We start from the raw sequence: 43471 nt of genomic DNA, 5'->3' as shown, positions 1-43471 counted from the left end.
CATGAATAATGTCCATTACACCTTGATTTAACTTGACGGTTAGATGTGTTTTGATAATAAAGGCTAATTCTTATCTTAAATCTCAGTATACAGGCGGACACCTAAAGCACCTTGGCCGCAAGGTAAAGGGTTGGTGTCGACTTAAGAGTGACTTGCGAGTATGGTATTAGCTTGTGACAGTCGGGGGCATAATCCCCTACACTAATTGGCGTGAAAATGGTCTGGCACTTAGCGCATAGGTTTTTAGCCTGACTTAAGTGACTGATCATCTCAATGTTCAGTCAGTGTTTATAACATCAGTACCGGTAACAAACGTATATAAATGAAGCGCCGTATTCATATTTGCTATTACCTGATAGCTTTTGAAAAAATGAATACAAACATGAGCGCTGGATAATAAAGACATCTGCACTGCTCATATACTGACTTTTAAAGCAGTATGTTGGCAGTGTTATTACTCGTTTTACTAACAATAACTGACTATGACCTTTAATTTTAAAGCTTTTAATTTTAAAACGTAGCTTTCGTTATATAGCAAGGAGTTTCAAATGGTATACCAAGGAAATCGCATTACGGTGACAATGCTAGAGGATGGCATCGCCAACATGCAATACAACGCCGAAAATGAGAGCGTGAACAAGTTTGATGCTGAAACCAATAAGCAATTTGCTGAAGTTGTGACAGCGCTAGAAAAAGCGGATGACGTGAAAGGCTTAATCGTCACCTCAAGCAAAGGCGTGTTTATCGCTGGGGCGGACATAACAGAATTCGTCGGTTCATTTAAGAATCCAGAAAACGAAATCAAAGATTGGGTCGTTAATATCAATGACGCTTTCAACCGCTTTGAAGACCTGCCATTTCCAAAAGTAGCGGCCATCAATGGCGCCGCGCTTGGCGGTGGTTGTGAGATGACTTTGGTTTGTGAATACCGTGTCATGAGCGACAAAGCCATTATCGGTCTACCAGAAACCCAATTGGGTATCTTCCCAGGTTTTGGTGGTACGGTGCGTAGTACGCGTGTGATTGGTATCGACAATGCGCTTGAATTGATCGCCACTGGTACGCCAAAAAAACCACTTGATGCGCTAAAATTAGGCCTAGTCGATGCGACTGTTCCTGCCGATGACTTGCAAGATGCCGCCATTGACCTAGTCAAAAAATGTATCTCAGGTGAGCTTGATTGGCAAGCGAAGCGTGAAGAGAAGCTGAATCCTGTAAAGCTAAACCAGCTTGAGCAAGCGATGGCGTTTAACAGTGCCAAAGGTATGATCTTTGCCAAAGCCAATCCTAAGCAGTACCCAGCGCCAGCAATCGCTATCGAAACCATTGAAAAACACGTCAATTTGCCACGTGATAAAGCAATCGAAGTCGAAGCGGCTGGTTTTGCCAAAGCGGCGAAAACCCCACAAGCGGAAAGCTTGGTCGGTCTGTTCTTAAACGATCAATTGGTTAAAAAACTTGCCAAGCAGCACAGCAAAAAAGCACACGAAATTACTGAAGCAGCCGTACTAGGCGCCGGTATCATGGGCGGCGGTATCGCGTATCAGGCAGCGAGCAAAGGCTTGCCAATCATCATGAAAGATATCAAGTCTGAGCAATTAGACCTTGGTATGGGCGAAGCCAGCAAGCTACTTGGTAAAATGGTCGAACGCAAAAAGATGACCCCAGCAAAAATGGGTGAAACCTTAAGCCGTATCCGTCCAACTTTGAACTATGGTGATTTTGCAGAGACTGATATCGTTATCGAAGCAGTCGTAGAAAATCCAAACGTTAAGCGTGCGGTACTTAAAGAAGTTGAAGGTTTGGTTAAAGACGATTGTATCCTAGCGTCAAACACCTCGACGATTTCTATTACTTATTTAGCAGAAGCACTTGAGCGTCCAGAAAACTTCGTCGGTATGCATTTCTTTAACCCAGTACATCGTATGCCACTCGTCGAAGTTATCCGCGGTGAAAAATCATCAGAAGAAGCGATTGCAACTACAGTTGCGCTAGCGTCTAAAATGGGCAAAGTGCCGGTTGTCGTCAATGACTGCCCAGGTTTCTTGGTCAACCGTGTGTTGTTTCCATACTTTGGTGCTTTTGACTTGCTGCTTAAGCAAGGTGCGGATTTTGCTCATGTCGATAAAGTCATGGAAAAATTCGGCTGGCCAATGGGTCCTGCTTATCTAATCGACGTGGTTGGTTTAGATACGGGCGTACACGGCGCAGAAGTGATGGCAGAAGGTTTCCCTGACCGCATGAAGCCTGATTATAAAGGCGCGATTGAGCATTTATATGAAAACAATCGTTTAGGTCAGAAAAACGGCGTTGGTTTCTATAAGTATGAGACTGACAAACGCGGTAAGCCAAAGAAAGTGGCGGATGAAGCGACTTATGAGCTACTAAAAACCACAACGGATAGCGATAAGCAAACCTTCGATGATCAAACCATCATCGACCGCACTATGCTGGCGTTCTGTAATGAAACCGTACGTTGCCTAGAAGACAACATCGTCAGCACACCATCTGAAGCCGATATGGCGATGATTATGGGCGTTGGTTTCCCGCCGTTCCGTGGTGGCCCTTGCCGTTATATCGACCAAATGGGTCTAGATAACTATTTGGCGCTATGCGAAAAATATGCGCACCTTGGTAAAGCCTATGAAGCGCCGCAAAAGATTCGCGATATGGCAGCCGCAGGCGAGACTTTTTACGCCACTGCGTAATGGTCGGTCATTACTAGGATGAAGTGCTGTACCCATGCTTGATAAGGTTGTTGATGGTTTATTTATTATCAATAATCTTTTACATCAAATATGACGAGCATTAAGGTATTGCCACTGACAATAAAAATTGAAAAGGAAGATAGTATGACAACTTTAAGTCCAAAAGACGTGGTCATCGTAGATGGCGTACGCTCAGCAATGGGTAAATCTAAAAACGGTATGTTCCGCCACGTTCGCGCTGATAGCATTTCTGCTGAATTGGTCCTTGCCTTAGTTGAGCGTAACGACTTTGACCCACGTGATGTTGAAGACATCATCTGGGGCTGTGTGAACCAGACTTTAGAGCAAGGTTTAAACATCGGTCGTAATATCGGTCTGCTGGCTGGTATTCCAAAGACTGCTGGCGGCCAAACTGTTAACCGTCTATGTGGTTCATCTATGCAGGCGCTACACACTGCTGCCGCGCAAATCATGACCAACCAAGGTGAAGTTTTCATCATCGGTGGTGTAGAGCACATGGGTCACGTTGGCATGATGCATGGCGTTGATCTCAACCCTGAAGCTTCAAAGCACTATGCAAAAGCGTCAAACATGATGGGCTTGACCGCTGAAATGCTGGGCCGTATGAATAACGTCACTCGTGAAGAGCAAGACGCCTTTGGTCTTGAGTCGCATCGCCGTGCATGGGCTGCCACCACAGAAGGTCGTTTTGACAATGAAATCATCGGTATCGAAGGTCATGATGCCGCCGGTCGTTTGCAACTATGTACTGTTGACGAAGTGATTCGCCCAGATGCGACGATGGAGCAAATGCAAAAGCTACGTCCAGCCTTTGATCCAAAAGGCGGTACGGTCACTGCGGCAACTTCATCAGCTCTATCTGACGGTGCGTCAGCGATGCTGGTCATGAGCGCGCAAAAAGCCAAAGATTTGGGTCTAAAACCACGTGCGCGTATTCGCAGCATGGCAGTTGCTGGTTGTGATGCGGCTATCATGGGTTATGGTCCAGTTCCTGCGACCCAAAAAGCCCTAAAACGCGCTGGCATGAGCATCGATGATATGCAAACCATCGAGCTTAACGAAGCGTTTGCAGCTCAAGCACTATCGGTACTGAAAGCCTTGAACTTGACCGACAAGCAAGACATCATCAACGTCAATGGTGGCGCAATTGCCCTAGGTCATCCACTCGGTTGTTCTGGTGCTCGTATCACAGTTACTTTGCTAAACGCTATGGAGCAAATGGATACTGAAATCGGACTTGCCACTATGTGTATCGGTCTAGGTCAAGGTATCGCGACTGTAATTGAGCGTGTTTAAGCGTTTTAATAAATCTTTTTAGTTTTATATCTTTAAAAAAACCCCTAGTCATGAAGACTAGGGATTTTTGTGTTGGTCAATTAAAAACTGGTTTTATAATATCCTGTTCATAATTGTTAATAAGATTTATCTTCATTGACCCGCTTAGCAAACTATGACTAAATAAGAATAAGAACAATAACGAAAACACCCATGATAAATCTAACATAGCCTTTAATAATAAGGTCAGTCGTACAAGGAGTGTACTATGTCTACCATGATTACCGATCGCACTTATCGTATCGCCCGCGAAAATACCCAAGCGATGATTATCGATATTCAAGAACGCTTGACGCCACATATCTATGACCACGAAAATATCGTCAAAAAAACCGTCACTCTGATTAAGGGTTTGCAAGCGCTCGATATTCCTATCATGCTCAATGAGCAGTATAAAAAGGGACTTGGCGATACCTTGCCTGAAATACGCGATGTATTAGAAAGTGACAATGCCAAAAGCTTTGAGAAAGTGACGTTTAGCGCCTGCGATAACGATGATTCGTGGCATTATTTAGCCCAGCAAAATCGTAGTATCGTTTTATTGTTTGGGGTAGAGGCGCATGTTTGCGTGATGCAAACAGCGCTTGATTTACTCGATAATGGTATGCAGCCCGTGATTATTGGTGATGCGGTCGGCTCACGCTTTCCTTATGATAAAAAGCAAGCGATTCGCCGTATTCGCCGCGCTGGTGGGGTCATTAGCACGGTAGAATCCATTCTGTTTGAATTATGCCGCAGCAGTAAAGACCCAGCGTTTAAAACCATTAGTAATTTGATTAAGTAGCCTAATTAAGCATCATGCTTAAGCAAATTTAATTATTAAAAATAGTTTCTTAATAACTCTCAAAAATAAAATAGCGCTCAATACTATCGGCGCTATTTTTTTATCGAAAAATTATATTGAAGCAAGTTGTTTACGGTTTTTATAACGGCTATCAATGCCGCAGTGCTTAAATATTTACTATAATATCTGCCTTTGCGTGAAAAGACAGCACTCAAATTTATCAGTTATTTAGAGAGAATCATGACGTTACCCTATTCTAATGGTGTCAACCATACACCGTTGACCGACCCTGCGACTGCTGCAAATATTGATATTGACGATGTAACGCATTTTTTATTAGAGTTGGATGCGCTAAAACGCGTCAATCGGCGCAGTTATGTGACGAAAACAAATCGGTTGGAGAATTCTGCCGAGCACTCTTGGCATTTGGCGATGGCTTGTTGGTCAATTGCTGAACAGTTTGAGATTGATGTTAATCATGAAAAATTGCTGAAGATGGCATTAATACATGACTTGGGTGAAGTTGATGCCGGTGATACATTTTTATTTGCCAATAGTAGAGCTGACGCTCACGCTGGAGAGCGCGAGGGCATCGCTCGATTACGAGCTGAGCGCGGCAATGGTATCAAAAACTTAAGTGAGATTTGGGAAGCGCAAGAAACTGGCAGGAGCAAAGAGGCTGAGCTGCTGAGAGTGATTGATCGAATTTTGCCATTTTTGTTAAATTTAAATACGGGCGGGAAAACATGGAGTGATCATGAGGTGACACGCTCGCAAGTGACTGGCGTCATAAGGTTTATTAAAGACAGCTTTCCGAGTATTCATCAATGGCTATTGGAACAGGTTGAGTATGCGACCGAGCAAGGCTGGCTGATTGATAGATAAGTGGTTAAAAGTTTTTTTTGCCTGTCAGCTGTTTACAAATTACTCATTATCTTCCTGCACTAGAGCCTTTATATTAGGGACAATCACGCAAAGAGACGGTCACATGAAAATAGCTGGTACTTATAAAACATTCGCGAAATCACTGGTTTTTCTTGGCGTACTAAGTTTGGCGCAATTGGCGCAGGCGACCGAGTCTGTTGGTAAGGGCGATAAATTGGCCTATGATGCCAAAAAACAGATAGGTGTGACCACTAGCTATGACCCTACCTATCGTCAGCTGGATTTTCCGCGTGGCGATGTACCGATAGAAACCGGCGTTTGTACCGATGTTGTCGTACGGGCATACCGTCTGCAAAATATCGATTTACAGCAGTTGGTCAATCAAGATATGAAGTCCAATTGGTCGGCCTATCCAAAGACGTGGGGACTAAAATCAACCGATAAAAATATCGATCACCGCCGTGTGCCGAATCTTGAGGTGTTTTTTAGCCGTTATGGTCAAACATTATCTACCACTGATAAATCTAGCTTTCAAGCCGGTGATATAGTGACGTGGCGGCTGCCAAACGGCAATTTACCGCATATGGGCATCGTTTCTAATAAAGTCGCCGCTGATGGCTCGCCGTTGATTATTCATAATATCGGACGCGGAACGCAAGAAGAAAACATCTTATTTGCGTATCCTATTCACAAGCACTTTCGGTATTAGATTGAATACGTCTAATAAAAAACCTAGCTAAGCTGAGTGGCTTAACTAGGCTGATACGTAGAGGTTTTTATAGCCTTCATACAACTGCTATTTATTCGCAACACCCAATAGCTGTCCCATTTTTACCATACTGTTGGCTTGTAAGCTGTCTTGCCAATCGGCTTTTGCGCCTTTTGGTAGAACGACAATCGCCGTTGAACCTAAATAAAAGCGTCCAAGCTCATCGCCTATGGCAAAGCTCATATTGTGAACCATTTCTTGGATATCCTCAGTGCGGCTGATTTTACCCGTCGCGACGGTTTCGATACCAGCGACAATCATAGCGCCAACCATCACCACCGCTGCTTTACCGTACTCTGTGTCAAATAAACAGACCAAACGCTCATTACGGGCAAATAAATCCGGCACGTTTGCCGCCGTGACATTATTGACAGAAAATAGGGTACCCGGTATATAACGGGTCTTGGTCAAGGTACCCGCAAATGGCATGTGCACGCGGTGATAGTTACTCGGCGCGAGATATACGGTGGCAAAGCTACCATCAGCAAAATAACTGCCATCTTCGCTATCAGCGAGTAGTTGACCGATGTCATAATGACGACCTTTGGCTTGCAGTAATTTATGGTCGCGGATTTGCCCTAACTGCGAGATAATGCCATCGGCAGGGCTAACAATTCCATTTGCGCGGCTATCGATGAGACGCGCGTCGTCTTTTAGCTCACGGGTAAAAAAGTCATTAAAGCTCTCATAAGCATTGAAACTTTGGCGCTCGTATTCATCTAAGCTGACATTGTAAGCTTTGGCAAAGCTGCGGATAAACGCACGTTTGACGTAAGGATGGCGGCTGGCGGCCAGACGTCCAGCGACTTTACTCAGCTGCTGCTGCGGTACAAATTGTTGAAGGGTGGCAAATAAATTCATAATGAGGTTACCAAAACAGGGTTCGATGTAATTATTAATAGGCAAGTTGATGGCGGTATTTTATCATGGTCAGGGTATGATTGTATGACCATAAACTGTAAGCGATTTATAAATAAGGAAGGCTGTAAATGAGAGCACTGATACAAAGGGTGCAGCGCGCCAGCGTCACTGTCGATGCGCACTGCGTTGGTGCGATTGAGCATGGAGTCTTGGCTTATATTGGCTTGGGTCATGAGGATAACTTGCAAAGTGCGCAGCGTATGATTGATAAAATCCTCACTTATCGCATTTTTGAGAATGACGATGAGCCTGCTAAGTTTGGTAAATTGGATAAAAATGTCCAGCAGGTAGGCGGCGGTTTATTACTGGTGTCACAATTTACCTTAATGGCAAAAACCGATAAAGGTCGCCGTCCTGACTTTGGCGGCGCGATGGCACCCGATGCTGCAGAGGTATTGTTCGAGCAACTAATTACTTATGCCAAAACCCAACATCCCCTTGTAGCAACTGGTGAGTTTGGCGCTGATATGCAAGTGGCAAGTATCAATGATGGGCCGTTAAATTTTATATTGGAAGTTTAAGGTCTTATTTTTAAAGGGGTCAGGTTTTAAAGGCCAAAAACTCAAACGCTAGCTTTCAGGCTTTTGCAAAAGTGGATAAGGGTTGACCGCGCTGCCATTGATATAAATCCCATAATGGACGTGCGGCGGCGTGCCTTTGGCATTCCCACTGTCGCCGACGTAACCGATGATATCGCCAGCATTGACCCAGTCGTTCGGGCTGATATCGGCATAATCCTCTAAATGGGCATAATAATGTCCGGCGCCGCCCGGGCCAATGATGACCACCACGCGCCCGCCTAAGCTGTTTTCGCCAACTTTGCTGACGATACCTTGCGTCGTTGCTTGTATCGGCGTACCTCGTTTGGCAAATATATCGATGCCTTCGTGAGAGCGACCTTGGCTACGCGCCGCGCCCCATGTATCCGTTAAGTGTTGTTCGGGCAGTGGGCTAGGTAAGCTATTTTCTGTCGGTAATGCTTGTTGTAATAAACTGAGCTGTTGCCATTTTACCAGTACAAACGACTGAGTTTGCTTGCTGATACTCGGTAAGAGCTTGTCAAAGACAAATAACAGCATCAGTAACACCGTCGCCTTGATGAATACACTTAGTACACGGCGTAAAAGGTTTGGTTTTTTACTTGGGCTTGGCTGCGGATTATTGCCATCTGCTAGCATTGATATCTCTTTTTTAAATTAACGCTCATAGATAGTATAAGAGCTATCACCGCTATTTTTTGTATACCATTGTTATCTTTAGCTTTTATCCCCATAAATACATTGTTGTTTTTAAAAATCACCTATTTTTTAGGTATATATAGAAAACTGATATTGCTACCTATTTTCAAATAATGATGGCCAAATCTTTATGACCGACACTGCGCTGATTATCGATACCGAAACCGACCAAGGTCGTGATCCGCGTCCGATTCAAGTGGCGACTATTAATGTGGCGACAGGATTTGAGTGGATGAAATACTTTAATAGTGGGCGCCCGATATCACCCGTGGTCATTAGAATTCATGGTATTACCGATGATGATGTCGCCGGTCTTGAGCGCTTTGAGTTGGATGCGTTTGAGTTGCCGCAGTATTTGATTGGCCATAATGTGCGCTTTGATTGGCGGGTGATTGGTAGTCCGACTACTAAGCTGATATGTACGGTGCGGCTGGCGCGCGTGGCCTTTCCAGAATGGAGCGCCTATGGGCAGTCGAAATGTATCGAGCAATTATTAGGTAAAGGCGAGGCAGGTAAAATGACGATTGCTGCTCATGATGCGCTGGGCGATGCGCGCATGTGTTATCTGCTATATCAGGCCTGCTGCGAGCGCCTAGAGATTGCGCCGACAGATTTTGCAGCAGCGCACGCTATCGCCAATAAAGCCAATCCACTGAGCAAAATGCCCTTTGGCAAACATAAGGGTACGTTGATTAAAGACGTGCCAATTAGCTACGTAAAATGGATGCTAGGCAACATTCATAATATGCAGCCGTCGCTGTATTCTGCGTTGACCAAGCGTGTGCAAGCAGAACAAGCAGCAAAAATCACGCAAGACTAAATACAGTTGCGCTTGAATGGCATGCGCTTGAATAGCTGCACTAAACAAAGCTTATTACTGCTTGGCTAGCCAATCGATTGCCATTTGCCAAAGCTGCGGGGCTTTAGCATTGGTTTTGCTACTAAAATAGCGCATATGACCGATACTATTTAAGCCAAATTCTTCGGGGTCAAAATAGCGTTTTTCGACTGGCATTTTGCTAAATACGCGAATCATATCGTCCATATTGTTGCTATTGGCAATCTCATCATCGCTAAAGCCGAGCCACAACGCAGGCATATCAATCTCATCGTAAAAATGGGTGTGAATACTTTTGCCAAACGCGGTTTTAATATAGCCTGCGCCATTGCACCACTCGCGCCATTGACGAGCGACGCCACGTGGTAGTGGCTCGCCCATGCCGATTTTATCCGCTGGCGTATAGCCTAGCGTTAAGTTGGTGAGCGGAATAAAGACGTCCATAAAACCCATCGCTTTGAGCTTGTAAGGCATGTCCATATTTTTGATTTGCCCTGATGAACAAGCAACATTAAATACTGAAGTAAGCGCCTTATAATTTGGCATCAAACCTATCAGCTGACCGCCGGCGCTATGTCCAATCAAATGATAAGTGGCATCGGCAAATTCGTCTTGTAAGGCATCAAGGACGGCTGGCATGTCATGACGACCCCAACTGATTAAAGAAGCATCACATTTCGTCAAATCAGACGATAGCGATTCACCGATACCTTCATTATCAAAGGTTATGACCCCAAAGCCGCTTGCTGCTAAATAAGTGGCAAAATTATGATAAAACTGGCGTTTGATACCAGTAGCCGGCGCGATCATGACTGCGGCTTTTACTTCGTCTCTAGGGCGATAAACGGTCGCTGCCAATGCTCGATTGCGCTCAGTCATGATGCTTAGGGCATAAATATCTGTTTGATTGTGCAGATTTTCCATGGTTTAACCTTCATGTATTTTTGTCATTTTTATGAGTAAGAGTTTTCTTATAAGTAAAGACTTTGGGTAAATAAAAACGCTTGCTAGGCGCACAGCGTTTAAAAACCAGCGTTTAATAATCAATATTAAGCGTGCAGTCATTGAGCCGTGATTGGTTGCTTACTTTATAGCTTAGCTAGGTGATCACCGCATGATGACTTTGCAGTAACACTGCTTATGGTAAAATAAATCTTAGTGAGGAAGGCAGGCAAAAATGACTTCTAAGTTCTATGAGCAAGCTCGACGTTGTATATTTTGAGCAATTAACCTACATCAAAAAAACAACATCTATAACTAATCATGTTTTAATAGTTAAGTATTTAATAAGAACAATGTATATAAAATTAAGGAAACTCTATGCAAATGAAAATTAACAATGACACTTATGAAGTCATTACCAGTCAAGACATTACCAATATTGAAAAAGCCGTGGATAAATCAGCGCTCACCATGCCACTGGTAGCGGTTTATTGTGGCTCGCGTTTGGGCAATAATGACGTTTATGAGCAGGCGGCGCGTGAGCTTGGCAGTGCGCTTGCTGATAATGGCATGGGTTTGGTCTATGGCGGAGCGAGCATCGGGCTGATGGGCGCAGTCGCTGATGAGGTCATCCGAGGTGGCGCACAAGCGGTCGGCGTGATTCCAACCTTTATGCTCAAGCATGAAATTGCTCATGAGCAGCTGACGCGCCTGCATTTGACCGATACCATGCATACCCGTAAAACGGTGATGGCAGAGTACGCCGATGCCTTTATTACGTTGCCGGGCGGGCTTGGGACGCTAGAGGAAATTATGGAAATTGCCACCTGGCGTCAGCTATATCAGCATGAAAAACCGATGATTATTCTTAATATCAATGGTTTTTATGACTGTATGATTGAACATTTACAATACACCGCTGAGCAAGGCTTTATGAAGCAACAAGACCTTGAGCGTTTGGTCGTTTGTAATACCATTGGCGAAGCGATTGACATGCTAAAGACCGTCGTAAAAATAGATGACGCCGTTGATACTGAGAAAATGGCGGGAAACTAGCAGCGGTTATCTTTATCAATAACTTTAAATAAAAAAGAGAGCAAGGCTAACATTAAGCCTTGCTCTCTTTTTTGCTTTGATTTTATTAACATTTAAATCATTTTAACTCGTTTCACAAATACCATGATTTACGCCCGCCATTGCCATTGGAAAGCCGCGTTCTTGCGCTAAATAACGCGCAATTTTATCAATCGCCACGCTATCATTTTGCGCTAAATACGCCCATTCATGCGCATAACGCTGATGGTTTTCTGGCGCTTCATCAGCAACCAAACCAAGCGTCGTCAATTCAACAACGATTTGATCGGCAGCAATCAGCGTCGATGAGGCTTTGACGTTTTCTGCCCGCGCATAGCGAATATTAGAGTATAAGCTCACATCGGCAACGCGCAGCGTATCGTCTTGCCCAGGTATTTGCTGCCCGCCATAGAGCGCATTGCCAACTGTTCGCGCGCTATGAAAGGTCGGGACGAATTCAGCCACGTAATCAATCGCTTGCTGGCTGCGTGCTTGTAATGGCGCTTTATCCCAGCCGTCTTCGATATAGTGCAAATATTGCGACGGTAATTTCGGTTGGGCGCTATTTTTGTTAGAAGCAACCAAACCATCATCAAATAGGGTAATAAATTTACTCATGCCATGTATCTGAAAATAACCATCAGGGTAGGGCGTTAGCTGCGCCATGCCTTCCGGTGTGCCGCGCTCACCGTAAACGATAATTTCTGGTATTTGCCCGCCAGTATCGCCCCAATGAGTGATATAAGACGATTTAAACTCGACCATACGCGTGACTTTGACACCGACCATATCATCGATAATGCCGGTACGAAAACCACAAGCGTTGATTAAATAATCAACTTCGATAGAATCGGTTTTGGCTTCAGTATCAGTATCAGAGCTCGCTGCTTGCTGATAATCAATACGCCATTTGGTCACATGATGGTCAGCATTTGAGCAGTTTTCACAATCGACTGGCATCACTTGCTTTACCTGCGTATCGGTAAAGACATGCGCGTGCTCATAGCCTTCTAAAGCCAATTGTGCAGACGCTGCCAAACGGAAGATATTCCAGCCGTATTCTTGTACGACAATCAGCGGAAATTTGACCTTGTTTAAATCCAAATACTTAGCAACTGGTATCATCCATTCATCAACCGTGCGCGGCACCGCGACTTGCTCGCGCTCAGATAAGGCAATCAGTTGCTCATGGCTGTAGAGCTGATAGTAGTTTTCAGGTTCGCCAAGCACTTTATTATTACCATCTTCGGCGATAAGCTCACGATAAGCGTCAGTCAAGATATCTAAGCGTGGCAATAAATCCTCAGGCAAACCTTCATCGCGCGTCGGCACCGCAAATACCGTCGGGCGTACATCAATGGTATAAGGATAAAGGCGCAAAATATCTATGCATTGTTTGAGCAGGGCAACGCAATCTTCATCAGGTATTTCACGATATAGGTTGCCACCGGCATGCAAATGACACATCGGCGGCCCGTCAATTAGCGAGGTATTTTTTTCAAATAAATACGTTTCAAGGCCCAATGCCGCAAGGCGAATCGCGATGGTTGCACCCGCTGTACCGCCACCGAGAATACCAACCCGTTTGCTAGCAGGCACTTGATTGTTCATAACAGAATGAGTCATTGTCGTTGTTATATCCTTAGTCGCATTCCTATCTTCAATTAGTAGGAATGGCTCGGCGTCTTTGTGAAGTAATTCGTTGCTAAGTTTCTTCTCTTAAGTTTTCTATATTCGCCGCGCTTATATGTTAAATAACATGTTTTTCTAATGCGTGTTTTTTCATGCAAGGCTACCGATATGCGTACAGCGAACCCTAAGTTCAACAGTCATTTTAAACCGCTATAGTCATATTTCTTATTGTGTAGTAGTTCTTAATTTAGATGGATTATTCTACGAAAAAATTACTCAAATTAGCATGGCAAAAACGTAAGTAGATTCATAAGTTTTGTCAAAGGATGGCAAACAAGGAGCGACTAAAACACAGCTTTATAAAAGCATTTTTAGAAAATTGAAGAGCAAACTTTATTTAATTTGTAAACTTTATACGCTTCTGTAAATTTATATGATGTAAGAAATAACTGATTTTATGTCTGTGCTATAGTAAAAATACTTACGGTAAGCTTTAAGCCGTTTTATGCTTTAAGGTATAGGTTTGCAGACCACAAAAAACCATATAAAAGAAGTAATTAAAAAAAATCACTATTAACAAGGACGTTACTATGAAACACATACTTATGTTATATGTCATTTCTGGTGCATTAGCGCTTAGCGGCTGTTCTACGTTTAACAACATGCTGGGAAAGGACGATTCTGGCATGCATGAGGTGCAAGCGACCACTAAAAATACCGCGCCAGTTGCCAGTAAAAATGGCATGTTGGTCGATGCAACCAATCATATGACCTTATATACTTTTGATAAAGACTCTATGAATAAATCAGAATGTGGCTCAGCTTGTCTGGTTGCTTGGCCAGCGTTTTTGGCACCAAGTAATGCCAAAGCGTCAGGGCAGTTCGCCGCCTTTAAACGTGAAGATGGCAAATATCAATGGGCGATGAATGGTAAGCCGTTATACTTTTATGCCAATGATACCAAGGTTGGCGATAAAGATGGTGATAACAAACTTGGCGTTTGGCACATCGTAAAAACTAAATAGCGTTAAAACTATTTTAATACCAATAAAGAAGCAGCTACCTATAGCTGCTTCTTTAACGAGTTACTGATAGAAAATTTTAACCTATCGTTATAATCTGATAAGCGCTTAACGTGTGCTCTGAGCAGATAAGCGGCTTGCATCGAGCAACAAAAACCGTTAAAATCGCGGTTTGATTTTCCCGCTGGGGAAAGGCTAAGTGAGCAGCGGTGTGGTGTTGGGTGCTGGAATAAGCCAGTGACGTAATTGCCAGACTGACAGATGTCCTTAGTGCCTCAGTTACGTATGTGAGCGTGCTTGATAGTCAAAATGCCATTAAGTAACAGCGCTGTACATACATCGGACATAGAGAGTTTATTATGCGTAAAGATATCCATCCTAATTACCAAGAAGTTTTGTTCCATGACACCAACGCTGACGTGTTTTTCTTAACTCGCTCAACCGTTAATACCAAAGCCACTCGTGAATACGAAGGTAAAGAATACCCATACTACCCACTTGATATTTCAAGTGCGTCGCATCCATTCTATACTGGCGAACAACGCAAAACGTCTACTGAAGGCCGTGTTGCAAGCTTCAACAAACGCTTTGGTGCGTTTGGTGGCCGTAGCAAGAAAGCTGCTGAATAATTTATACTTATGGTATAAATATATGTCGCGAAGCAGTCTTTTGCTAAGCAATAAAAAACCGCTGACTATTCAGCGGTTTTTTTTATCTAAATTTTAATGTTCAGTATTTGCACTACTCAGCTACTTAACTTAGTAGTCGACGAATCTAGCAACTTCACAATCAATTCTGCCACTTGCTGCGCCCAATAACCATACATCAAACTGCTTGGATGAAAGCCGTCGCTGGCAAACATCACTCTGATATCGATCGGCGTGCCGTTAGAGTGTTCTTCTATCATGCGCGCAAAGTTCGTTGCCATGTAAGTGACATTGTCATGAGCGGCACAAATTTGCTGCAAGCTATTATCAAGGATAGCGGCTTTGGCGCCAACGAAGTTATTCAATGGCGCAGGTATCGCAGGCATTTGTGCCATCGGCGGTAAGCTCAAAAAAACCAGCTCGCGTACGCCGAATTTACGCTGGGCGATAGCAATGATATTTTCAATCTGCTGTTGCCATTGAGCCGCAGAGACTTTGGAGGTAGTATCATTAACGCCGACACTTAATACCATCACATCAATAGGTTGGCTCGGTGCAGGCAACACATAAAGCCTGCGCAAAATATCAAAACTGGTATGACCCGTGGTCGCTTGTAACGACCAGTTTAAGGTATCAAAAGCGCTTTGGATAGCAGCCTGCTCAGTCAAAATAGGTATCAAATGACCGACCAGCGCCTCTTGTTGGGTCTGACTACCGACGCCAGCCGCTGCCGAATCACCAACGACCATCAGGTTCAATATATTGTTGCTTTTACCCTTTGAGGTAATAGGCGAGTTATTGAGCTGAACCTGTCCATGACGCTCGCCATTTGGCTCAGGTAGGCGTACAGTATCACGCTTGATTTTGTGCCCTTGATAAAGGTAAACAGGAGCAAGCAGCACGTCCTTGGCAGCAGCGGTTATTTTATTTTGCATTTTTTTAGTAGCTACCATCCTGCACGCTCCCGAATCGTAGTGAGGTTGTCTTCAATAAGTAATTTACCATCGATATATACATCGCGTAGTAGGTTATCTGCAGCTGTCGTTAAATTATCCGCTTTAATGGTATCTATGTTGCCTTTGCTATTTTTTATGAGTGCCAAACGGCCTCTTTTTGAGCGTTTTGAGCGACTGGTGACAGGGTCTTTATAGATATCTTTCCATACACCATCGATAGAGATGGCACTGGCTTTCATCGCCCAGCTCATGGTATCGCGATTGACTTGCTGTAGTAGCCCGCCGCCCATCCCAAAGGTGATATTGTCGGCGCTAAAGCCTGCGTTTAAGACCACATCGATGATTTTGCTTAAGCTTTGCGGGCTGATACCATCGCCTTGGATAATGCGTACATAGTCGGGCAGCACTTTATAGCCTTTGCTATTTATGGTGGTGCCAAACTTTACCGCCAAGCGCTCTAAGGCTTCGCGCACCACTTTTGCCGGATCGCCGCTATCTGGACGGATAACCAAAGTTCCGCCCATATTTTTGACGTCGTCTTTTAGGCTACCGCCCCAAATATTATCAATGGCATTCCATAAATCATAGCTGTCAGATACCACAGAAAAACTTTTACCAGCGCCGCCAAATTGTTCAATCATATTGGCAAAGGCGGCAGTTTCTCCGTCGCGACCCCACGCCGTCATGGTGCTATGCTCAGCAGCAGGGATAGAAAAAGCAGCTATTTCTTTGTCCATGTAATACCAGCGGCTGGCGGCAACCAAGGCCGTCATCGAGTCGGTACCAGCAAAGTTCACCAAATGCGCAAGACTACCAAGGGCGACAGATTCTTGACTAGACGCACCGCGCGAACCAAAATCATGCAAACGGAAAATCAGCGACTCGGTATTGTCGGCAGATTTTTCTAGTGCCTGACGAATGATGCCTTTGCAATAGTACGAGACGCTAGCGACGGTTGAGGGATACCAAATCGCCCGCAGTAGCGCCGTTTCGATATAGCTTGGTAGCCAGTAAAACTCAGGGTCAGTATTGATAATTTGACAGACCACATTGGATGCTGGAACGACGCTGCCTTCAGGAATGGCTTCGATGCGCAGTGGCAGATAGCCGCCATGCTTATCTACCAACAGCTCCCAGCCAGCACGGTTAAAGGTCAAGCCATGGGCTTGAATGACCGCTTCGGCTTCATCAATATCTTGATGGGTAATCGGCGTGCTAAGGTATTCTTTGATAAAGGCTTGCAAGCCAAAAAATACCACATCATAGTCGCCTTTGCGCGCTTCGATATAGCTTGATAAATACTCGCTACCGCTTGGATATTGCACCCAATGCGAGGTTTTATAGCTGTCGCTATTTAAGATTAAATTGTTTAGATTGCTGGTGTACATCACAGAACTCCTCTGCTTTGAGATGCCGTAGCTGTTTTTTAATAACCGCTGCGGCGGTGAGCCATTGCCGTCTATCGGCGCTAGCGTGAAAAAAGGTTAATAGAAATTGCACAGTCGCCTGATAAAAGCCTACAAACCAACCATTTTAGCGATAATCGCATAATGGTCTTCAAACATCATGGTCGCATCAAGCTCTGCAAGCGGTAGCCAAAACGCTTTGGCTGCATCGTCGCCACCTTTGACTTTTGGCAACCCTTTTGGGTCATTTTTAAGCTGAAAATAAAAGGCTTGAGTAATCGTACGACCACGCGCCGAGCGATACGGGTCGTCAAAGGTATGCTGGCTGTGGCAAGAGCCACGTAATACCGGTTCAGGGACTTTCAAACGAGTTTCTTCGCGTAGCTCGCGAATACAGGCATCAAATAAGGTTTCTTTTGGATTCAAAAAACCACCCGGTAATGCCCATAGCCCGCGTCCTGGCATACTGCGGCGTTCAACCAATAAAATGTGCCCTGATTGTACGACGAGCGCATCAGTGGTCATAAAGGTTGGTGGATAAGGCGCAGACTCCCATTGTCTTTTATATTTATCGACAAAATCGGCTTCTTCATGCAGGTTTTGATAAATATCAGTCTTTTTAAAGTCATTGAGGACGTTGCGGGTTGATTCGGGGGTGCGCTCAGGCGTTGGCGTGGCACCCATCAGGTAGCTGTCACGAATAGGGGTCGCGGATAAATTGTGATAATTGGGTACAGAAACCGACGCCCAATTTGGGAATAAGGACAAGTAATAAGATGAGCTGTCTTTTGAATGACCAATCAGCCCAATATCGCCTTCTAAATCGCCTGTGACCGACTTGACGCCCGCTTGCACATATTGCAGCCAACGCGTGTCATTGTAGAGCGCATCGTCGAGACCGACACAGTGAATTCGCGCCGCTTCTGCTGGCGAGTAGGCATTCTTTATCATCGCCGCGCGTTCATCGACACTAAATGGATTACGCAAGCTACGAGGCAGGTTGGCAGAACCAATCAGCATAATGACGTTATCGGCACGTTTTAATGCTTCATCGACCACTGCCTTATGCCCGCAGTGAAACGGCTGGAAACGTCCAATAAATACCAAATAACGGTAGTCTTTACTGTTATTTTTATCCGAGCTTTTATCCGAACCTTGCTCTGCTGATTCACTCATAACGGCCAACTCCTAACTTACTGCTATTAATTATCAATTTAAAATGTCTCAAAGAGGCTAATACTGACACAGCCTATATCTGGCTGACAAGTATAAAGATGTTTAGTGCGGTGACTTTATCGCTTTAACGAATTTTAGCGCTTGGTTTTTGCGCCATGAATGTTATTTTAAAGGACAATATTTTTATAGATATAAAAGCAAAAACCCTTCTAAAGGCTAGAAAGGTTAAGGTTAGAAAGGTTTTTGCAAAAGCTTGGAAAATTAAAAATATCAAATCTCAAGTGTTTTGATTTTCTCTAAGCCTTGCTGCTCAATGACGGCAGTCAAACCTTTATCTTCTTCAATACGTTTGACAAAGGTATCAAGGTTTTTATAGGGCGTGTCCTCATTTTAAAAATGGTGATAAAAATGAGATAAATTGCCGTCAAACGAGGAAAATAGCGCAAATAATATCGAGATATTAGTCAGCTATTTGACGATGTTTGATAAAATTTAGCCATTTTTAGCCCATTTAGATACAAGCGCTTGAATTGAGGACACGCCCTAGTCAGATAGATCAATCTCAAACTTTTTCGCCCACGTTAGGGTGATATATAAGTAAATATCAGCCGTGGTTTTACTGCCTGTTAGATAATCAGTTTTACCGAGCTGCTCGTTGGGCAGTCTAAGCAAATGGGCGATTTTTTCTTTGGCCTTTTGTTTTAAGCTTTCTTGTGCTGCATCCCCTTCAACAAAGCCATCAGGGCCAAAGAGCGGGGCAAAGGCTTTATGCAGATCCGCATTCAAAAACCCTAGCCAATGCATCAGTTCACCTTTACCAGCTGGTGAGGTATCTGAACCAAAGATGTTGGCATCGGGATAGGCGGCATCGATATAGACTTGGGTGGCGATGTTTTGAGTAATGATAGTGTCGCCATCGACGATAGCTGGCACCGCGCCTTGCGGATTGATACTTAGATATTCTTCTGATTTGACCGAATCGTGATCTAAAAGCTTAAGCTCGTAATCTGTTCCCGTCCATTCGAGGGCAGTGTGCGGTACAACGGCGCAAGTTCCTGGTATGACATATAACTGCATAAATTACTCTTTTGAATTGGTTATGGCGTTCAATCCAGTCTAAACAGCCAATCTGGCCAAGTCAGTTATGTTATGTGAAGTTAGTTTTAGGAGATGTAGTATTATGCTGTTTGCGTCATTTGACCTATTCTAATCTGCAAGTTTACCCTGCATGTTGCTCAATCCATGCCGCCACCGTTGGCCAAATCTCTTTGGCAGCCGTACGACTGTTTAAAATGCGGCTATGGGTATAATCATCCAAGTCACCATGACTTCGCGCGTATTCACGAAAAACGTTAGCAGAGTTTTTGTTGAGCGAGCGATTAAAGTCGTTAAAAAGTGACAGGCAACCTCGAGTTGGCGAGATGAATTTATCACCCTTGGCGCTGATAGCATAAATGGGTACGGTAATATTCGGCATATACTGCCGATAATCAAAAATCGCACTTTCAGGAGTATTTTGCTGGCGAGTGTGGCTATCAAAAGCACTTTTCTGAATACCATTCGCATTTATATCACTTTGTTTAATAAAACTGCTGTGGAAGTTTTTATGCAAATTCCACTCATACCATTGATTCATGGTGTGATGGTTTTCATTGATGGGTCCCAGTTTGAGTTTTCTGGCGGGTATATAGCCAAATAGACGGGTAAACATCTTGGCGGCGACTATTTTAAAATAGTTCTTCAGATTGACGATGGCGCCGTACACTTGGCAAGCAAACATGCTGATGCTATTTATTTTATTGATATACTGCGGATTTTGAATGAGAAACATCGTTAAGCAAGCGCCGCCGCCACTATGGGTGACGCAGTGTAAATTGCTGAGCTTTAATTCGTTAAATAAATAATCAAAAGTGGCGGCAAAATCATAGGTGGCGACGGTTTCGAAATTAAATTTGTCATTTGGGTTTGAGCTTGCACCATGAGCGCGCCATTCCATGATATAGCAATGATGGCCAAGTCCAGCTAGGTATTCAGCGATTCTTAAGCAGGTTTTTTTGTCCGAAAAAGTGCCATGAGTTAAGAAGATATTTTGTCCTTGATGCGCATTAACGATAGATAATTGATGGCTTTTTTCATTATCAAAAACTTCCCAAATAGCGATTTGTACGGCATCTTTGGTGGTCACAAAATTTAGATTCTCAGTCAACATACTGCTCTCTCAAAATAGTTAAGATTCTGATATTTATTCTTTTAAAATTTTCATAAGCTCTTTAGTGCATTCTACGCCCGCTAGACTTGATAAGTCTGCACGCCGTCTTTATATACTATGAAGATAAAGGCAGCTTACTATAGGTAAGCCTTATTAAAAATAGCCATCGCTTAAAACCTCAGCGCTTAAAAATCGCTACTGCCAATTCACACTAGCCCAGTCGGAATTATGCGTTAAGTGCGCTATAATAGACACCATAAAGAGCCATAAAGAAGTTTTCATCACGGTCAAAGCATTAAAACGATAAGCCAAAATGATGGTGATTTCATTAGTCCCAACCTCACATAGACGACACAGTAGACGTGGACAATATAACGCTTGTGTCATAACACATAGGAAGCATTATGAGTGAACACAATCCAACTGATACTCAAGTAGACCCTACTGCCGATTACGAGTCAGCATTAGATACTGAGCAAACCGAAGCTAAAAGTAACATTACCATCACTGAAGCGGCGCAAGGGTATTTGGCAGATTTACTGGCGAAGCAAGATACCGATGGTATCGGCGTGCGTATTTTCGTCGAACATCCAGGTACACCGCGTGCCGAATGCTGTATGGCTTATAACCAGCCGGGCGAAGAAGACAGCGCTGATTTAAAACTGACTTATGACGATTTTTCGGCATTTATTGAAGCGGCGTCCGTGCCTTATTTAGAAGATGCGGTGATTGATTATAATAAAGACCGTTTTGGTGGGCAGTTGACGTTCCGTGCGCCAAACTCAAAAGTGCCAAAAGTTGGTGCCGATGCCAGTGTCGAAGAACGTATCAATTATGTCTTACAGTCGGAGATTAATCCAAGCTTGGCCGCTCACGGCGGTGATGTCCAGCTGCTTGAATTGGTTGAAGAAGAAGGCGTTGGTCTGACTGCTATACTGAAATTCGGTGGTGGTTGCCAAGGCTGTTCAGCGGTTGATATGACCTTACGTCAAGGTGTTGAAGTGCAGCTGAAACAACAAATTCCAGAGCTGACGCAAGTCATCGATGAAACCGACCATACACGTACAGAAAACGCTTATTATAAATAGAAAATGACAAGTCGTTATAAAAAATAGTGCCGATATCATCTAAGAATATGCTTATTAGTTTCTTTGTTTATAAAAATTGCTTATGAATATTTGTCATTAAGAGATGAAAAATTTGCTATTCTTTTAATAAAGAAGCTGGGTTATGATTAACTCAGCTTTTTTTATGACTTTTTGTTATAACTAATTTTGATAAAAAAAATATGGGTTTAATAACTTATTAATACCCCTGTAAATATCCCATAAAATTTTAGGAGCACCTTATGAGTGACGGACAACCAGCCAAGCAGAATACTCAGCGCCTTGAAACCTTAGCCATTCACGCTGGCTATAGCGTCGAGCCAACCACCAAAGCGGTCGCCGTGCCTATTTATCATACCAGCTCGTATGCCTTTGATAATACCCAGCATGGCGCCGATTTATTTGATTTAAAAGTTGCTGGCAACATTTACACCCGTATCATGAATCCGACGACGGCGGTGTTAGAGGAGCGCGTTGCGGCACTTGAAGGCGGTATCGGGGCGTTAGCAGTTGCCTCAGGTATGGCGGCTATTACTTATGCGATTCAAACCATTTGTGAAGCAGGTGATAATATCGTCGCAGTATCAACGCTATATGGCGGCACTTATAATTTATTTGCCCATGCTTTGCCGCGTCAAGGTATCGAAGTCCGTTTTTTTGACCATAAAAACCCTGAAGCGATTCGTGATTTAATTGATGATAAAACCAAAATGGTCTTTGCCGAAAGTATCGGTAATCCATTGGGTAATATCGTCGATATCCAAGCTCTGAGTGACATCGCCCATGAATATGGCGTGCCAGTGGTGATTGATAGTACGGTTGCGACGCCAGCGCTGTGCCGTCCATTTGAGTTTGGCGCTGATATCGTCATTCATTCATTGACCAAATATATGAGCGGTACTGGTACTTCGATTGGTGGCGCGATTGTTGATAGCGGAACTTTCCCTTGGGGCGATTATCCTGAGCGCTTCCCATTATTAAACACCCCAGATGAAAGCTATCACGGCGTAAACTTTGTCAAAGACGTCGGCGCAGCGGCATTTATTGCCCGTGCTCGTGTCGCGCCACTGCGTAATACCGGCGCGGCAATCAGCCCGCTCAATGCCTTCGGTATCATGCAAGGTATGGAGACGTTAAGTTTACGTATGGAGCGTCATGTCCAAAACGCCCAAGCAGTTGCTGAATATCTACGCGACCATGACAAAGTCGCCTGGGTAAAATATGCTGGTTTGCCAGACCATCCTGAGCATGAGCTTGCTAAAAAATATATGAAAGGCACGCCATCCGCTATTTTAACCTTTGGAGTAAAAGGTGGCCTCGAAGCAGGCGCGCGCTTTATTGATGCGCTGCAAATGATTACGCGCTTGGTCAATATCGGTGATGCTAAGTCGCTCGCTTGTCATCCAGCGACCACGACCCATCGTCAGCTTAACGAGCAAGAGCTAGAGAACGCGGGTGTTAGTGCGGATATGGTGCGTCTGTCAATTGGGATTGAGCACATTGAAGATATCAAAGCTGATTTAGAGCAAGCACTTGCCGCTGTTTAATTGAGCGATTATTTTGTTTTATAAATGAATACTAAAAAGCCCATATCCGATGACATGGGCTTTTGCTTATTAGATGCTAAAGTTTTGTAGGCAATCCTAAATAAAAGCGCGAAAATATTATAAAGTGCTACTGGTACAAATTTTCCTTGCTTGCTGTGCGACTTCGTCGCTCCAGAGGCTGCGCAAAATTTATCCCAGCAGCACTATCTTTTATTAGGAGTAAACTAGAAACGCCATCTCAGACACTTAGATTTTAGCGCTTTAGTAATCAAATAATCCAGCCACTAAACCGTTAAAACGCGGCGCGAGATATCTTGATACTCTTGCGATGATAAACGTGGGCCGAATTGCTGAATCACTTGGGCGGCGATTTCGCTGGCAAGTCGTCCGCATTCTGGCAAGCTATAATGCTGTGATAAAGCATATAAAAAGGCCCCAGAATAGTTGTCGCCGGCACCATTGGTATCAATAACATTAGTAACAACTGGCGTCGGAATCTCATAAATTTCAATATCAGACTCATCATTTGGCTTATGGGCGATGATAGCGCCATTGGGACCATCGGTAACCACCGCCGTTTGGCAATGCTCAAGTAAGGCACGCGCTGCTGCCTTATGCTGTTTTTTATCGGTGAATAATTTTGCTTCTTCACTATTACAAAATATCACCGCGACTTTATTGCCGAGCATATTAAGTAAACCTTCTTTGGCAAACTTTACCACGGCAGGATCAGCAAAGCTGACGGCAATTTTGGCGCCATGGATACCGGCTTGTTGGCGTAGTTTGGTCATCGCAGGCTGGATACCTTCTGACATTGCTAAATAACCTTCTAAATATAACCAGCCAGCTTGCGTTAATGCTTCAAAATCGACGTTATCAGCGGTGATATCGCTTGAGGTACCAAGGAAAGTTTGCATGGTACGCTCACCATCTTCGGTCACTGCTACCACACATGAGCCCGTCACACCGCCTGCATGAATCGACTGCGGGGAGGTGGCGACGCCCGCTTCGTGCAAGTCTTTTAGGTAAAACTCGCCTTGCTTGTCATCGCCGACGCGGCAAGCATAAAAAGGTTTGCCGCCCAAACTTGCAAAGGCATACATTGCATTGGCCGCTGAGCCGCCGCCCGCTTGTTTTGATGGCTTAATCTCTGCCAATTTAAAATATGCCAATAACTGCTGCTGCTCTTCGATTCCTGCTAGCGTCATATTGCCTTTGGTCAGGTCAGTTTCTTCTAGCGCTGCATCTGACAGCAGATATTCGTGGTCAACCAAGGCATTACCTATCGCCATCACATCGTACATACTGTTTCTCTCCTCAATAAATTTATCAGTTTTTAACCTATATTTTTTAGCTGAAAACTATTCTGCTTGCAGTTCAAGTAGGCGTTGATAAAGTGCGTTTTTCTTAACGCCTGTAATATCAGCTGCCAAGGCGGCGGCTTTTTTAACCGATAAGTCCTCTAATAAACGCTGCAATAATTTATCGTGAATACTGATATCATTATCATCCTGCGCCATATTTACCCCGGCGACGACCACGACGATTTCACCGCGTTGCTGATTGTCATCGGCTTTGACAAATTCGACCAATTCGCCAAGCGTACTTTTGTGCACGGTCTCAAAGGTTTTGGTCAATTCACGGCAAAACGTCACTTCACGCTTTGCCCCAAATATAGCCGCCATATCTTCTAAGCTAGCGACAATACGATGCGGCGCTTCATAAAATATCAAAGTTTCGGTACGTGAATTGAGCGCTGTTAATTGTTTTTGGCGCCCGTGGGTTTTGGACGCTAAAAAACCAATAAAGCTAAAGCGGTCTGATGGCAATCCTGCAACCGATAGCGCGGCAATGGCAGCAGAGGCACCAATAATAGGGGAGACGCGAACGCCAGCGGCATGGGCGGCTTGCACCAATTGATAACCGGGATCGCTAATCAGCGGCGTACCAGCATCACTAATCAGCGCAACCGAATGACCTTGCTGAATCATCTCAATGATTTTGGGCGTTTGAATGGCACTATTGTGTTCATGATACGCCCAAAGCTTATGATGACCTTTTTGTTTGGCAGCGCCATCAGACTCGTTTTCGGCGTCATGTCTATTATAATAAGCCGTTCCTTCTTCGCTATCTTCAACCTTATTGGCTTTGGTATTAATGCCAAAATGTGATAACAGTTTGCCTGAGGTGCGGGTGTCTTCACAGGCAATGATGGCAACTTGCTTTAAAACATCGATTGCATGCGGTGTCATGTCGCTTAAATTACCAATCGGCGTGGCAACGATATAAAGACAAGCTGGCATCGCGGTAGGGCTAGACATGAAAACCTCGGAGTATTAAGAAATTATCTTAAGAAAGAACATTAAAAACGCATATGAAAAGCGATTATGAAAACGCGAAAGTGGTTAGTTTAGCATGATGTGCTATGATAATTCTCAAATGTTCCGCTGATCGATAGCCATGATAATAAAAGCCCGTGATGGTAAATAACAAACCTCTAACCCTGACTTCGCCGACCCAGCGTCAAGGCAGCCGTTTTGAGCAGCAGGCGTGTGCGTTTTTACAAGCGCAAGGCTTGATATTGATTGCGCAAAATTGGCAACAACCAAAAGTGGGTGAGCTCGATCTAATTATGCTAGAAAAAGGGCAGGCATGGTCGATACTGGTATTTATTGAAGTGCGGCAGCGGCAGCGTTCAGGATTTGGTGATGCGGCGCTTAGCGTGACGAAAAGTAAGCAGTATAAAATTATCAAAGCAGCCCGCTATTTTTTGCAGCAGCATCCTGAATATAATGATTATGAGTGCCGGTTTGATGTGATAGCTTATGATACCAATACTAAAAATAACAGCAGGGACGTTAAAGAAACGACGTCAAAAAACACTCAACCAGAATGGCTGCAAGGGGCTTTTATTGCCTCGGCTTAGTAATAGGTTTTTTTAGCGTGAGTATTTTAAAAAATTAAGCCCGATAACTCAGCTAAAAAAGTAAAATAAATAAGCGTATCAAGTTACCGTTACCAAAAGCCTAAACGCCTCGGGTAAATATTCAGTAAAGTAGCGCCATTAAAAAGTCATTAACTACATAAAGCTATCACCATTATTATCAAGCGTCACACTATTAATTACCAGCTACTCACCAGTTAATCACTACATCATGTTCTAAGAGGTAAATCATGACACGGATGCATTTGTGCACTGCTATTTTTGGTTCATCACGCCGTAAGGCGATTGGCGTTATGCTATTGACCAGCATCGTCGCCACAGGTTGTACCACCAACTATCTGACCAATAGTACAGAAGGAACGTATGGCGTACCGATGACCGAGCGCACCATTCCGCAGCGCCTGCTCGACCGCAGTATCGAGCATACCGTCAAGATTAACGTCTATGGTCTGCAAGAAAATTTGCAGCAAATCAGCCGTATGAGCATTGATAGTTTTAATAGTGAGGTGCTACTCACCGGTGAGGTGCCAACGCAAGAAATTAAGACAGAAATTGAAAAAGTGGTTGGCTCTATGCCAGATGTTCGTCATGTTTATAATGAGCTTAATGTGAGCGCCTCAAGGGGCTATAGCTCAACCGTTCACGATGGTTATATTACCTCCAAACTACTGGCAAAAATAGCCTCTAGTAACGGTGTGAAAGCCTCGCAAATAAAGGCGGTCACCAATGATGGCGTGGTTTATATTATGGGTCGCATGACGCCGACGCAGCAAAGCCACCTGATTGATATTGCCAATAATACTGTCGGCATTACAGAGCTGGTGCTGCTGACCACCGTCGTTGACGATAGAGGGGTGAAGATAGGCGAGGACGATATCATGTATGAAGAGAATTTGGCCAATCCTACCAGAGGGCCAGCGTTCAATAGTCGGGCAGTACCTGAGGTTACAAGTGCGGTAGAGCCACCAGCCATCAATGCTACTCCGATTATCGTCGACGAGAATGGCGCGCCCGTTAATTAGCTGTCATTAAGTTGCCATTATCAAGTTGCTATGTTTACCTTTATCAAAAGTCTTGTCTCGCTAATAAACACAAGAAACCTAAACACTCATAACAGGAACAGAACGATAAACCCCCAGTCTGCCAGTAAGATATAAAACGTAAAAAGTAGAAGTGTGGCTTTAGCCAAAAACGCGCTAATTAAAATAATAAAACATGAAAAAGCCGTGACTCTACTATTGAGTTTTAATCAACTATGACCCAACGACAAGCTTATAATAGGAATACTGGCGATGAAGGATTTAAGTAAAGCAACCGTACAGCCTGCACCAAGAAAAAATCGCCTACCTAAACCTATCAGCGTCGGTGTGACGGCAGCATTGGCTGTCGGCGGTATTGCGCTTGCGACTCAGCAAGCACAAGCGTTATCGGCACTGGCTGTTGTGAATGGTATCACCTCAAATGGCGGCGTTGGTGTCAGTAAAAATATCTTGTATGGCGACAAGCCTTTGCAGGATTTAGATATTTATTATCCCAAACCTTTAGCAAAAGCCATGCAGTCAAAAAAAGCGACTGCTGATAACCCAATTAACCACAGTTATCCGATGGTGATTTTCGTCCATGGCGGCTCGTGGGAAAGCGGCAGTAAAGATGAATACGCCTTTGTTGGTCAGAGTCTGGCACAAGCAGGCTATGTCACGGCAGTGATTAACTATCGTAAAGCGCCTGAGCACGTTTATCCTGATTATGTAGAAGATACGGCGCAGGCTATCGCGTGGAGTTATAAGAATGCCGAAAGTCTGCATGCTGACCCCAAGCGCTTGGCGGTGATAGGGCATTCTGCGGGCGCATTTAACGCGGTTGCTGCCGTCGCTAATGAAGATTTTTTAGCGCCGTATGGGGTGAAACCAAACGATATTAGCGCTGTGATTGGTATTGCAGGGCCTTATAGTTATGACTTTCGTAAATTCAGTAGTGCCAGCGCTTTTGGGGCAAACGCCACGCCCGATAACATCATGCCAGACCGTAATATTAAAGGTGCGCAGCCGCCATATTTATTATTAACTGCTGAAAAAGACAAAGTCGTTCATATAAGCAATACCCTTAAAATGACACAGGCGTTAAAAGCGGCAGGCGTTAAGGTTGAAACAGGCGAAATCGCAGGTGCCAGTCATGCCACCAGCATCGGGGCGATGGCGCCACCTTTACGCTGGGTCAATGACGTGCGTGCGCAAGTGCTCAGCTATTTGGATAAAACGCTATAATAGTTAACACTGCAATAGTTAAAGACAGTTGTAGAAGACAGTACTGTAAGATGGTCAAACTCTTGTTATAATGGCTAACTTTATATCCACCTATTAAACCTTTAAGGCAGAATATTCTATGAGCATGAACGCTGACGATTTGATTGCATTTTTACAAACTCACTTTCCTGATGCTTTTATTCAAGCTGCCAATCAAGGTACCAAGTTTGATGTACGGGTGGTTGACGCCAGTTTTGAAGGCAAGCGCGCAGTACAACGTCAGCAGTCCGTTTACGCATTGGTCAATGACAAAATTGCTAGCGGTGATATTCATGCGCTTAATATTCAAGCATTGACGCCTGCCGAATGGGAAGTGCAATCGCAAGGCTAAGCCTTTTTTATGACTAGGATTTGTCGCACCGGCAATGGATATTGCTGGTTTTATCATTTCTGGTTTTTCATATTTTTTATACTTATCGCTAGGTTGTCACCTTTATGGATCAATTTTTAATCACCGGTAGCAGTCGTATCGTAGGGGAAGTCACCATCTCAGGCGCCAAAAATGCCGCTCTGCCGTTACTCGCTGCTATGATTTTGGCCGAGACCCCAACGACATTGCACAACGTGCCATCGTTACAAGATGTGCGCACCTTGATTGAATTGATCGCTGGCATGGGCATTGATATTCAAAAGCAGGGTCACACTGTCGTTTGCGATACCAAGAATATCGACAATTTTTATGCGCCTTATGATTTGGTCAAAACCATGCGCGCCTCGATTTTGGTTTTAGGCCCTTTGCTGGCGCGTTTTGGCGAAGCCGAAGTGTCTTTGCCGGGCGGCTGTGCCATCGGCTCACGTCCTGTCGACCAGCATCTAAAAGCCTTTGAAGCCATGGGTGCTGAGATAAGCGTCGAAAATGGTTATGTCAAAGCCCAAGCGCCAAAAGGCGGCAAGCTTATCGGTTGTAATTTTTCATTTGATATGGTGACGGTTGGCGGTACGGAAAACGTTATTATGGCCGCGGCATTGGCAAAAGGCACGACCGTACTCGGTAACTGTGCGCTTGAGCCAGAAGTGGTCGATTTGGCCAATATGCTGGTAGCGATGGGTGCTAAAATCAGCGGTATTGGTACGGCAACCATGACCATCGAAGGCGTTGAGCGCTTGCATGGCTGTGAATATTCAGTCGTACCCGATCGTATCGAAACCGGCTCCTATCTTGCCGGTGCTTTGATGACGCGCGGTGATGTGCTGACCAAAAACACTTCGGCACTTTTATTGGCGCCTGTGTTAGAAAAATTTGAAGACATGGGAGCGATTATCACTACAGGCGATGATTGGATTCGCGCGCAAATGCAAGGTCGCCCACTACCAGTCAATATTCGTACCCAGCCACATCCAGGTTTTCCAACCGATATGCAAGCGCAGGTCATGGCGATTGCCTGCCTCGCTGACGGTACCAGCACCTTTATCGAAAATATCTTTGAAAATCGCTATATGCATGTGCCAGAACTCAACCGCTTGGGCGCCTCCATTCAAGTAGACGGTCATACAGCTGTGGTTAAAGGCGTCGAGCACTTTACTGCGGCGCCAGTGATGGCAACAGATTTGCGCGCGTCGATGTCACTGGTCATGGCGGCGGCTTCTGCTGAAGGCGAGAGCTTGATTGATCGTATTTACCATATTGATCGTGGCTATGAGCACGTCGAAGAAAAACTGCGCGCGCTTGGGGTCAATATTGAGCGTATTAATACTAATGACTAAATTGATTCACTAACCATTGTTATTAGTATGGACATATAACAAATTAATAATGCCTGTTAACTAAGGCAGCTAACTGTACACGGACACGAGTCATTATGACTGAAGCAAGTAACAGCTTACCAAATGATGGTTTATTAAACGAAGTAAATGAGGCGTTTTCAGGTTTGACACTGGCGCTATCAAAGGGTCGTATCTTAGAAGAGACGATGCCTTTACTGCGCGCTGCTGGTGTTGAATTACTAGAAGACCCTGAAGCGTCGCGCAAGCTTATTTTCCCAACTTCTAACCCAAATGTACGCGTATTAATTTTACGCGCCAGTGACGTACCAACCTATGTTGAACACGGCGCTGCTGATTTTGGCGTGGCGGGTAAAGATGTGCTGCTTGAGCATGGCGCCAATCACGTTTATGAATTGCTCGATTTACAGATTGCCCAGTGTAAGCTGATGACCGCTGGTGTGAAAGGTGCGCCGCTGCCAAATCGTCGTCTGCGTATCGCGACCAAATACGTCAATGTTGCCCGCGCTTACTTTGCCAGCCAAGGTCAGCAAGTCGATGTGATTAAGCTGTATGGTTCGATGGAGCTTGCGCCATTGGTTGGTCTGGGCGATTTGATTGTTGACGTCGTCGATACGGGTAATACGCTGCGCGCCAATGGGCTTGAAGCGCGCGACCATATTTGTGATGTATCGTCACGCCTTATCGTCAATCAAGTCAGCTACAAGCGTAAATTTGCCCTGCTTGAGCCGATTTTAGACAGTTTTAAAAACAGTATTGCTAGCGCTTCTTAAATGAGCGTTTATTCAGTATTGATAAAATACTGTTATTAAACGTTAGCAATCATTGATAATATCAAGCATGACTATACAAAAATTTAAACCAGTTTGGCGCTCTAGGATAGATATAGCGTGCTAAACTGGTTTTGTTGTATTTGCTTGCTAGAAAATAAAAGCTCAGTATAATCTGAGTGAGATAACTAAGAATAAGTACAAATAAGCGGAAATAAGCAGACCCACCAAACTTTTCTTATTTGCTCTTTTATCCAAAATATTTTTTTATAGCCGACTTTTATGCTCACCTATAGGATTCAGTCATGCGCCAACTAAGTACCCAAGATGCTGATTTTGACAGTCAATTGACCCAGCTTCTCGCTTTTGAAACCGTCAACGATGTTGAGTTATTAAAAACCGTTGATGATATCATTGCAAAGGTACGTCATGGTGGCGACAGCGTGGTATTGGCGTTGACCCAAGAGTTTGATCAGCATCCCGCGAAGGCGATACAAGAGTTAGAGCTGTCTAAACAAGCGCTTGCTGACGCGTTTGCCAATCTTGATGATGAGGTAAAAAAGGCGTTAATGACAGCAGCGACACGCGTGCAAACATTCCATGAGCGCCAAGTGCAAGAAACTTGGCAATATGAAGATGAGCTTGGCAATCGTTTAGGTCAAAAAGTCACGCCGCTTGATCGTGTCGGTATTTATGTGCCCGGCGGTTTGGCCTCTTATCCATCTTCGGTATTGATGAATGCGATTCCTGCTAAAGTGGCTGGCGTTGCCGAGCTAATCATGGTGGTGCCAGCGCCAAAGGGCGTGCTCAATCCATTAGTGTTGGCAGCGGCGCATTTGGCAAAAGTTGACCGCGTCTTTACCATTGGCGGAGCACAAGCGGTTGCTGCCTTAGCTTATGGTACCGAGACCATACCAGCCGTAGATAAAATCACAGGTCCTGGTAACAAATATGTCGCTGCAGCGAAGCGGGCGGTATTTGGTCAAGTTGGGATTGATATGATTGCCGGTCCTTCTGAAGTATTGGTCTATGCAGAAGGAGAGGCACAAGATCGAGCCGATTGGTTGGCGATGGATTTGTTATCGCAAGCGGAGCATGACTGTATTGCCCAAGCTATCTTTGTCACGACAAGTAGAGAGCAGTTAGAAGAAGTAGCAGAGGAAATTGAAAAAGCCTTAGCAGAATTGCCAAAAGCCGATATCGCCCGTGATTCACTAAAAAACCGCGGCGCGCTGATTTTGGTCAAAGACCGCGCGGAAGGTATGGCGGTGATTAATCGCGTTGCCCCTGAGCATTTAGAGCTGTCTGTAGATAATCCTGATGCACTGCTAAATGAGGTTCGTCATGCGGGCGCTATCTTTATGGGTCGTCATACACCTGAAGCGATTGGCGATTACTGTGCCGGTCCCAACCATGTGTTGCCGACCTCTGGTACCGCGCGCTTTTCTTCTCCGCTCGGTGTTTATGACTTCCAAAAGAAATCCTCGATTATTTATTGTAGTGAGGCGGGTAGTAAACCACTGGCTGCGACGGCGGATATTTTAGCGCAGCGCGAGGACTTAGAAGCCCATGCGCGCTCAGCCCGCTATCGCTACCAAAAAGATAGTTAATAATCCAGTTAGGTAGTTGAGTTTTAATAAGCTAATTTTAATATTTACGTTTAATCATTTATGTGGCTAATGAGTAGGATAACTTATGAGTGAGTTAAAGATAGACACCAGACTTTGGTCATCTAAAGCGCGAAATCTGTCACCTTACGTCCCTGGCGAGCAGCCTCAGCATGAAAATTTGTGCAAATTAAATACCAATGAAAACCCATTTCCGCCGTCACCAAAAGTCGGCGAGGCCATCGCAAAAGTCTTAGCGCAGCAAGCCGATGAGCTGCGTTTATATCCTGCGCCTGAATCGGATGATTTGCGTGCCGCATTAGCAGAGTTATATAACCTTGATATCAATCAAGTGTTTGTCGGTAATGGTTCTGATGAAGTATTGGCATTGGTATTTGCCAGCTTTTTCTTAAAAGAGCGCCCTATTTTAGCGCCTGATATTAGCTATAGTTTTTATCCGGTTTACGCTCATACCTTTGGTATTGAGTTGGTACAAATCGCCCTAGAAGCCGATTTTAGTATCAGCCCTGATGCTTATCGTCAGCCTTGTAGCGGTATCATTATTGCTAACCCAAATGCGCCAACGGGTATGCTGTTATCGCTTGCTGATATTCGTAAACTTGCTGGCGAGCATTCAAACTCAGTGGTTGTGATTGACGAAGCTTATATCGATTTTGCGCAGAAACAAGAAAATGATTCAGATGCAGAAGTGTCGGCGATTAGCCTAATCAATGACTGCGATAACATCCTTGTCACGCAAACTTTTTCAAAATCACGCTCGCTTGCCGGTTTACGGGTCGGTATGGCGTTTGGTAATGCCTCGTTAATCGAAGCACTGACGCGTATGAAAAATAGCTTTAATAGCTATCCGCTCGATAAGTTGGCGCAAGCAGGAGCAACCGCAAGTGTCTTAGATGTCGAATATTTTACCCAGACCTGTCAGCAAGTCATTGATTTACGCCAAGCGCTCAGCGCTGATCTTATAGCGCTCGATTATGAGGTGTTACCATCGCACGCCAACTTTGTCTTTGCGCGTCCAAAAAACGGCGATGCCAAAGGTGTGGCAGCTGATTTACGCGAGCAAGGTATCATTGTGCGTCATTTTGAGAAACCGCGCATCAATGAGTACTTGCGTATTACTGTTGGTACGGCAGCGCAGAATAAGCGTTTGATTGATGCCTTAAAATCGCTACAAACAGAGGCTGAAAGCGTTACTGAGTAATACCTTAATAATGTAAAGCCAAAACAACAAGTTATATAAATAAAAGAGCCTGCTAACGTTATGTTAAGCAGGCTTTCTATTGGTTTTTAATTTGCCTTTTAGATAAAGCGTAAGTTTATTGCTTTATATTGTTTTGAGCTAAAACGCCTAACAGGTTGCCGACTTTATCCAAACATTCTTGATATTCAGCATTGCAATCAGAAGCAACCGTGATACCACCGCCTGCCCATAAGCTGACATGTCTTTCTTGTTCTGACTTATCATTCGATAAGGTATTGGCTTGCAAAGTACGAATTAATACATTCCATTGACCGCTACCATCAAAGTTCATATAGCCAAGGGTGCCGCAATACGCACCGCGCGCGGCACCTTCTAGCTCTGAGATGATTTCAACGGCACGTTTTTTTGGTGTACCAGTGATAGAGCCAGCAGGTAAACTGCCAAACAATACTTTGAGCGGATGGGTAGCTGTCTTTAGCTCAGCGGTGATGGTGCTGACCATATGATGCACATTGCTAAAGCTTTCAATCGCAAATAATTGCGGCACTTTGACGCTGCCAATCTTGGCATATTTACCCAAATCATTGCGCAATAAATCAACAATCATGACATTTTCGGCACGGTCTTTTTCGCTATCGATAAGCTGCTGTTTATAAGCGTTGTCTTGTGCAGTATTTAACCCGCGCGGCATCGTCCCTTTAATAGGCTTGGTGCGTATATGGTGTTTGCCAGTAGTATCGTCTTTATCAAAGGTAAAAAATAGTTCAGGCGAGCAGCTTAACAATTCAAATTGATAGTCTTGCGTATCAGCGCTTATTTCACTATCAACATGATTAACCGCTAAATATCCTGCAAACGGTGCTTGGGTATTACGATGCAAGGCAGGTAAGTAATCAATAAGCATCGGTGTAATATTATCATGAGGACTTTGATTAAAAGAACCTTGCCACGCTTGGGTGAGATTGATTTGATAGCAGTCACCTTGTTGCAGATAGGTTTGCGTTTTATCAAAGGCTTGCTGATAATCTCGCTTACTCCATTGTGCATTTAGTAATAAAGGCGTGGTTTTATAGGACGTTTCAAATGCTGGTTTTTCTAAATTTTGCTTAGATAATTTACTGTCCAATTTAAATAAGTAAGAGATAAGTTGTGTGACGAGCGCAGTTTTCTGTTCGTTATCAGTATCAGTGACGCTGTCTTTTATAGTGAGCTGCCAGCTCGCTTGCTCAGCATTTGGCGTTAGATAAATATCATAATGCCCTAAGGCGGCACAAGGCTGCGCTGCTAGCTCTATTCGCGCGTTTGGGCTAAGCTCATAAGCGGCAATATCATAACCAATAAAGCCTATCAAGCCATGCTGATAACTTGGCTGCTGCTCGATTTCTGTAGTCGAGGAGCAATTGTTATCACAAGTATCATCTATGTCATAAGCTTGACTATAAGCAATTAAATCCTCTTGCCAGTCGCTATAACTCATATAGGCGCTAGTAATCGCTTGATCGTTTTTATCATGGCTATCTAAACCACCACGGTAAGTTCTTATAACTTTATAAATAGGCGCTGGCTTATTAGAGTTTGCTGCATCATTAGAAAGAGGATAAACCGACCAGCTCATTTTTGGTAATACACCAATTATGGGTCGGCCATCGTTATTCAGCCAAACCAGTTGCCAGTTTGCGTTAGGATTTTGTACATATAAGTAACGCTGTAGATGGGGCATTAATTCGGCAGCAGTTAGCCCACCAAAACGCCAGCTAGGTTGAGTAGCTGGCGATGGGACAGATGCTGTCTGCTCAGTTTTAACAGGCGGTGCTAGAGGCATAGTTAAGCAACAAACTTTTTAATAATAAGAGTGGCGTTAGTACCACCAAAGCCAAAGCTATTGCTCATAAGCGTTTTAAGCGCAACGTCACGCTTTTCAGTGACAATATCAAAGCCTTTGGCAGCAGGGTCCAATTCTGTAATATTGATACTTGGGGCAATAAAGCCTTCTTGTAGCATCAGTAAGCAATAAATCAATTCTTGCGCGCCGACGGCACCCAAGCTATGACCGGTCATTGATTTGGTTGAGCTGATAGCAGGGACTTGACTGACATCATCACCAAACACTTTGGCAATAGCTTTAAGCTCAGTCACATCTCCTAGCGGCGTACTGGTGCCGTGGCTATTGATGTAGTCAACGCTCTCTAAACCTGCTTCGGCAAGGGCAAGCTGCATACAGCGAACAGCGCCTTCACCACTTGGAGCGACCATTTCAGCACCATCGGAGCTTGCGCCATAACCGACGATTTCGGCTAATATATTGGCACCGCGCGCTTGGGCGTGCTCAAGACTTTCAACCACCACCATCGCGCCGCCTGCGGCAATCACAAAGCCATCGCGGTCTTTATCGTAGGCTCTAGAAGCAAGGGCTGGCGTGTCATTATACTGCGTACTAACCGCACCCATCGCATCAAACATACACGACTGCGTCCAATGCTCCGCTTCACTACCGCCCGCAAGTATGACATCGGCTTTGCCTAGCTGGATAAGCTCGGCGGCATGACCAATACAATGCGTCGATGTTGCGCACGCAGAGCTCAATGAATAAGAAATCCCTTGGATTTTTAACCCTGTTGCAAGCGCCGCTGATACCGAGCTGCCCATGGTTTTTGGTACTGCCATCGCACCGACACCGCGCAAACCTTTTTCACGCATTGCATCGACGGCATTGACGATGTTTTCAGTTGACGCACCGCCCGAGCTTGCGACCACACCCACGCGCGGGTTATTGTTAATAGTCTCAAGGGGCAAGCCTGATTGCTCAATGGCGTTTAACGCGCTGACATAAGCATAAAGGCTGGCATCACTAAAAAAACGCTTCAATTTACGGTCAATGCCCGAGGTATCAAGTTCTGCTTGATCAATACTACCGCTAACCTGTGATTTAAAGTTGTGCTCAGCATACGATTCATTGAACGTAATACCTGAGCGCCCTTGTTTAAGAGCATCGGTGACAGTCGCCAAATCATGTCCGATACAAGAGACAATCCCTGCTCCAGTGATAACAACGCGGCGCATATTCTATTCCTTATGAGTAACGATTTTTTGATAATGACCTTTAACAATCGCTTTTAAATGCTTATTTGACAGTCATTTTAGTGCGCAAAACCTACAATAGGCTGCTTAAATGCTGTTCGATAAATAAAAGTACAACTGTACTTTGAGTGATGGCATATAATAACGTATCAACGGTTTAAAATCTTGGCGTAAGTGTAAAATAACGCCAAAATGGTCTTTATTTTTAAATGAACTTATTATCAAAGCAGATAAAGTTTTTGGCCGTGTTAAAGCAGCAATGGCAGTAGAATTTCCGTTAACATAGTAAAAATTATTTTCAGCTAAGACGCATTTAATATATGCTGACGCCATGTATGGTTTAAGATAAGCGATACTTTTTGATACAAAATTGACGATAGTGATAACATTGTTGGCACTGACATTTATCGTAAGCGTTGGCTAAAATAGCAGTCAATTTGCAAAGTTCTGTTAAATAGCTCTTACAAATAATATTAATAACAAACACTCATCACATTAAGGATATAAAGATGGCAAAGCCTAGCACACTATTTAAAGGCATCAGCAGCGTTGGTTCTTTTACTCGTGGTAATTTGGAACGTATGGGCGCAATGATTGATAGCGTCAATGCCAAAAGCGGCAAACCGCGCCAATTTAAAACAGTAAATCTCGGCGATGAAGACTATCAGCAGGATTTGTTTCGCGAGCAAACCTTAAAAGCCACCCAACAGTTACTGGGTACGCGCTTTGCTACTTATGGCAAATATGCCAAGAAAATAGTGCCAAACAGTTTGTTTGATTCGACGGTCGATGGTGCTTTTGCGCAGATTGCCAAGCTTGCGTCCAATTGGAGTCAGATTGACCTGCCAAATCAGCATCGCTTCGCCAATATTGCAAACTTAGATGACGAAGAGCGTTATGCTCTAGCAACGGATATCGCCAATCAAAACCGTGCTTTGGCGACATTGGGCGGCTTAACAGGGTTAGCAGGCCTACCAGGCTTACTTGCTGATACTTTGTGGTTATTACTTGTCTCATTACGTACTGTTTATCAGTTAGGCGCTATTTATAATAAGCCATTGACTGGTAAGCAAGGCGTCAAAATGGCTTATCAATTACTGGCAAGTGCCGATTTGAGCAAAATGCAAGAGAAGCAGGCTTTATTAGCGGGTATTGGTATTGGTAAAGGCTTGCTTGATAATGCGCAAAGCAATGGTTTGCATAATGAGCTTAAAAACCTTGGTCTGAAAAATAAAAACGTCAATTTTTATGCCGAACAAGTAGATAATATTGCCAGCCAAGTTGGCATTAACTTAGATAACATCAACTTATCATGGGTACGCCGCTTTTTACCAGCCACTGCCGTCATCGTTGGTATGCGCTACAACAGCCAGCTGATTGATGAGGTGATCGGCGTGGCACAAGCGACATTTGCACCAGAAGCCAAACTTGCTAACCGCGCCATTACTGACGATAGCAGTAGCGAAGCGCAGGTGAAGAAAAGTACCGACAGTAAGAATGAAGAACAAAGCCCTAAATCTGACAATGCAAAAAAAGACACAGATAAGGCTAAAGACAATAAGACCAAAGCTGAAAACAGCAAATCTAAGACTGACAACGATAAATCTAAAGCTGACCAAACAGAAAGCGAAGTAAAAGCCGCCTCAGAGCCGGTGTCAAAAACCACTGATGAAGAGTCAGTAGATGAAAACTACAAAAAAGCTCAGGCAAGTAAAAAAGATTAACGTTTTAGTCTATAGTGGTGTAACTATAGTTTACTGTATGAAGGCAGAAGCTGATATAAATCGGCTTATGCCTTTTTTATGAGTATGTCTTTATTTATGAGAATGTCTTTTTTGTGAAGGGGTTTTAAGGCTAAAAAAGTATCTAAAATTCAAACTTTGCCTTGAAAAATAAACAACCAACTCCATTAATAGGAAACATCGATTTTACCATCTTGCAATGAAACAATTGCTCATCTTAAAATCTGTTGCTTACCGTTAAGTCTGCTACAATCTTTGCTCATGCACATCTATCGAATGTTGTAAAGGACAACCGCTCATAAGTGGTTGAAATAGCAGCAACAACTCTTTATAATACACTGTCCTAAAAATGGGTGTTCCGAAGTCTGTCGTTAATGTCAGATTGCTGGCGCATTAGCCCATTTTTTTGTTTTATACCAAACGGGAGAAGGATGCCTTATGGCAACAACTAACCAATTGATTCGTAAAGGTCGCAAAACCATCAAGGAAAAGTCAAAAGTTCCTGCGTTGGAAGCGTGCCCACAACGCCGTGGTGTATGTACTCGCGTATATACTACTACCCCTAAAAAACCTAACTCAGCCATGCGTAAAGTATGTCGTGTACGTTTGACTTCAGGCTATGAAGTATCAAGCTACATCGGCGGCGAAGGTCATAACCTACAAGAGCACAGTGTTGTTCTAATCCGTGGTGGTCGTGTGAAAGATCTACCAGGTGTACGTTATCACACCGTCCGCGGTGCACTTGACTGCGCAGGCGTAAAAGACCGTAAGCAAGGTCGTTCTAAATATGGTGCGAAGAAGCCTAAGGTTTAATAGCTAATTGCTATTAAATAAGCTGATTTGTATCACCCATTAACTGTGCATGGGACTGGTGTTAGCTGTATTTTTAAGTTGTTAATTGACACTATAACATACCGCCATGCAGTAAGGCTGACTGACAACTCGATATAACGCCATCCAATAGTAATTGGTGCGAGGTTGTGAATGTCAGACACTCCTGAAGAAAAGGATTATTATTATGCCAAGACGTCGCGTCGTTGCTGCCCGTGAGATCCTACCGGATCCTAAGTTTGGTAGCCAAACTGTTGCAAAATTCATCAACCATGTCATGAGTCATGGTAAAAAATCTACTGCTGAGCGTATCGTTTATGGTGCTCTTGAGACAGTAGGCCAAAAGCGCAACATCGAAGATCCAGTCGCTTTCTTTGAAGAAGTTTTAGAAAATGTCCGCCCAATGGTCGAAGTAAAAGCTCGCCGTGTTGGTGGTGCAACTTATCAAGTACCAATGGAAGTACGTCCCTCCCGTCGTACTGCCTTGGCTATGCGTTGGTTAGCTGAAGCTGCTGCTAAGCGTTCTGAAAAATCAATGGCTTTGCGTCTTGCAGGCGAATTGAATGATGCTGCTGACGGTAAAGGTAATGCTATGAAAAAGCGTGACGAAGTTCACCGCATGGCAGATGCCAACAAAGCATTCTCTCATTACCGCTTCTAAGCTGGTTTTTTTAAACTGGTTTAAATGCTTAGGATTAACTGTTTCGAACAGTTAATCCTAATATTGTTGATTTATTCTATTGATTGCCGCCATCATTATTGGGTTGTTTAATTTTTCCTCAAAAGCTGAGAATGTATTAAACAATTTAGATGGCGGACATCTGTCAAGATGCTGTTTTGTAAGGGATGCTTTTTCATAAAGCCTGCAAAAAATATGCACCGCTTAAAAAAGTCTCCTAAATTTGTTACCGCACTATTCTTAATATTTGCTCTTTTTTTGTCCGTATTTGGCCCAATAAACAGTAAGTAATATAACAAAGTTCATGGTCTCATGGCTTTGTCATAGAGTATGAGGTAGAGATACAACACATTAATATATACACGAATTTCCCTAGGAAAACACTATGGCTCGTAAAACTCCCCTAAAGCGCTATCGCAATATTGGTATCTCAGCGCACATTGATGCTGGTAAGACGACCACTACTGAGCGTGTTTTGTTCTATACCGGTGTTAGCCACAAGCTTGGCGAAACCCATGATGGTGCAGCTACCATGGACTTTATGGAGCAAGAACAAGAGCGCGGTATTACCATTGCTTCTGCGGCGACGACTTGTTTTTGGTCAGGTATGGCAAAGCAGTTCCCTGAACACCGTATCAACATCATTGACACCCCAGGTCACGTTGACTTCACGATTGAAGTTGAGCGTTCTATGCGTGTTCTTGATGGTGCTTGTATGGTTTATTGCGCGGTAGGCGGGGTTCAGCCACAGTCTGAAACCGTATGGCGTCAAGCAAACAAATATAAAGTACCACGCTTAGCGTTCATTAACAAAATGGACCGTGTTGGTGCTGATTTCTACCGTGTGGTAGAACAAATCAAAACTCGTCTAGGCGGCAAGCCAGTGCCGTTGGTTATTCCAATTGGTAAAGAAGACGACTTTGAAGGCGTTGTGGATCTTGTGACCATGAAAGCTATCTATTGGGACGAAGCGTCTCAAGGGATGAAGTACGAAGAGCGCGAAATCCCAACTGAACTACAAGAAAAAGCGGAAGAGTACCGTGAGTATCTAGTAGAAAACGCTGCTGAAGCCTCAGAAGAACTCATGAATGAGTATCTTGAAAATGGCGAATTGACGGTAGAGCAAATCAACGACGCTATTCGTCAATTGACCATCGACAACGAAATCATTCCACTTCTTTGTGGTACTGCCTTTAAAAACAAAGGTGTACAAAAGATGTTGGACGCCGTTATTCAGTATCTACCTGCGCCAATGGACGTACCTGCTATCCGCGGTATCCTTGACGACAAAGACGAAACTGAAGGTACGCGTGAAGCCTCTGATGACGCGCCGTTCGCAGCACTAGCGTTCAAAATCATGAACGATAAGTTCGTTGGTAACTTAACCTTCGTTCGTGTGTATTCAGGTGTTCTAAAACAAGGTAGTAGCGTTTATAACCCTGTTAAAATGAAGCGCGAGCGTGTTGGCCGTATCGTTCAGATGATGGCAGATGCTCAGGTAGAGCTACAAGAAATCAGCACGGGTGATATTGCAGCCTTAGTTGGTATGAAAGACGTCACTACTGGTGATACGCTATGTGACGAAAATAACGTCATCACGCTAGAGCGTATGGAATTCCCAGATCCAGTTATCTCTCTAGCGGTTGAACCTAAGACCAAAGCTGACCAAGAAAAAATGTCTATTGCTTTGGGCCGTTTGGCAAAAGAAGATCCATCATTCCGCGTCCATACTGACGAAGAATCTGGTCAGACCATCATCAGTGGTATGGGTGAGCTGCATCTAGAGATTCTTGTTGACCGTATGAAGCGTGAGTTTAACGTTGAAGCAAACATCGGTGCGCCGCAGGTTGCTTATCGTGAAACCATCCGTAACGTAGTTGAGCAAGAAGGTAAATTCGTACGTCAGACTGGTGGTCGTGGTAAATTCGGTCACGTTTGGTTACGTCTTGAGCCTCTTGATCCCGCAGGCGATGTTATGTACGAATTCGCTGAAGAGGTTGTCGGTGGTGTGGTACCAAAAGAGTATCATGGCGCAGTTGACAAAGGTATCCAAGAGCGCATGAAAAACGGCGTACTTGCAGGCTACCCAGTGGTTGGCGTTAAAGCAACCTTGTATGATGGTTCTTACCATGATGTTGACTCGGATGAGTTGTCATTTAAAATGGCTGGTTCTATTGCATTCCGTAAAGGCTTCATGGCAGCAAACCCAGCGCTACTTGAACCTATTATGAAAGTAGAAGTTGAAACGCCTGAAGACTACATGGGCGATATCATGGGCGATTTAAACCGCCGCCGTGGTATGGTTCAAGGTATGGAAGATCTTCCTGGTGGCACAAAGCAGATTCGTGCAGAAGTACCATTAGCAGAAATGTTTGGTTATGCCACACAGATGCGTTCGATGTCGCAAGGCCGTGCAACGTATTCTATGGAATTCCAAAAATACGCTGAGATTCCAAAATCAGTTGCAGAAACCATCATCTCTAAGTACAACTCTAAAGATGACGACGAGTAAATAGCGCTCATAAAATGACAATATAAAGCATATCTTTATATTGTCAGTGAAGAATCCGCCAATAACTTGTTAAAAGACTTGTTATTGGTCGCGATTTTCTTATAATATCTGCACATTAGTATGTGCAACCTTTTAACAATTATCTTAATGTGGTCGGTATCCCTTAACTTGTGCATGTTTAGCAGTTAACTACTTGACCCCAAATAAAGAGGAAATACCCATGGCAAAGGCCAAGTTTGAACGCAGCAAGCCACACGTCAACGTCGGTACCATCGGACACGTTGACCACGGTAAAACAACATTAACCGCCGCTATCGCAACCGTAGCCGCAATCACCTCTGGTGGCGAAGCCAAAGACTACGCCGCTATCGATAGCGCACCAGAAGAAAAAGCACGTGGCATCACCATCAACACCTCACACGTAGAATATGACACCCCAACCCGTCACTACGCCCACGTTGATTGCCCAGGTCACGCCGACTATGTTAAAAACATGATCACCGGTGCAGCCCAAATGGACGGCGCAATCCTAGTCGTATCAGCAACTGACGGCCCTATGCCACAAACCCGTGAGCACATCCTGCTATCACGTCAGGTTGGCGTACCGTACATCATCGTCTTCATGAACAAATGTGACCTTGTTGATGACGAAGAATTGCTTGAGCTAGTAGAAATGGAAGTTCGTGAACTTCTTAACGACTACGACTTCCCAGGTGACGACACCCCAATCGTAAAAGGTTCAGCTACCCAAGCCCTTAAAGGCGACGAAGGTCAATACGGCCAACCAGCCGTTGTAGAACTACTAGGCATCCTAGACACCTACATCCCAGAGCCAGAGCGTGACG

Annotated in this window: 38 protein-coding genes; 25 read left to right on the top strand and 13 right to left on the bottom strand. The window is 44.2% G+C overall.

The window, feature by feature from the left end; all coding sequences use genetic code 11:
* Nucleotides 1-548 precede the first annotated feature (548 nt).
* From fadB to B3R91_RS02475, 5 genes are all read left to right on the top strand, one after another.
* Nucleotides 549-2708 carry a fatty acid oxidation complex subunit alpha FadB gene (gene fadB, locus B3R91_RS02495; RefSeq protein WP_144297792.1) on the top strand — a complete coding sequence of 720 codons (2160 nt, stop codon included), beginning with the start codon at nt 549-551 and terminating at the stop codon, nt 2706-2708.
* A gap of 144 nt (nt 2709-2852) precedes the next feature.
* Nucleotides 2853-4025 (top strand): acetyl-CoA C-acyltransferase FadA, encoded by a 1173-nt coding sequence (fadA, locus tag B3R91_RS02490; protein ID WP_286796375.1) that lies wholly within the window; start codon nt 2853-2855, stop codon nt 4023-4025.
* 247 nt (nt 4026-4272) lie between these two features.
* Entirely contained in the window at nt 4273-4848 is a 576-nt protein-coding gene (locus B3R91_RS02485; RefSeq protein ID WP_286796374.1) for an isochorismatase family protein, read from the top strand.
* A gap of 240 nt (nt 4849-5088) precedes the next feature.
* Nucleotides 5089-5733: an HD domain-containing protein gene (locus B3R91_RS02480; protein WP_191691968.1), complete on the top strand. Its 645-nt coding sequence runs from the start codon at nt 5089-5091 to the stop codon at nt 5731-5733.
* A gap of 103 nt (nt 5734-5836) precedes the next feature.
* Nucleotides 5837-6442 carry a DUF1287 domain-containing protein gene (locus B3R91_RS02475; protein ID WP_286796373.1) on the top strand — a complete coding sequence of 202 codons (606 nt, stop codon included), beginning with the start codon at nt 5837-5839 and terminating at the stop codon, nt 6440-6442.
* Nucleotides 6443-6529: 87 nt separating this feature from the next.
* Here the strand turns inward: B3R91_RS02475 and asd are convergent, their stop codons facing one another.
* Nucleotides 6530-7363, bottom strand: a complete 834-nt coding sequence (gene asd, locus B3R91_RS02470) for an archaetidylserine decarboxylase (protein WP_286796372.1) — start codon at nt 7361-7363, stop codon at nt 6530-6532.
* 128 nt (nt 7364-7491) lie between these two features.
* Between asd and dtd the strand changes: the two genes are divergently transcribed.
* Nucleotides 7492-7944: a D-aminoacyl-tRNA deacylase gene (gene dtd, locus B3R91_RS02465; protein ID WP_286796371.1), complete on the top strand. Its 453-nt coding sequence runs from the start codon at nt 7492-7494 to the stop codon at nt 7942-7944.
* Nucleotides 7945-7992: 48 nt separating this feature from the next.
* On the opposite strand, the gene B3R91_RS02460 is transcribed toward dtd, so the two are convergent.
* Nucleotides 7993-8601: a M23 family metallopeptidase gene (locus tag B3R91_RS02460; protein ID WP_286796370.1), complete on the bottom strand. Its 609-nt coding sequence runs from the start codon at nt 8599-8601 to the stop codon at nt 7993-7995.
* Nucleotides 8602-8791: 190 nt separating this feature from the next.
* Between B3R91_RS02460 and B3R91_RS02455 the strand changes: the two genes are divergently transcribed.
* Nucleotides 8792-9481: a putative quorum-sensing-regulated virulence factor gene (locus tag B3R91_RS02455; protein ID WP_286796369.1), complete on the top strand. Its 690-nt coding sequence runs from the start codon at nt 8792-8794 to the stop codon at nt 9479-9481.
* Between the two features lie 54 nt (nt 9482-9535).
* Here the strand turns inward: B3R91_RS02455 and B3R91_RS02450 are convergent, their stop codons facing one another.
* Nucleotides 9536-10423, bottom strand: a complete 888-nt coding sequence (locus B3R91_RS02450; protein ID WP_286796368.1) for an alpha/beta fold hydrolase — start codon at nt 10421-10423, stop codon at nt 9536-9538.
* 396 nt (nt 10424-10819) lie between these two features.
* On the opposite strand from B3R91_RS02450, the gene B3R91_RS02445 reads away from it, so the two are divergent.
* A complete protein-coding gene (locus B3R91_RS02445) occupies nt 10820-11497 on the top strand; it encodes a TIGR00730 family Rossman fold protein (protein WP_144297782.1) in 678 nt (225 codons plus the stop codon).
* Between the two features lie 102 nt (nt 11498-11599).
* On the opposite strand, the gene B3R91_RS02440 is transcribed toward B3R91_RS02445, so the two are convergent.
* Nucleotides 11600-13141 carry an FAD-dependent oxidoreductase gene (locus B3R91_RS02440; protein WP_286796367.1) on the bottom strand — a complete coding sequence of 514 codons (1542 nt, stop codon included), beginning with the start codon at nt 13139-13141 and terminating at the stop codon, nt 11600-11602.
* Nucleotides 13142-13737: 596 nt separating this feature from the next.
* On the opposite strand from B3R91_RS02440, the gene B3R91_RS02435 reads away from it, so the two are divergent.
* The gene (locus B3R91_RS02435) at nt 13738-14172 is read left to right on the top strand and encodes a hypothetical protein (RefSeq protein ID WP_286796366.1); all 435 of its coding nucleotides are present in this window, start codon (nt 13738-13740) and stop codon (nt 14170-14172) included.
* Nucleotides 14173-14528: 356 nt separating this feature from the next.
* Nucleotides 14529-14798 (top strand): type B 50S ribosomal protein L31, encoded by a 270-nt coding sequence (locus B3R91_RS02430; RefSeq protein ID WP_286796365.1) that lies wholly within the window; start codon nt 14529-14531, stop codon nt 14796-14798.
* Nucleotides 14799-14914: 116 nt separating this feature from the next.
* On the opposite strand, the gene B3R91_RS02425 is transcribed toward B3R91_RS02430, so the two are convergent.
* From B3R91_RS02425 to B3R91_RS02405, 5 genes are all read right to left on the bottom strand, one after another.
* Entirely contained in the window at nt 14915-15769 is an 855-nt protein-coding gene (locus B3R91_RS02425) for an SGNH/GDSL hydrolase family protein (RefSeq protein WP_286796364.1), read from the bottom strand.
* On the bottom strand, nt 15763-17160 hold the full coding sequence (locus B3R91_RS02420; protein WP_286796363.1) for a nicotinate phosphoribosyltransferase: 1398 nt from the start codon (nt 17158-17160) through the stop codon (nt 15763-15765). The genes B3R91_RS02425 and B3R91_RS02420 overlap by 7 nt, the downstream gene beginning before the upstream one ends.
* Before the next feature lie 129 nt (nt 17161-17289).
* Nucleotides 17290-18354: a bifunctional nicotinamide-nucleotide adenylyltransferase/Nudix hydroxylase gene (locus B3R91_RS02415; protein ID WP_286796362.1), complete on the bottom strand. Its 1065-nt coding sequence runs from the start codon at nt 18352-18354 to the stop codon at nt 17290-17292.
* Between the two features lie 543 nt (nt 18355-18897).
* Nucleotides 18898-19431 (bottom strand): glutathione S-transferase family protein, encoded by a 534-nt coding sequence (locus tag B3R91_RS02410; RefSeq protein ID WP_286796361.1) that lies wholly within the window; start codon nt 19429-19431, stop codon nt 18898-18900.
* A 142-nt stretch (nt 19432-19573) separates the two neighbouring features.
* A complete protein-coding gene (locus tag B3R91_RS02405) occupies nt 19574-20563 on the bottom strand; it encodes an alpha/beta fold hydrolase (RefSeq protein WP_286796359.1) in 990 nt (329 codons plus the stop codon).
* A 404-nt stretch (nt 20564-20967) separates the two neighbouring features.
* Between B3R91_RS02405 and nfuA the strand changes: the two genes are divergently transcribed.
* Both nfuA and B3R91_RS02395 read left to right on the top strand, forming a co-directional pair.
* Entirely contained in the window at nt 20968-21651 is a 684-nt protein-coding gene (gene nfuA / locus B3R91_RS02400) for a Fe-S biogenesis protein NfuA (protein ID WP_068405139.1), read from the top strand.
* Between the two features lie 260 nt (nt 21652-21911).
* Nucleotides 21912-23216: an O-acetylhomoserine aminocarboxypropyltransferase/cysteine synthase family protein gene (locus B3R91_RS02395; RefSeq protein WP_144297774.1), complete on the top strand. Its 1305-nt coding sequence runs from the start codon at nt 21912-21914 to the stop codon at nt 23214-23216.
* A 284-nt stretch (nt 23217-23500) separates the two neighbouring features.
* On the opposite strand, the gene B3R91_RS02390 is transcribed toward B3R91_RS02395, so the two are convergent.
* Both B3R91_RS02390 and rsmI read right to left on the bottom strand, forming a co-directional pair.
* Nucleotides 23501-24520, bottom strand: a complete 1020-nt coding sequence (locus tag B3R91_RS02390; protein ID WP_144297773.1) for an adenosine kinase — start codon at nt 24518-24520, stop codon at nt 23501-23503.
* A gap of 57 nt (nt 24521-24577) precedes the next feature.
* On the bottom strand, nt 24578-25537 hold the full coding sequence (rsmI, locus tag B3R91_RS02385; RefSeq protein ID WP_286796356.1) for a 16S rRNA (cytidine(1402)-2'-O)-methyltransferase: 960 nt from the start codon (nt 25535-25537) through the stop codon (nt 24578-24580).
* A 158-nt stretch (nt 25538-25695) separates the two neighbouring features.
* On the opposite strand from rsmI, the gene B3R91_RS02380 reads away from it, so the two are divergent.
* The 8 genes from B3R91_RS02380 (at nt 25696) to hisC (ending at nt 33784) form a co-directional block, all read left to right on the top strand.
* Nucleotides 25696-26142, top strand: a complete 447-nt coding sequence (locus B3R91_RS02380) for a YraN family protein (RefSeq protein WP_286796354.1) — start codon at nt 25696-25698, stop codon at nt 26140-26142.
* Nucleotides 26143-26390: 248 nt separating this feature from the next.
* Entirely contained in the window at nt 26391-27182 is a 792-nt protein-coding gene (locus B3R91_RS02375; RefSeq protein ID WP_144297771.1) for a BON domain-containing protein, read from the top strand.
* A gap of 270 nt (nt 27183-27452) precedes the next feature.
* Nucleotides 27453-28424, top strand: a complete 972-nt coding sequence (locus B3R91_RS02370) for an alpha/beta hydrolase (protein WP_286796351.1) — start codon at nt 27453-27455, stop codon at nt 28422-28424.
* Between the two features lie 118 nt (nt 28425-28542).
* Nucleotides 28543-28794, top strand: coding sequence for a BolA family protein (locus B3R91_RS02365; protein WP_082894293.1), 252 nt, complete (start codon nt 28543-28545; stop codon nt 28792-28794).
* 104 nt (nt 28795-28898) lie between these two features.
* On the top strand, nt 28899-30167 hold the full coding sequence (murA, locus tag B3R91_RS02360; RefSeq protein ID WP_286796349.1) for a UDP-N-acetylglucosamine 1-carboxyvinyltransferase: 1269 nt from the start codon (nt 28899-28901) through the stop codon (nt 30165-30167).
* A 95-nt stretch (nt 30168-30262) separates the two neighbouring features.
* Nucleotides 30263-30958: an ATP phosphoribosyltransferase gene (gene hisG, locus B3R91_RS02355; protein ID WP_102077686.1), complete on the top strand. Its 696-nt coding sequence runs from the start codon at nt 30263-30265 to the stop codon at nt 30956-30958.
* A gap of 302 nt (nt 30959-31260) precedes the next feature.
* Nucleotides 31261-32565 (top strand): histidinol dehydrogenase, encoded by a 1305-nt coding sequence (gene hisD / locus B3R91_RS02350; protein ID WP_286796347.1) that lies wholly within the window; start codon nt 31261-31263, stop codon nt 32563-32565.
* Between the two features lie 85 nt (nt 32566-32650).
* Nucleotides 32651-33784 (top strand): histidinol-phosphate transaminase, encoded by a 1134-nt coding sequence (hisC, locus tag B3R91_RS02345; protein ID WP_286796345.1) that lies wholly within the window; start codon nt 32651-32653, stop codon nt 33782-33784.
* Nucleotides 33785-33899: 115 nt separating this feature from the next.
* Here hisC and B3R91_RS02340 read toward each other — a convergent pair whose 3' ends face one another.
* Nucleotides 33900-35606 carry an anthranilate synthase component I family protein gene (locus B3R91_RS02340; protein WP_286796343.1) on the bottom strand — a complete coding sequence of 569 codons (1707 nt, stop codon included), beginning with the start codon at nt 35604-35606 and terminating at the stop codon, nt 33900-33902.
* 2 nt (nt 35607-35608) lie between these two features.
* The gene (locus B3R91_RS02335) at nt 35609-36844 is read right to left on the bottom strand and encodes a beta-ketoacyl-ACP synthase II (RefSeq protein WP_286796341.1); all 1236 of its coding nucleotides are present in this window, start codon (nt 36842-36844) and stop codon (nt 35609-35611) included.
* Between the two features lie 527 nt (nt 36845-37371).
* Between B3R91_RS02335 and B3R91_RS02330 the strand changes: the two genes are divergently transcribed.
* From B3R91_RS02330 to B3R91_RS02310, 5 genes are all read left to right on the top strand, one after another.
* Complete coding sequence (locus B3R91_RS02330) at nt 37372-38586, top strand: EcsC family protein (RefSeq protein WP_286796339.1); 1215 nt, start codon at nt 37372-37374, stop codon at nt 38584-38586.
* A gap of 456 nt (nt 38587-39042) precedes the next feature.
* A complete protein-coding gene (rpsL, locus tag B3R91_RS02325; RefSeq protein WP_011281154.1) occupies nt 39043-39417 on the top strand; it encodes a 30S ribosomal protein S12 in 375 nt (124 codons plus the stop codon).
* A 205-nt stretch (nt 39418-39622) separates the two neighbouring features.
* Nucleotides 39623-40096, top strand: a complete 474-nt coding sequence (gene rpsG / locus B3R91_RS02320) for a 30S ribosomal protein S7 (RefSeq protein ID WP_068405119.1) — start codon at nt 39623-39625, stop codon at nt 40094-40096.
* Between the two features lie 403 nt (nt 40097-40499).
* On the top strand, nt 40500-42626 hold the full coding sequence (gene fusA, locus B3R91_RS02315; protein ID WP_286796336.1) for an elongation factor G: 2127 nt from the start codon (nt 40500-40502) through the stop codon (nt 42624-42626).
* A gap of 220 nt (nt 42627-42846) precedes the next feature.
* Nucleotides 42847-43471 (top strand): GTP-binding protein (locus tag B3R91_RS02310; RefSeq protein ID WP_286796334.1); only part of this gene is annotated, 625 nt, incomplete at its 3' end.

The sequence above is a fragment of the Psychrobacter sp. UBA6291 genome, assembly GCF_002439405.1.
GTDB lineage: Bacteria > Pseudomonadota > Gammaproteobacteria > Pseudomonadales > Moraxellaceae > Psychrobacter > Psychrobacter faecalis.
The sequence above is the reverse complement of the archived record's forward strand: the minus strand, read 5'-3'. Positions and strand labels throughout refer to the sequence as shown.

Excerpts from the sequence above, each read along its gene's own strand:
- B3R91_RS02390 (WP_144297773.1), bottom strand. The coding sequence starts at position 24,520 with ATGTACGATGTGATGGCGATAGGTAATGCCTTGGTTGACCACGAATAT.
- B3R91_RS02440 (WP_286796367.1), bottom strand. The coding sequence starts at position 13,141 with ATGACTCATTCTGTTATGAACAATCAAGTGCCTGCTAGCAAACGGGTT.
- B3R91_RS02475 (WP_286796373.1), top strand. The coding sequence starts at position 5,837 with ATGAAAATAGCTGGTACTTATAAAACATTCGCGAAATCACTGGTTTTT.
- fadA (WP_286796375.1), top strand. The coding sequence starts at position 2,853 with ATGACAACTTTAAGTCCAAAAGACGTGGTCATCGTAGATGGCGTACGC.
- rpsL (WP_011281154.1), top strand. The coding sequence starts at position 39,043 with ATGGCAACAACTAACCAATTGATTCGTAAAGGTCGCAAAACCATCAAG.
- B3R91_RS02485 (WP_286796374.1), top strand. The coding sequence starts at position 4,273 with ATGTCTACCATGATTACCGATCGCACTTATCGTATCGCCCGCGAAAAT.
- B3R91_RS02370 (WP_286796351.1), top strand. The coding sequence starts at position 27,453 with ATGAAGGATTTAAGTAAAGCAACCGTACAGCCTGCACCAAGAAAAAAT.
- B3R91_RS02410 (WP_286796361.1), bottom strand. The coding sequence starts at position 19,431 with ATGCAGTTATATGTCATACCAGGAACTTGCGCCGTTGTACCGCACACT.
- rsmI (WP_286796356.1), bottom strand. The coding sequence starts at position 25,537 with ATGTCTAGCCCTACCGCGATGCCAGCTTGTCTTTATATCGTTGCCACG.
- B3R91_RS02365 (WP_082894293.1), top strand. The coding sequence starts at position 28,543 with ATGAGCATGAACGCTGACGATTTGATTGCATTTTTACAAACTCACTTT.
- B3R91_RS02445 (WP_144297782.1), top strand. The coding sequence starts at position 10,820 with ATGCAAATGAAAATTAACAATGACACTTATGAAGTCATTACCAGTCAA.
- B3R91_RS02405 (WP_286796359.1), bottom strand. The coding sequence starts at position 20,563 with ATGTTGACTGAGAATCTAAATTTTGTGACCACCAAAGATGCCGTACAA.
- B3R91_RS02380 (WP_286796354.1), top strand. The coding sequence starts at position 25,696 with ATGGTAAATAACAAACCTCTAACCCTGACTTCGCCGACCCAGCGTCAA.
- murA (WP_286796349.1), top strand. The coding sequence starts at position 28,899 with ATGGATCAATTTTTAATCACCGGTAGCAGTCGTATCGTAGGGGAAGTC.
- fadB (WP_144297792.1), top strand. The coding sequence starts at position 549 with ATGGTATACCAAGGAAATCGCATTACGGTGACAATGCTAGAGGATGGC.
- B3R91_RS02430 (WP_286796365.1), top strand. The coding sequence starts at position 14,529 with ATGCGTAAAGATATCCATCCTAATTACCAAGAAGTTTTGTTCCATGAC.
- fusA (WP_286796336.1), top strand. The coding sequence starts at position 40,500 with ATGGCTCGTAAAACTCCCCTAAAGCGCTATCGCAATATTGGTATCTCA.
- B3R91_RS02375 (WP_144297771.1), top strand. The coding sequence starts at position 26,391 with ATGACACGGATGCATTTGTGCACTGCTATTTTTGGTTCATCACGCCGT.
- B3R91_RS02415 (WP_286796362.1), bottom strand. The coding sequence starts at position 18,354 with ATGAGTGAATCAGCAGAGCAAGGTTCGGATAAAAGCTCGGATAAAAAT.
- B3R91_RS02450 (WP_286796368.1), bottom strand. The coding sequence starts at position 10,423 with ATGGAAAATCTGCACAATCAAACAGATATTTATGCCCTAAGCATCATG.
- dtd (WP_286796371.1), top strand. The coding sequence starts at position 7,492 with ATGAGAGCACTGATACAAAGGGTGCAGCGCGCCAGCGTCACTGTCGAT.
- hisG (WP_102077686.1), top strand. The coding sequence starts at position 30,263 with ATGACTGAAGCAAGTAACAGCTTACCAAATGATGGTTTATTAAACGAA.
- B3R91_RS02340 (WP_286796343.1), bottom strand. The coding sequence starts at position 35,606 with ATGCCTCTAGCACCGCCTGTTAAAACTGAGCAGACAGCATCTGTCCCA.
- B3R91_RS02330 (WP_286796339.1), top strand. The coding sequence starts at position 37,372 with ATGGCAAAGCCTAGCACACTATTTAAAGGCATCAGCAGCGTTGGTTCT.
- B3R91_RS02480 (WP_191691968.1), top strand. The coding sequence starts at position 5,089 with ATGACGTTACCCTATTCTAATGGTGTCAACCATACACCGTTGACCGAC.
- B3R91_RS02395 (WP_144297774.1), top strand. The coding sequence starts at position 21,912 with ATGAGTGACGGACAACCAGCCAAGCAGAATACTCAGCGCCTTGAAACC.
- asd (WP_286796372.1), bottom strand. The coding sequence starts at position 7,363 with ATGAATTTATTTGCCACCCTTCAACAATTTGTACCGCAGCAGCAGCTG.
- hisC (WP_286796345.1), top strand. The coding sequence starts at position 32,651 with ATGAGTGAGTTAAAGATAGACACCAGACTTTGGTCATCTAAAGCGCGA.
- B3R91_RS02335 (WP_286796341.1), bottom strand. The coding sequence starts at position 36,844 with ATGCGCCGCGTTGTTATCACTGGAGCAGGGATTGTCTCTTGTATCGGA.
- rpsG (WP_068405119.1), top strand. The coding sequence starts at position 39,623 with ATGCCAAGACGTCGCGTCGTTGCTGCCCGTGAGATCCTACCGGATCCT.
- B3R91_RS02460 (WP_286796370.1), bottom strand. The coding sequence starts at position 8,601 with ATGCTAGCAGATGGCAATAATCCGCAGCCAAGCCCAAGTAAAAAACCA.
- B3R91_RS02455 (WP_286796369.1), top strand. The coding sequence starts at position 8,792 with ATGACCGACACTGCGCTGATTATCGATACCGAAACCGACCAAGGTCGT.
- B3R91_RS02420 (WP_286796363.1), bottom strand. The coding sequence starts at position 17,160 with ATGTACACCAGCAATCTAAACAATTTAATCTTAAATAGCGACAGCTAT.
- B3R91_RS02435 (WP_286796366.1), top strand. The coding sequence starts at position 13,738 with ATGAAACACATACTTATGTTATATGTCATTTCTGGTGCATTAGCGCTT.
- B3R91_RS02425 (WP_286796364.1), bottom strand. The coding sequence starts at position 15,769 with ATGGTAGCTACTAAAAAAATGCAAAATAAAATAACCGCTGCTGCCAAG.
- nfuA (WP_068405139.1), top strand. The coding sequence starts at position 20,968 with ATGAGTGAACACAATCCAACTGATACTCAAGTAGACCCTACTGCCGAT.
- hisD (WP_286796347.1), top strand. The coding sequence starts at position 31,261 with ATGCGCCAACTAAGTACCCAAGATGCTGATTTTGACAGTCAATTGACC.